This window comes from Gelidibacter salicanalis (genome assembly GCF_007997285.1).
In the GTDB taxonomy this organism is placed as follows: Bacteria; Bacteroidota; Bacteroidia; order Flavobacteriales; family Flavobacteriaceae; genus Gelidibacter; species Gelidibacter salicanalis.
In genome coordinates this window covers 1-57,671 of sequence record NZ_VORX01000008.1, presented here as the reverse complement: position 1 = coordinate 57,671, position 57,671 = coordinate 1, and the positions used below count along the sequence as shown (strand labels likewise).

The following is a 57,671-nucleotide window of genomic DNA, read 5'->3' as shown; positions in this document are numbered from 1 at the left end:
ACTCAACCAATTGTAAATGGGAAGACCAAAGGTGCTTTCAGTAATAAATTCGTGACATTTGATAGGTTCAAACGGAACGGTGATATAGTCATTTTTCACTTTATAATCGCCAGTAAATACGACCACAAAACCTTTATATTCCAATCGGATTTGTGCTGATCCAATCACATGTCCAGCTGGAAAGAAACTCACCTCAACCCCATTGATCATTCTAGGCTCATTATAGTTTAAGGATTCCACGTGGATATCCGCACCCAACCGATGTTTTAAAATGGCTTTAGAATCTGTTTGACATAAGTAAAACTTATTCCCGCGACGCGCGTGATCAGCATGACCGTGTGAGATTATGGCATGGTCAACCGGTAACCACGGATCTAAATAAAATTTTCCGGGTATGCAATAAATACCTTTTTTGGTGAATTTAATCAGTTTCAACTGTGCTGTATTAGGCTAGAAATTATTAAAAACTCGAACCGAAGTTCGAGTATGAGTAGTTGTTATTATAGTTTTAGTTTCCCCGTATCCATAGTGTCTGGTTTGTTACCTGTTATGGCGCCAACACCCATTTTCACTAGAGAAATCAACTTTCCATTCTTAGGATCCCAATAGAAGGCTTCCGTAGGCTTAACAGAGATTGCAGTAATGTTTGGGTCATCTTTGCCATCAAACCAAGCGTCATCACCACTACCGTAAAGTTCTTCAATAATCGCCCGGTCCGTGCTAATTGTAGCCATTCCATAAACATTTAAAAATTGCATATCACTTTTATCGACATAAATGAGGTGGAGATTAGCATCATTCATGATGTTATGATTATGGGTGCTGTTCTTATTACTCAAAAACCAAATATGACCCTGATCGTCTACTTTTTTAGTGCTCATAGGAATCATGTGCAATGGTGTTTGATTTAAATTTGTCGCCATCATGGTGAAGTCGATATCTTCAGCCATATCTTTAATTTTGGCCTTAGCCTCGTCATTATATAAATTTTCATTGCTCATAATTAGAGATTTAGATTGTTTTAATTTTGATTTGTTTAATGTAATGATAAAATTACTAAACAAGAATACCGCGTGCTAGTACAATCCAAATAATTTATAACCCAATAGGAAATTGAAGCTGTTGATAGATATTTTAATCGCCACACTAAATTTTAGCGTATGGGATAAATTGCCAAAATTTAATCTTGTAATTTAGTGTTTAGAAAATTTAAATATTATGGACACAAAACGAATATCAGAAGGAATAGAATCAATTTTAAACAAACAAGTCACCAAAGAGGCTGAGGCCGCGCAAGTCTTTCTCAGTTACGGTTGCTGGGCAGATGCACAAGGGTATGGCGGAATCGCCAATTTCTTTTTCAGACATGTAGCTGAAGAACGAAACCATATGATGAAAGTGATGCAATACATTATGGAACGTGGAGGCAAAGTAACTATTACCGCAATTAAAGCGCCGCCGGCAGATCCTACAAGTTTAAAAGATTGTTTTGAAAAGACATTTCAGCATGAGGTGGATAATACCAATGCCATATATGAAATTGTAAACTTAGCGCATGAACAGCGGGATTGGGCAACGTATAACTTTGCGCAATGGTTTGTAAAGGAACAAATAGAAGAAGAAAAACTTGTTATGGAACTGCTGGACAAACTTAAGATAGCAGGTGGAGATCAAGCTACGAATGAGTCCTTATTCTCTTTGGATAAATTTATTGGCGAAGCGCCTGATGATGTTCCTTTGGCTAGAGATGCCACAATGGACAAACCAGAATAACCCTGATTACAATTGAAATAAGTCTAATTTAATTTTAAAAATATGAATGCCTACAGAACTTCTGTAAGGCATTTTTTTTGTTTGGTTAAAACTATCTTAACCAATATTATAGAGACCTAAAAATGAATCTATTTATACCTATAAGATATTTACAATTTTGAAATTTAACTTTTTATTTGTGTTAATAATTGTTAACTTCCGAAAATGTTAATCCATTTACTCTTAAAAATTCAATAATTTAACTTTAAACGCTAGCAAAAATTATGAAAACATTAAAAACAAAACATTACTTAGTTGCATTCACGCTAGGATTAACCCTTGCATCCTGTAGCAAAGATGAAGCCGTCACAACCGACCCTGCATCTGATAATTTGAATGAAACTACCGTACTATCCAGAGGTGCATTACCGGAAGCTGTTGAAGGCAACCTCATTTGGGAGATTCCTGGCGTAAAAGCGCACGACTTCTCCTTCAATTACAATAAATTGGTGGAACCAAGTGAATGCGGAACTACACCGTTTAGCGCCGTGACTTCATATTACAACAATGCACTCATCAATGGATTTATAAGCAGTTGGGATGGAAATCCTGATGCTATTGGAGTCATCCTGGAAGATTATTTCGCGATTAATCAAATTGCTGCATTAATTGGGAAGAACGCAGATACTTTTGGTGCCAATGGAGAGTACACACATTATGTAGAAAATAGGGTAAGAAGTTTGGAGAAGTTTTGGGATATGCCTGATTTAATCAGTGTAAGAGGCCAACATACCTACACCTTAGAAGATTTAAGTTTCATCCGATTTATCTACGAAAATTATTCTAATGCCACACCTGAGCAAGTGGATTATTTAGTTGGTATTGCCAACCATTTTAATACCACAAGTGATCAAATTCCAGAAAATCCATTTTTCGCTTCGGACGGTTTTGCAAGTTCAACTGGTGTAATTGTCATTGGTGATGGTATTGTATCTATGTTAGCTGAAACTGATCTTGACCCGAAAGTAGTTTGGTCTGGCATTCTCGCTCATGAGTGGGGTCACCAAATTCAATTTCAAAATTTCGGAAATTGGGACTATCCAGTTCCTGCTTTTAGCAACACCCCAGAATCAACCCGTATGACTGAATTGGAAGCTGATTTTCTTACAGGCTACTATTTAACACACAAGCGCGGAGGAACATACAACTGGAAGCGTGTTGAAGATGTATTATTATCATTTTTTAATATAGGTGATTGTGGGTTTACCAGTTCAGGTCACCATGGTACACCGCTACAACGTTTAGAAGCAGCGAGACAAGGCTATTTATACGCGGCCAATCAACAGAAGAAAGGACAGATTTCTGATCCTCAAGCTGTTCATGATGCCTTTATCTCCGCTTTACCAGGAATTGTTGGGGAGGCCTTGTAATTTGTAAGTTACAGTGTATAACTAATGCAAATAGTTTAAGAAGCCACCTTTTTTGGTGGTTTTTTTATTCAAATGAGATAATAGAAAATCTTTAAAACAATAAAAGCGCACTCTAAAGTGCGCTTTTAAATGTGAGCCCGATAGGATTCGAACCTATGACCGCCTCCTTAGAAGGGAGGTGCTCTATCCAACTGAGCTACGAGCCCATTCAAGAACTAGTGTTCTGAATTTGTAAGACTAAAAAACGAATTTCATTCGTCTTACGGTCGGCAAATATACAATTTCTATTAAAACATTATAAATAAAATGTAAAAAAAATGTGCTTAAAATTTTATGTTTTTTTAGTGGATACAAATGCGTTTCCAAAACTCTTAATTACTAAGAAGTTACCTTAAACGGGCCACCAAGACATTTGTGTAAAATTTAAAATTTCCGTTTGATTTCTTATTAAAAATCCTGAGACATGTATTGTTTCTTGCCATCTTAAAGCTCGAATTTATATAACGTTTCTGAACGATGCTCTCTATGGTACCAGTCATTATAGACTAAGTGTAATTGATCAACTTTAAAACTTCCAAAATTATGATTGCGATAAGAATCCAAAACGGACAGAAACTCATCATTATGTTCTAAAGTATCACTAAATCGAAAGACGGTGGCATGGGCCGTCTGGATCAGGTAGCGCGCGTCCATACTTTCTTTTAAATGTGCACTCCTAATCTCTGATCTTATTTTATCTCTTAGCGTTTGGATACTTTGATCAGTGGGAAATCCCTGAATCAATACACAGGATGGCGAGGCCGTGATACCCTTGCATATGATTTGCATCTCCCCAACGTCGACGAGGCTTGAGTTAATGGTATTTATATAGTCATTAACGTTAATACTAATTTGGTCAAATCCTTCGTAACATGAAACGATGGAGAGTAAGGTAATGTGAATGTCAGTGTTTGGATAAAAATATTGTTTAGGGGCCACCGATTTTAAATCCGAAAGAAACTTCTGAATTTCATTTCTGACGCTTTCCGGAGGTTTTATGATAAGGGATAAGCCAAATCGATTATCGTGATCGTTGTGAATATTAGGATCAATTTCATAAGCTCCAGATCTGATGTGATGCACTGATGCCTTATAAAGCTGAGTATAGTGTTCCTGAAGATTCATTTGAATATATTTGCTTTAAATTGTACTGTGACCTTTACATATTCTGATTTAATTAGGAGCTATCTTGTTTAATCTATAAGCTACAAAAAAAAGTAGCCCCAGCAACGGCACTACTTTTGAATTTAAAGACAACTTGTCCATTTATTTCACCAAGTCATAAGCCTGCTTGGCAATCTCCAGTTCTTCATTTGTGGGGATCACCAATATCTTAACTTTCGAATCGGTATTATTAATCTCGCGTAGAATGTTTGAAGCTTGGTTATTTTTAGCTTCATCCATATGAATCCCAAAAACTTCCAAATGTTCACAGCATAGTTTCCGAATGGTATGTGAGTTTTCTCCAATTCCGGCCGTAAAAATTATGGCATCCAACCCATTCATCACCGCGACATATGCTCCTATATATTTTTTGATGCGATAAGTACTAATTGCCAAAGCGAGTTCACATTCCCTATTGCCATTTTCAGCTTCTGAAACAATATCTCTTAAATCCATCATCCCGGTTAGACCTAACATACCACTTTTGTTGGTTAAAAGAGTTTTCACCTCGTCTAACGAATATTTTAAATGGTTTACCAAATGGAATATAATCGCGTGGTCGATATCGCCACTTCTTGTTCCCATCACCAAACCATTGGATGGGGTAAAACCTAAACTGGTATCTATACTTTTACCGTCTTTAATAGCGGTCATACTACACCCATTACCTAGGTGAATGGAGATGATTTTAGATGATTTTTCGCCGAGATAGTCAATAGCTTTTTCCGACACATACTGATGGCTGGTGCCGTGAAATCCATACACCTGAATTTTATGATCCGTATACAATTCTTTGGGGATGGCATAGATTTTAGCCTTATCAGGAATGGTTTGATGGAATGCGGTATCGAAAACAACCACTTGTTTAGCTAAGGGAAAAATTTCTTCGGCCACGTAAATCCCTTCAAGATTGCCTGGATTATGCAAGGGTGCCAATGCAGCGTATTCCTGTATTTTCTCCTTGACTTCCGTAGTAATTAACGTCGTATCAGAAAATGAATTGCCACCGTGCACCACGCGATGCCCTACAACTTCAATCTCGCTCGTTTCCATAATAACGCCCTTATCAGCATCCATTAATAGTTCGACAATTTTATTCAGACCTTGTCGATGGGTTCTGATATTGTCAGGCAATTTTAAATTATGCCCGTTGGTTTTATAGTTTATTATGGCATCTTCATAGCCTATACGCTCTACCAATCCACTACAGATTAAGGTTTCGGACGGCATTTCCATTAATTGAAATTTGATGGAAGAACTTCCAGAATTGATTATTAATATTTTCATTGAATTTAAATTTAGATGCCTTGAGCCTGAATGGCGGTTACGATTACCGTATTGTAGATATCATCCACTGTACAACCTCTACTCAAATCATTTACTGGTTTGTTTAACCCTTGAATTATAGGCCCAATGGCCAAAGCCTTGGTTTCCCGCTGAACGGCCTTGTAAGTGTTGTTTCCAGTGTTGAGATCAGGAAATATAAACACATTGGCCTGTCCTGCCACTTCAGAATCTGGAAGCTTCAATTTACCTACCGTAGCGTCTACCGCTGCATCATACTGAATAGGACCTTCAACTTTTAAGTCAGGGCGTTTTTCTTTAACAATATTAGTGGCCTCACGTACGCGTTCAACATCTTCCCCTACTCCTGATGTACCAGAAGAATAGGACAACATGGCAATTTTGGGGTCTATTCCAAAAATAGCACTTGTCGCAGCCGATGAAATGGCAATGTCCGCCAATTGAATGGAATTCGGATTCGGATTAATGGCACAATCGCCGTACACTGAGACACGATCATCCAAACACATAAAAAATACTGAAGACACTATTGGTGCTTCAGGTTTGGTTTTAATAAACTGCAGTGCTGGAAGAATGGTGTGTTGCGTGGTATGTGCTGCACCGGAAACCATGCCGTCCGCATCGCCTTTATATACCATCATGGTTCCAAAATAGGACACATCTTCCATTAAATCCTTAGCCATTGCCAAATTAACATTTTTGTGTTTTCTCAGCTCATATAAGGTTTCGGCATAAGATTCAAAATGTTCTGATTCGATGGGATTGATGATCGTTATTTTGTTCAAATCCAAGCCGATATCCAAGGCGTTTATTTTATCATCTATTTGCTTTCTATTTCCAAGTAGCGTAATGGTGACGACATCCAAATCAACAAGTCGCTTGGTAGCTCTTAAAATGCGTTCGTCATTTCCTTCCGGTAAAACAATATGTTTTTTGTTGGATTTGGCTCTTTGAAATAAATTGTACTGAAACATCCGCGGCGTTACACCATTGGTTTCAAACGTAATCAAACGCTCAATTAAAGGCTCGACATTTACGTACTTTTCAAATTCTTTGATAGACGTGGTGATTTTTTCGGTGTTTTCAGCGTAAATCTGCGATTTGATATTCCCCAGTCGATTGGTTACTGAAAACGTCCCGCCCTCTACCAATATAATTGGCACTACATCGGATAAGCCTTCAATTAGCTTAAGAATAGGTTCTTCAGGCATTAATCCGCCCGTGAGCACAATTCCTGAAATGGAAGGATAATTGTGAGAGATGTTAGCTTGCAATGCTCCTAAAATAATATCAGCGCGATCTCCAGGTGTAATTACCAGAGCATTCTCCTTTAAATGGATTAAATAATTACGCAACTGCATGGCGCCCACACTAAAATTACCTGCTTGATTATTGATAAAGGCTTCACCAAAAAGCACTTTGGCATCCAAAGTTTCTACAATTTCTTTTAGCGACGGATTTGCCAAAATGGAATTTAACGGAATGGCGTTTACAATTACGCCACTAGGTAGGTATTTCTCCAATTCAGTGGTTACCAAGCTTAAGTTTTTTGGCTCGATCTTATTAGCGATGACGGATAAAACTTCAACACCTTTATCTTTAAAAGAATCATATGCCATTTGCAGGTTACCCACCAATTGCTCCAGAGTTTTACCTACGCCTCCTCCAATAATTATGGCCGGTACGCCAAGGTTTTTCGCAATGAGCACATTCATATCAAACTCCATAATGGAGCCTTCACCTATAAAACTAGAACCCTCTACGAGCACAAAATCAAAACGTTCTTCAAGGGTTTTGTATTTTTCAATAATCTTACCAATAATTTCGTCATCCTTGTTTTCGTTTATTTTCTTAATGACCTCGCTTCTGGTATAAGCGTAAGCCTCCTCAAATTCAATATCTAACTTAAAATAGGTAGACACGGTATTAATGTGGTTATCAATTTCGCCAGGTGCGAAGTTGTCAATAATTGGTCTGAAATACCCTACTTTGGCGGCTTTGCCAAGCAAAGATTGCATCAATCCGAGTGAGATGATCGATTTTCCAATATTAGGTTCAGTCGTGGCAATATAGATGCCTTTGTTTGATGTTTTTTTTGTCATATGATGATATAACTATGATATTATAATACGTTTTGATATTTTAACAAAAATAATCAATCCATTTGCGATAACAAGCGAAGAAGTGTATGATTTTGGTCATAGTATTTCCGTGTTTTAGTCGTTTGTTTTGATGTTGCGCTGTTGGTTTTTCAAGATAATTTTCATCGCGATTAGAATGATTCATTTAAACGTTACTCCACGAAAATTTTGCGTGTCTGGGTTTAAGTTTATGACGATTAGGACCATCCAAATACATAAATAGAAATAGCGCTTGCCAAATAAAATGAAGCATTTTAAGCGAATACGAACGTCATAATATTCAAACTTTATCTCTATTTTTGAAACCTTCAAAAGTGAATTCCAAAAAACAAGACTTAAGGATCTAATGCCGGTAAGAAAAATTAGTCTGTGGCTACTATTAAGTGTTATTTCAATTTCAAATTTCGCCCATGACAAAGAAACTCAAACTTCGAAATTGAGTAATAAGTTACTTAAAGAAGGTTGGCATAGAAAGGAGATAGATCAGTTGATGCAATTCTATATTCAGCAAAACTCTGGGATTGGGTCTAAAAAGGATCAAGAATTTGCGCCTCTTCCTGCGCCAAATTTATGGAAGCATATTAAGTTTTCTAAGTTTAAAGACTATTTAAAAACTAATTTAAAGGCTTATGAAGATTTTAAAACTAAGTTTCCTGAGACTGATCCAACATATCCAATTACTTACTCTTCAATAACGGAACCTTAACAACCCATACACAGAGAAGAAGGCTTATGGGAACATGTAAAGTATCTATATGTTTCTAATGTTAGAGGCATCTCTTATGAGCGGGTTCCAAATATGGATGACAAAGTGGTGTTTTCAGTTAATGTATCTCGAATAGAAATCCCGATACTTACTGTTTTTACTGGGTCGGATGAAACTCAAAGTGTCGATTTTGGAACTACTTGGCAGACTAACGTCTATCCAGAAAACACTAAAGGAAGAAACAACAAACGCGCGGTAAGCGGCAGCGTTAACCCTAATAATCCAAATCAATTATGGCTTGGTGGAAAAGATGGCGCTATCTACAGTTCTGAAACTGGAGGTAGAACTTGGACACTCATCAGTGATGACTTACCTAAAGGTGATGTTGTAGAATTGTTATTTCATGAAGGAACTAAAGGCGATTTATATGCGCTCATCAGAGGTTTTGGTGTATTCTTTTTAGAAGGTGGCACTCGCGAATGGAAATTATGGACGGAAGGTTATAATCTCGTTGATTTTACTGAAATTAGAATCGACTACCCACTCAAAAACTGTTAGCTTTAGCGATGATTTAAACATAAAATCTCGAGGAAAAATTAATTGAAACTATGTTTTTGAAATTGATTCTAATCTTAATATTCCAGCGTATTACAAATATACTTGGACTCGGAATGGCGAAAAAATCGGAATGGATTCACGTGTTTTAATTGAAGACAAAGTGAGTAAAAATGAGGTTATAAACGTTGAAATCTCTCCTATTTATGCTGTTGATGTAACAACCAGTGCGCAACACATTGTGAACAAAATTGTTAAGCATAAACATGTAAAAACACAAACGCCGTCTAAATCATCCGTTAAGTTAGAAGACAATACGCTTAATTTAAGTTATGTGGATGTGTTTGGTCCAAATCAAAACTTCACTATAGGCACTTGGATAAAACCAATGTCAAAAGGTATAATTGCAGCCAACAGACGCTCCTATTATAGAGATGCTAAAGGCTGGTATATTGAAATTGACAACGCAGGAAAATTGCATTTTTATGCCGCTTTTTATCAAAATAGCTCGTTAAACCAAACCTATAACCAAGGTGACGATCAATCCATTTCCGTAATGAGCGATGCTGCTATAGCTTTAAATGAATGGCAACATATAGCAGTGGCTGTAGAGTGAAACAAAGACATTAAGCTTTACATTAATGGTGTTTTGGTAGGATCTAAAAGTATTACGGATGGCATCAGACTTATCGCCAAATAACGTCTTTGATCTGACGCTTATGGCGGATTCTTATGGAATACGGTTAATGTCAGCCGAGTTGCACAGTTTTACCATGTACAACATGGCGCATCCCGATAAAGCACTTTTAAAAGTCATGGACAAAGGAGCGTTAAAAAATAAGGACTTAAATCTGCATGTGTATTCCAAAGATGGTACACTTCAAAGTTTATACCGATTGGATGCTATAATATAAAACTAGAGACGCGGTTTTAATAATTGTTATAGAAGCTAAAAATGGCTTGAGTTAGTTAAACGCAAGGCGTTTTTAGTTATCCACAATACACTCCTCAATTATCTTAGTTACATAAGGTAAGTTTTCTTTATTAAAAAGGTCATTATGATGTCCTTTGGTTCTCAAAACAGTAACACCGCCACCAGCAAATTCTTGCCAAGAATTGATCGTTTCCTTGTTTAAACTGCCATGAGCTTTTTCCGTTAGAATTAATGAAATTTTTCCATCGAACACCTCCCACTGATAAGACAACGACAACCGTTCTAAATTTTCTTGCAAGTCCTCAAGTGTCTTTTCTCCATTACCTCCATGAACTTTATGACGACTTGATGCTTTATTTAATCGTATTGAAATCATATTTTTAATGGTGGAAACAGGATTTTTTAAAAGCCTGTTCACAAATCCAATTACGCGAATCTTAATACGATTTGGAGTATTCAAGGACCAAGGTTTTGCCATAGTATCCATGACTATCAGATTAAATTTTTCACCAGAATTTTTAAATTTGATGGCCATTTCATGACCCACTGAGGCACTAAAGCAATACACCACAATATTATAAGGACCGTCTGGTTGCACCGTTTTTATTGCGGCGATATAATCATTGGCCATTTCAGATATAGTACTATGCATTTTGTGTTTTTTACCATACATACCGGAAGCCTGAATACCATATAATGGCCTATTAGGATCAATATAATCGATCAAGCCCTTATAAAAAAACACATTTCCTCCACCTGCATGAAGACAGAACAACGGTTTCTTGCTTCCCGTTTTACGAAAGGGAACTAAATAATCCCATTGCTCATCAGTATCCTTATTTTTCGATATAAAATCTTCGAGCTCTTTTATGGTTTGGTATTCAAAGATCTGGTTTGGAGTTATAATAATACCTTCCTTTCTGGCCATGGCGAGCATTTGTATGCTTTGGATTGAATCCCCGCCTATCTCAAAAAAGTTATCATTGACACTCACGGTGCTAAGACCGAGCACCTGTTGCCAAATATTTAATAATTTTGCGCCGGTTTCACTTGTTGGCAATTCGTGCGCACCTAAAGGACTTGATGATGTATGTCTCTCAATGCCTAAGAGCGATTTCTTGTCGATTTTTCCATTCGGTAAAAACGGAAACTCCGCAATGGGATAAATTGCCGAGGGAATCATAAAATCAGGAAGTATTTCCTTTAAAGTCGCTTTAATTGCTAATAAATCGAGTGGCTCACTAGCCTCTACAAATGAAATCAGCCGTTTAATGGCATTTTTTTCTTCTACTAAAACGACTATTTTGTTGTTCGTAAATATTTGACGCATCGCTTTTTCAACTTCATCAAGTTCAATTCTGTGTCCTCTGATTTTAACCTGCTCATCAATCCGGCCCAAAAATTCGATATTTCCTTCCTGGTCATAGCGCCCACGATCGCCAGTTTTATATAAGCGTCCATCAGAATTGTTGTTGAAAGGATTGTTTAAAAAGACCTTTTTATTTAATTCAGGCTTGTTAATATAACCCTTAGTTAGGCCAGGACCTCCCACATACATATCACCTACAGCGCCAAAAGGCACCATATCAAGAGTTTCATTTAAGAGATACATCTTAGCATTGGCCACAGGTTTTCCGATGGGAATGATATCAGCATCAGTCTTTTTTATGCGAAAGGCGGTACACCATACGGATGCTTCAGTAGGGCCGTATTCGTTATACAAATTTACCGTTTCCAATTTTTCAAAATGTAGGTTGCGTAACTCAGGTAAACAGGCCTCGCCCGCTACAATAACCGCTTTCAAGCTAACTAAATTAGAAATCGAACCATGCTCAAGAATCAATTTATATAAAGAAGGAAGCATTAAAGTATGTGTGACAGAATTTTTCTGGATCAAGGCTTCTAGATGCGCAATATCCTGTTCTGCTTTTTTCTCAGTAATCACCAGATTACCACCTGTGCATAAGGTCCAGAAAATTCCGGCTTTTGAACTATCAAAAGAAATTGAAGACATTAACAAGAAAACGTCGGGATTCTCCGGGTAGAAATCTAAGCGTCCAGCCGTCGAATTTATTATGTTTTTATGCGAAATTGGAACTCCTTTAGGCCATCCGGTACTTCCAGAGGTATAAATAACGTAGGCGATATCATCTTCTTTTATGATGGGAGGATTAAAATCTTTATGGTCGTTTATTATTTCGTTACTGTCAATATACAGCATTTGCACCCCAGACTCCTCATACTGCTTTTTTATAAATGTTTGGGTAATCAACAGGTTGCATTCTGCATCTTTCAAGATAAAATCCAAACGGTCTTTGGGGTAATCGGGGTCTAGCGGTAAATACCCACAGCCAGCTTTTAGGATTCCAAGCATGCCTATAATCATCTCAAGCGATCGGTCAATACACAAGCCTATGATCTCCTTTCGATTTTTTGTGTGATTTAAGATGGTAGCAGCCAAGGCATCGGCCCTTTCATTTAGTGTCTTGTAAGTTATAGATTCGTTCTTAAAAGTAACGGCGGTCTTTTGCGGACTAATTTTGCCAACACTTTCAATGATATGATGTATACCTTGAAATTCTTGAAAAAAGTTTGAATTCTGATTCGTATTTTCAAAAAAGAATTGTTTTTCTTTGACCGTCAACATGTCAACTTCCAAAATATTCTGTTCTGGGTTTTTAGTTACAGTTTCCAGAAACAATGTAAGATGCTCCTGCAATTGAATTATTGTAGTCTCTTTAAAAATATCGCTTGCATATTCAAATCCGCTAGAGAGTTGACCATTGTCATTGGCTATATAAAGTGTAAGATCAAATTTGGATACCCCTGGATTAAAAAATGAATGGGACAGCTCCAATCCAGAACCAAAGTGAGGCGACTTTTGAACCGAATGATAAATAAACATCACTCGAAAAAAGGGATTGACACTCAAAGATCTCTGAGGACTTAATTCTTTGACCAATGCTTCAAAAGGCACATCCTTATTCGCAAAAGCTTTCAATGTATTCTCTTTTACTGTTGTAACAAAATTTGAAAAGGTCATTTCCGGAACAACGCGCGTTCTTAGAACAACTGTTTCGTCAAAAAATCCAATCATATTCTCTAGCACCTTGCTAGTTCTATGAGAAATTGGTGAACCAACCAAAATATCTTTCTGTCCACTATATTTATAGAGCAACACATAATAAACTGACAGCAGCAAAACATACGGCGTAGTATCTAGAGTTTTACATAACTCTAGTACACGTGTCGATAATTCATTAGAAAACTGCGATCTATATGAAGTCCCTTTATAAGTTGGTCGAGCTGGTTGAGGGTAGTCTGTTGGAAGGTCTAAAAATGGAATTTCTCCACCCAATTTTGTTTTCCAATAAGCTAATTGATCGCTATACACCACCCTGCTCCTTTGCCAAAATGCATAATCTGAAAACTGAAGATCACTATCATTCTTTAAAACATCTTGACTTTCAAAAAAGTTGCGGTAGGCAGTGGATAATTTTTTTAAGAAGAGATCCATAGACCATTTATCGAAAATGATATGGTGCATGGTCATTAAAAAAACATGTTCAGAATCACTCAATTTTATTAAGGTAGTTCTTACTAATGGAAACACATCCAAACTAAATGGAAGCCTAGCGTCGGATAAAAGCAGGTCATGCTTTTGTTTTTCCTTATCTTCGGTTGACAACTTACTTAAATCAAACATGTTCAGTTTAATCTCAGGCCCATCATGAATTAATTGAACAGGCTGCTCATTAACATAGGAATATGTAGATCTTAATATGCTATTGTTTTCAAAAATCTGTTTTAAGCAATGAGCGAAAGCCAGAATATTCAATTCACCCGTTAAAACAAAATTTTCTGAGTAGTTATAAACTGGATTTTCGGGCAATAAACGCTGTAAAAACCATAAGCGTTGTTGGCCACTGGTCAGAGGTATTGGAAGTCCGGGCGGCGCTTTCACAATAGAGGTTTGTAGCGACTTTTTTTTGTCGCTATTTTTCCATTTATCTAATAATCGTTTTGTATTATCTGCTTCCACTTCCTACTATCATTAAAACATACCTTATTTTAAACCGATCCATTTGGCAGCCGGAAGAAGTTTGTTTAACACATATTCATCCAATGGAAAATCGACATCAAAAAGTCGTTCTATCATCCAATAAATAGAAATTAGGATCAAAATGACCGATATGATGACCATAAATTTCGGATACACCCTAAGTTTTCTCATAAGGAATAGAAATGGGAATATTAATGCGATGATTACTACTTGGCCTATTTCCACGCCAATATTAAAACCAAGCAATGAAAGCGATAGATTTTCTCCTTTAAACCCAAGTTCACCCAACACCGTTGCAAAACCGAAGCCATGAAAAAGTCCGAAAACAAAAGCAATAATCCAATCTCTACCAACAAGGACAGGTCTGATATTATGATAAGCTGCAAGACCTATTGAAAACGCGATAATGGATTCCACCAACCAAGATGGTAGCACTACAATTTGAAGTGCTGCTAAGCTTAAGGTTATGGTATGGGCAATGGTGAAAAAGGTAACTATCTTTAAAATATACAAGAATGCGGGTCTAAATTTCTGCACCGGTTGCCATCCCCAGATGGTATACCCTGATTCTTCAACAGTATCAGATGCTATTCCTGCTGTCAAACGTCGTCGCCTTACAACCGATGGTAATATTAAAGCCAATAAAAAGAGTACATGATCCATTCCTACCCAGATATGTAACATACCTTGCTTTATCATGGCCAAAAAACCCTTCCAAACAGAAGTATCCGTTAAATCCAAAGTTTTAGTTCGGTGACTTGTAGAAAAATCTAGTGCGATAATTTTCTCGTTATTGATGAGGCCCGCCTTCCAATTATATTCTATTCCTAAGCCATTTGTATGCATCGGATTCTCATCTAAAAATACGGTAAAGCTCACCTCCAAATTATCGGGTACAACCTCCATATTGTCCAGATAGAAATTTGAAATAACAAAAGAGCCTGAGCTTATATCTAGGATGCTCATCTCATCAGTAAACACGATTTTATGTGCTCCATAGCGCGAAGAAAAGGAAGCATGCCTTACAATATATTCGCGAATCTTTTCTTTATAGCGTTCAACCTCTTGCAGAGTTGGATGCAAATTAAGGTCAAAGTCTAAATATTTTTTTAAATCTTCAGCGCCAAGATCAAAATGGCCCTCAACTCCCCCAGTTTCATAGATTCTGAGGTAAACAACACTCCTATCAGGTTTATGTGCGTATGAAAAAATTGGGATCAAAAAAAGTAAAATGAAAGTAATTTGAAGGGGTAACTTTCTCATTAGGTTGATTAATTTATTTGATTGTATAAATAAATATTTTTTGATTAAGATGGCATCGGCTAATTACATTCCGAAAACCGAGAAAAAACAGGAATATTACTAGCTTTTATTACAATTGCAAAAAAGATTAAAATTCAATTAGTTTTCAACTTTCAAATAAATATGGTACTAATTTAACTATTTTGAGACCATATTCTCAACTAATCGACAAAATTCAAGATTTAATGGTTTAAGGACACTCCTGAATTTTGATAAGCTCAAAATCTTGATTTACCTTTAGTCGTTTCTAAATTTGATGGATTTTTCATAAAAATTGGTAAGTAAGAAGTAACTGTGTAGAATTAATTTATGATGCATGATTTATAATATTGCGAATTTACTTGAGCAATCAGCCACTCGCTATCCTAAAAAAGAGGCATTCAAATGTTTAGATATTTCTATCTCTTATCAAGCACTAGACACTAAGGCTAATCAGCTATCATCATGTCTCATGGAAAAAGACCTCGTACGTGGAGATCGTGTGGCTATTTTGATGAATCGTTGTCTTGATTCTGCCATTGCTGTATATGGCATTCTTAAATCGGGCGGCGCTTTTGTTGCCATAGATCCGTTTTTACCTTTGGAACGAATTCTTGTAATTTTAAATGATTGCGGCATTAAACATATTATTACAACATCAGCGCAAACTCGGAAAATCAAATTAATTACTCAAATATCCAACGTTGTAAAACATGTCATTGGACTATCGGAGGATTTAGATGGTATGAACGTTTCTTGGGAATCCATATTTTTGCGTCCGTTGGATAACTATGTGCCACAGACAATCTTAGAACATGATCTGGCCTCAATTTTATATACCTCTGGATCTACCGGAATGCCAAAAGGTATTATGCATTCCCATCACGGTTTGCTAAGCTTGGCTAAACTTGAAGCCGATTTACATCAATCAAATTCAAGCGATATTATTGGAAATTTCGCGCCATTACACTTTGACCAATCCCTTTTTGGCTACTTCTCAGGACCATTAGTTGGCGCCACAACCGTTATTTTTCCTGATGCCTACGTCAAGTTACCCGCTAGTTTATCTGCATTAGTGGCCAAGGAGCAAATCACGATATGGTTTTCCGTGCCGCTTATTTTGATCCAGGTTTTGCTCCACGGCAACATTGATAATCATGATTTTAGTACTTTACGCTGGGTAAGATTTGGCGGTGAGGTATTTCCCGTCAAACAGCTGAGGCAATTGATGCTGAAATGGCCACATGCTAAGTTCATTAATTCATACGGGCCTTCCGAAGTTGCACGCTGCACCTATTATATTTTGGATAAACCACCTGCAACTGACGCCCCGATTCCATTAGGTACGGTTTGGAAAAATACCGAATACAAAATCTTAGACACTGAAAATAAAGATGTAAAAATAGGTGAATCTGGAGAACTGGTGATCAGAACGGCCACCATGATGATTGGCTATTGGAATAATAAAAATCTCACTGAAAAATCCTTTTTCAAAGTAGAAATGGCTCCTGGATATCATCACGTTTATTATAGAACTGGTGATTTGGTGTACGAGAATACTAATAATGAACTTATGATTTTGGGACGGATTGATCGTCAAATAAAACTCAGAGGCTATAGAATTGAATTGGACGAAATAGAAGCCCTCTTACAAAAAAATGAACTCATTAGCGAAGCCGCTGCCATTGTGGTAAAAAAAGATAAAGAAATACCTGAGCTTGAAGCTGTGATTGGTTTAGTAGCTGGCGCGAAAATTAACACTAATGAGATCATTGAATATTGTAAACTACACCTGCCCTATTATATGGTACCACAAACCATTAGTATTATACACAAATTTCCAAGAACTGGAACCGGAAAAATAGATCGAAAAAAAATAATCGAATTGATTGAATCTCAAACCCTATGAACGACATTATCATTAACTACATTAAGGAGGAAATTTCTTTAGAATCTTTAGATGAAATTCAATTAGATGAAGACCTTTTAGGAAATGGCATTGTAGATTCTTTGGGCATGATGCGACTGATTGTATTCTTGGAAAAAGAATTTCATATGACTATAAATCCGGAGGACATGACCGTTGAAAATTTCAATTCCGTTCGAAGCATTTCTAATTATTTATCACAATCCCGAACCTAAGTTGCTTATGCAACAAATAAAAAACACATGAAGTTAAAGCTCACTGCAAGTCAACTATCGCTCTGGATTGGTCAGAAAATCAATCCAGACATTCCCTTATATAACACCGCTTATACTTATGAAATATCAGGGCCAATTGACCAAAACATTTTTAAGAATGCTTTTCAATTCTTAATTAACGCCACTGATGCCTTAAGAATCCGATTTTATGAAGAAGACGGTATTCCATTTCAGGAAGCAAAAGATAGCTTAAAATATGACATCGAATACCTCGATTTTTCTTTGGATTCAGAAAGTGATGTGATTACAGATTGGCTATTGAACCGCAGTTTGGAAAAGTTGAATTTATCACAACAGGTATTTGACGCTGTTCTGATCAAAAAGAGTGAGAACAGTTATATCTGGTTCATGAACATGCATCATTTGGTTACTGACGGGGTTTCTCGAAAGATTGTTTTTGACCGGATGAATAGCTATTACAAAGCAATAATAAATGATTTCAATTCATTTCAACCCGAATATAGCGTCACGTATTTAGACTATGTGACCTCTGAATTACAAGCCGCGAGCTCAAAAATTGATGACGACAGCTATTGGTCTTCGAAAGTTCATGAGGTTGAAAAACTTCCATCCTTCTATGGAATTCATCCCAAACCAAACGCCACCGAGGCCTCAAGAATTTATATCCCTTTGGGTGCTGACCGCTCACAAAAATTACATGTCTTCTTACAACGTCCTGAAGTGAAGGGATGGACCGCTCAATTAGCTTTATTTAATGTCCTGTCAAGTCTCCTGTTCATTTATATGTATCGGGTTAGCGATCAAAAAAAGTTGGCTATAGGAGCGCCTTTACACAATAGGATTCAAAGAAAATTTCATAATACCGTGGGCTACTTTCTTGAGATTTTCCCAATGATGACTGAGATTGAAGAAACGGATAGTTTTAAATCGATTTTACAGCGGGTAAAGCTTGAAAATAACAACAATTTAAAACACGCCTTACAGGATACAATTACTTCTGAAATCAGCAATAGTTTTAACGTTGTATTGAACTATATACATACTGGATTTTCAAATTTCAATGGCTTCCCAACCACGTCAGAATGGATTTATACGGGTCATATTGATAGTAACCACCAAATGAGATGCCACGTCATGGTACCTGATTCTAACGGAGAATTTAAAATCATGTTAGATTTAAATCACGGCACATTTAATTCTAATCTAAGAGAAAGGGTGTCTGGTCATTTATTGAGTCTTTTGGATGCCATGCTCGATGATATTGAAACATGTATTTCAGTGCCCAGTTTAGTATCACCTACAGAGCAAAAATCACTCATAGATCCCAATTTTAAAATCGTAGAACCGACTGGAACGGCAATCACCTATTTCGAAGAACATGCCTTAAACAGGCCAAATGCTGTAGCAATACAAGGGGGCAGACGAACCTTAACCTATTCTGAGCTTAATAAGAAAGCCAATCAACTCGCTCATTATTTACACGAAAAAGGCATTCGTAAAAATCAAAAGATAGCCCTTCATTTTTATAGAAATCCAGACTATATCATTGGTGTTTTAGCCGTATTAAAATTAGGAGCGACCTTTATTCCAATACCCACTGACCAAGCACCTGAACGCATCAGTTTTATTCTAAAAAATGCAAATGCATCACTAGTCTTAACAGAAAGTGGATTGACTAAAAACCTAGATTTAAGCGCAAACCAAGTATGTGACATCAATAAAGAAAGTTCAGAAATCTTTAATCAGCCGTTCTCGACCATTCAAAACGATGTAAAAACGAGCGACTTAGCCTATATCTTATATACGTCGGGTAGCACGGGAGTTCCGAAAGGCGTTTGTATATCTCACAGAGCACTTACTAATTATTTGTTATGGTCAAAGACAAATTACACTATTAATGAAAAATCAATAGTTCCTTTATTTAGTTCTATCGGTTTTGACCTTACTATAACCTCTACCTTATTACCCTTAATTAGTGGCGGTCGGATTATAACTTATAAAGAAAACACTTCCGGTCCCGATGTGAGCCTATTACAGGTTTTTGAAGATAACTTGGTGAATATTATTAAACTAACACCGTCGCATTTAGCTCTCGTTCAAGAAAAAAAACTCAGCTCCTCCAATATTGACACCATGATTATTGGCGGTGAAGATTTAAAGGTAGCACTCGCGCAATCGATTCAATCGTTATTCCTTAATCCGATTAAAATCTATAATGAGTATGGTCCAACTGAGGCCACTGTAGGCTGCATCGTGAGTGAGTATGACGCTCAAATGCACCTGGGATCGTCCGTACCCATTGGGAAACCAATTGATAATATGCAAGTTTATGTTTTGGATAGCTATAAAAATAGTGTTCCCCAAGGTGTTATTGGAGAATTGTATTTAAGTGGTATCGGTTTAGCTGAAGGCTATATCAGCTCTCCAGAAATGACAGCAGCTAAATTTGTAGAAAATCCATTTTTCGAAGGTTCTAAAATGTACAAGTCTGGTGACTTAGGCCGCATCAATAATGACGGAGAACTGGAGTATTTAGGACGAACAGATGACCAAGTGAAATTGAGAGGCTATCGGATCGAATTATCAGATATCGAATCGAATCTTGTCCATCATCCGGAAGTAGATAATTGTGCCGTTGTATTGATAAAGGATGACATCCATATTCCTGAAGACGATATCGTGAATTGTATAAAATGTGGGCTGCCATCAAATTATCCAAATACCGATTTTAATCAATATGGCATATGCCATCTCTGTACGTCATTCGAAGATTATAAAACGAAAGTTGAGCGCTATTTTAAAAATGATGATGAGTTGGTAAAGTTGTTGACTTCCAAAAGAGATGAAAATCCTAATTATGATTGCATCTCACTGCTCAGTGGTGGCAAAGATAGTACTTACGTTTTATCCAGATTGGTTAATATGGGATTAAGAGTGCTAGCGTTCACCATGGACAATGGCTACATTTCCGATCAAGCCAAGGCAAATATTACTACGATCGTTAAAAAATTAGGGGTTGATCATGTTTACGGCGAAACACCTCACATGAACGATATTTTTGTCGATAGCCTTCACAGACACCATAATGTCTGCAACGGATGCTTTAAGACCATCTACACGATAAGTACTCAAATCGCTTTAAAAAAGGAAATCCCATATATTGTTACGGGTCTTTCAAGAGGTCAATTTTTTGAGACCAGACTTACAGAAGAACTTTTTTCGGACGATACCTTAGATTCCAAGGTGATTGATCAGACCATTCTAGAAGCTCGTAAATTGTACCACCAAGAGGATGATGCGGTTAAAAGACTTCTCGATGTTTCCATTTTTGAAGATGATCGTGTTTTTGAAAAGGTAGAATTCGTGGATTTCTACCGTTTTAGCGACGTAAGCCTGGAAGATATGCTCGTCTATTTAAAGGAAAATGTAGGTTGGGTGAGACCAACTGATACTGGTAGATCAACCAACTGTCTCATAAATCAAGTGGGTATCTATGTTCATAAAAAAGAAATGGGATATAGTAACTATTCATTTCCGTACAGTTGGGATGTCAGATTAGGTCATAAAACCCGCGACGAGAGTCTGGAAGAAATAAATGAAGTTATTGACGAGGCTGAGGCCAAACGAATCCTGAAAGAAATTGGTTATGACAAATCGGAGGAAGATTGGCAGAACACAGATAAGCTTGTGGCCTATTACACAGGAAACCCTAATTTATCACTCAAAGACATTAGAGAATTTGCCGCATTGAGACTTCCCTCCTATATGGTGCCTACCGTTTTTAAGCATTTAAACAAAATTCCGTTAACCAAGAATGGCAAAGTAGACAAAAAAGCTTTGCAAAACTTAACGAGCGTTCAACTGGAATTAGAAACGCCCTATGCCGCGCCTAGAAATGAGATAGAAGAAATTTTGGAGCGGATATGGCAGGATGTTCTACAACTTAAAAAAGTGGGTATCTATGATAACTTTATTGCTTTGGGAGGACACTCTTTGGCCGCAATTCGTGTAACAGCTAGAATAAATGACGAAATCGAATTAAATCTACCCTTGAATAAAATATTTGAACTGCCAACCATTGCAGAATATAGTAGGTATATAGAAAATACATTAATGGCACTTTTAGAAGAATAAAACCTTTTGGCTTAAGTTTTCGTAAACATAATATATGAGTGTAAATTACAGAAATGGTTTGAAAACCTGGGTTTTGAAATATATGGCATTGCTCATAGGGCTTTGCTATTTAGCCAATCCTTGTCATCAAGTCATATACACTGTTTTTCATGAGGTTTCACACATCATTTCGCCCCCAGATGTCACGGTTAGCGCTACCAAAATCAATCAAAAAGAAAAACAAAATTTAAATCATGAACACGATCATTTGCGAGCGCATAATCATAACGCACTTAATCGTATTGCCGCGCTAATTAATCCGTCAGACGGGCTTGATTTAGATAATAAAAACCTACTCAACACCTATCTGATCGACAAACATATATCAACCAATATTTTAACACTATCAAAGATTCTCCCAACTGTTATTCAAAATAACGACGACAATCCCATAAATAAAGTCATAGTCGGTTTTTTAGAGATTATAGAGTTGCCTCCACGGCTAGTTTAATAGCTAACGAAAGCCATTAATTGTGCATCGTGAGCTTTACAGTCAACACGACATCTCATCTCTAATTTGCAAATTTTTGCATAAAACCCTATACTATGAAAAATTTTCACACAGTTCTATTCTGTCTTTTTGGGAGCATTCTATATGCTCATGATCTCAGTGGCACAGTAATTTCACCAGATCAAACTGCCATTGAAGGGGTAAGCGTATATAACAATACTACCGGCTCCTATACCTATTCCAACGTTTCTGGATATTTTGAATTGGATGACATTTCAGTAGGCGACATCATTAATTTTTATGGACTTGGCTATACAAAACACCAATTAATTATTACTGAAAAACAGCTTGACGCCACTATTGAAGTCGTATTAGAAGAGGCCGCTGTCTCCTTAGATCAAGTCGTTTTATTGTCTAAATTAAACATTCTGAGTAATTTTGTTAATGTCGACGTTAAAACCAATCCCGTAAAATCATCTCAAGAAATTCTTAGAAAAGTGCCTGGGCTCATCATAGGTCAGCATGCAGGGGGCGGAAAGGCCGAACAAATATTCTTGAGAGGCTTTGATATCGACCACGGGACCGACATCACTATAAATGTTGACGGACTTCCGGTCAATATGGTTTCTCATGCCCATGGTCAAGGGTATGCTGATATGCACTTTATCATTCCTGAAACTATTGACAATATAGATTTTGGAATGGGACCCTATTATGCGCAGAAAGGCAATTTCAATACGGCTGGTTATATTGATTTAAAAACGAAAGAAAAAATCGACGAAAATCTTATATCCGTCGAGGCAGGACAGTTTAATTCCATTCGAACTTTGGGAATGATTAAAATCTCTGAAGGTCAGTTAAGCAATGCCTATGTCGCTTCAGAAATGGTTCTGACCGACGGTGCTTTTGAATCACCACAAAATTTTAATCGTTTCAATATTATGGGACGATACCATTTCAATAATCGTGAAGATCAGGAGTTGAGTTTAACGCTATCACATTTTCAAAGTAAATGGGATGCTTCTGGTCAAATCCCAAATCGAGCTATTGACCAAGGCCTAATTTCCAGATTTGGTGCTATCGATGATACTGAAGGAGGCCAAACAAGTAGATCTAATTTTCTCGTAAATCATACCAAGCAACTTGATGAGCATTCAAAAATAAAATCGAAAGTTTTTATCTCGAAATATGATTTTGAATTGTTTTCAAATTTCACCTTTTTCTTGGAAGATCCAATAAATGGAGATCAGATCCACCAAAAGGAAAATCGTACCATAATTGGTGCAGAGTCCAGTTATGAGCATTCCATTCATCTAGGAAATCACGATTCACAATTAAAATATAATACAGGCATTGGATTCCGATATGACGATATTAACGATGTGCAACTTTCCCGAACCAAAAATCGACAAACGCTTTTGGAACGGTTGGCCTACGGAAATACCGATGAACTCAATTTGTTTGCCTACTTTGATCTCAATTATAAAATAAAAAAATGGACCATCAATCCTGGGCTGCGACTCGATTACTTGAAATTTGATTACATCAATTTGATTACGGAAACATACGACAGTCAAAGCGAAGCCAAAGTTTTTGTAGGGCCTAAACTGAATATTATTTACGCGGCATCTCCCAAATTACAAATGTTTGCTAAATCTGGTATTGGTTTTCATTCTAATGATACTAGGGTAGTTACCGCTAACAATGGCAAAGAAATTCTGCCACTAGCTTTTGGAGTAGATGTTGGAGCCATATTTAGACCTACTGACAGATTGGTATTTAATGCGACGCTTTGGACACTTTATCTAGAACAAGAATTTGTTTACGTAGGTGACGCCGCCATAGTTGAACCAAGTGGTAAAACAAAACGCTTAGGTGCTGATTTCGGAATTCGCTATCAATTGGCAGATTGGTTATACCTTAATGGCGATATTAACTATACGCACGCTAGAAGTACTGAAGAACCAAAAGGGGAAGATTATATACCCCTATCACCAGAGCTTACTTCGTCGGCGGGGCTTTCCTTTAGAAATGTTGGCGACTTTTCTGGTTCAATAAATTATCGCTTCGTCAAGGACCGACCAGCAAATGAAGATAATTCTATTATAGCAGAAGGGTATGTCGTAACTGATATGAATCTTAATTACACGATTAAAAACTGGACTATTGGTATCATCATTGAAAACTTATTTAATACGGAATGGAATGAGACTCAGTTTGCCACTGAAAGTAGATTGTTTAACGAGGTAGATCCAGTAGAAGAAATTCATTTTACACCGGGCAATCCTTTTTACTTAAGAGGGAAGATATCTGTAAGATTTTAGTGAATCTTCAGCCATATTTGCGGGTTTTTTTATTTTACTTAATGAAGACATGGTAAACCCTTAGGGATCATTTTCAATAGTTGTTAATTCACTATTGCACTTCGATATATTGACAGCATTGAGAATATTGATTTATATTTATAATAGGATTTTAATGATCTAAAAACGAATAAATGTTGACCGTAAGAATTTAAATTTTTTAAAAGCAGATTTGTATCACAACAGATACGAAAGGTTCTCATGCCATATGGTTTGAAGCACCACATATTAAGTTAGTGTCAGAATAATAGATAAATGCATCTTAGATAAATTTTATGTACCCTATTAAACCAAATATAATACATACATATTATGTAAATACAGATACCGATAAGAGTTATGCTAACCTCTTATCTCAAGAGGAAACTTTAAAAGCATCTAAATTCAAATTTAAAAAAAATAGAAATCAATTGGTTGTTTCTAGAGGTGCTTTAAGGATTTTATCTGGAAAATATCTCAATAAAGATCCGAAAGAAATTGGTTTTAAATATGGTGAGTTTGGTAAACCAGATTTCGATTTGGAAACGCCATTAAATTTTAATATTTCTCATTCCGGAACGATGGCTATTTTGGCTTTTGTATTGGACCATGCTATCGGCGTTGATATAGAAAAAATAAAACCCGATTTTGACGTGATGGAGATAGCCTCAAATTTCTTTTCAGATCTTGAAATAGAAGCATTGAATAAAATTCCTAAAAACAAACTAACTGAAGCCTTTTATAGATGCTGGACCCGTAAGGAATCTTTTATAAAAGCGAAGGCACAAGGGCTTTCATTTCCGCTTGATTCGTTTTCTGTTTGTATAAATTCAACTATAAAAACAGAGGTATTAGAAACCAAATGGGAAGAAGCAGAAAAAAATAATTGGAGCCTATTTACTTTCTCACCAAATCAAGACTATATTGGTGCCATATCAGTAAAAGGCCAGATTGAATCAGTAGAATATTATGATTTCAAACATTATTAAAAGTACTATGTTTTTTTTTCTAACTATTTCAGTTAATTCTTCCGGTACTGTCGCATCTATTAACAACAAGTATTAAACTTTTATCCAGATAATTTTTTAGAAGCTTTGTTATAAATGGTTTTTAAGTTGAATTATGAATCAAGACTGATTACGTTGATAGAATTAAATATATTAGAATAATTTTATGTCATTGTTGGTGTTTTCCAATAACAATTTTCTCTCATCATGAATTCTCCATAAATTTTCAATTAACAATGATGAAGAAGCATGAATAACCTCGTTTATCCTGAAATTTTAGGTCGTTGCCCATTCTAAAGATTAAAACTGTGAAGAGTGGTTTTCACCGATTTTACTATTTATTTAGTTTTGTTCAACTGTATTGGCAACGCTACAAATTATGCCATTGTAGGTGTTTTCCACCAACAATTTCTCTATAGCCTATTTTCCCATAACTATTTACTTGACAATGATTTGAGAAAGTATGATTAACCTCGTTGATCTTGAATTTTGGGATGATGCTCATTAGAAGCCTAAAACCGCGACCAGCGGTTTTAACGGCTTTTTTCATTTGCCATCTTTTGCTCAACTGCGTTGGCAACGCAGTCAAATGATAAAAGCCTACAAAATCTCTGATTTTGTAGGCTTTTATTGGTCGGGGATGGTCAAGCATTCAGGCGTGACGACCTCCATTATGTCGGGGTGGCAGGATTCGAACCTGCGACCTCCGCGTCCCAAACGCGGCGCGATAACCGGGCTACGCTACACCCCGATGTGGTTATCTGAAAATTGCGGAGAGACAGGGACTCGAACCCTGGCGACAGTTACCCGTCGACAGATTAGCAATCTGCTCCATTACCACTCTGGCACCTCTCCTATTTTGTTAAAGAACATCCTTAAATGCGGATGCAAATGTAGCCCTTCATTCCAAAGAAAACAACTATTTTTAAAAAATTTTATGGGAATTTTTTTATTCTGGATATTCTATCCTGAGATGGAAGATGTTAGCTAATTTATTCTTTAATATTTTCTTGATAGATTCAATCTCCTTAAAGGTAATATTGGCATTTAAAAACTGCCCATCCTCCATTTGTTTATTGATAATATTCTCCACAAAATGGTTAATTTTAGTTGAGGAAGGGTCTTTTAAACTTTTTGATGCGGCCTCCACACTATCACACATCATCAAAATTGCCGTCTCTTTACTAAACGGTTTAGGACCTGAATATCTAAAATCGGCATCATCTGTGGCAATATCAAGTTCTTTTTCTTTCATATAAAAATAATAGACCAAACTGGTGCCATGATGGGTGCGGATAAAATCGATAACCCGATCTGGTAAATTGTTCTTTTTCGCAATTTCGATCCCGTCTAATACATGGGAAAATATGATGGCAGCACTTTCTTGGGCAGACAACTCATCGTGCGGATTTAATCCCGTAGATTGGTTCTCGGTAAAATAAGTGGGATTTTTCATTTTCCCGATATCATGGTATAATGCCCCTACCCTAACTAACATGGCATTCGCACCGATTTCATTAGCGGAAGCTTCTGCTAAATTGGCAACGTTTAAGCTATGATGAAATGTGCCAGGTGCCTTATTAGACAATTCCTTTAAAAGCTTCGCGTTGGTATCTGAAAGTTCCAATAAAGACACATCCGATACCAAACCGAACAGGCGTTCATAAATATAAATGAGCGGTTGTACAAATAATGTCGCCAAGCCACACAATACAAACATTCCGAAAGCTTCAAAATCGAGATCAATAATACTGCCCTCATGAATAACAAAAAAGGCAAAATATGTTACGATATACACTAGGGTTATCTGCCCCACCGAAATAAAGAGATTGGCGCGTTTATACAATTCTGAAACGGTTAGGATAGTCACAATCCCTGCGGTAATCTGTAAAAACATATATTCATAACTATTGGGTACTACAAATCCCAATAAAAGCACGGTAAGCATATGGGCAAACAATCCCAATCTCGCATCAAAAAATGCCTTTAAAACTAATGGCAACACACACAACGGCACCACATACACATACTTGGCATTATATTTTACGATGAGTGTGGTCAACAATACCATCAGTAGAATATTAAAAAATATAAAAGTGACCTTGGTGTTATCTAAAAAAACATCTATACGGTATTTGCGCAAAAATAACAGTAACATCAATAAGGTTAATGCTACCAAAATGGAATAGGAAATAACCACCCAAGTGTAATTATTAGAACTCCAAACCTGCGATTCATATTCAGATTCTAAAGATTTTAAAATATCGTATTTATGACCTTCCACCAATTCACCCTTAGAGATGATCAGCGTTTCCCGTTCAATATTTCCTCGTGTTCTAGAAATTTTATCGAGTTCTTCATTCAAGGCATTTTGGGTCATGGATTTATTGACCTTTAAATTGGGCTCAATCAAATCAAAAAACATCGAGACAAAAACCGCGCTAAAATTAGAATTTCGTTGGTCTTCCAACTGTTTCTCCAAGATTTTTCTAAAGGCATCAATTTTGGCCAGTTCTGAATAGGTAGTGGTTGCGATTTGGTTTTGGCCATCCAATAGGATTACATTCTTATCATTTGGATAGTTGTAATCTTCTTCCAACACTCCATTTTTATAAATATCGTCCAACACCAATTTTCCTACCCTATAGAGCTCAGTTTTTTTTCTTCCCAAAGAGTCGTCAAAGGTACTGTTGAACTTTTTGTTGTAATCTTCGTAAACAAAATCTTTGACCTCTTCTACCAAATCAAAATAAATCGCACTATTTTCAACAATGGCAGATTTTTCTTTTTCTAGCTCCTCTGGAGTTTTTTGTATGGCAAAATCAAATGGTGCGTAGAGATTTTCCGATTGCCAAGGTTTATTTTTGTCAAAATTGTATTTGAATTTACCACTCTTAGGAAAGAGATAAACTATTAAAAAAGTAGTTCCTATAAAAAGGAGGATTTTGTAAATAAGTGCATGATTCTTGTACCACTTACTAATAAGATTTTTCATCAAAGTCGTCTCAATTGTCTTTCAAAAGTAATAAATTATAAAAGGATTTGTAGGTTTAACGTGAGGTTTCATTCATAAATCAATTAAAAAATGTTTAATTTTGCGTGAATCAAATCAAAACCCATAAAAAATGAGTAAAGAAGTCGTCATTGTATCAGCAGCAAGAACTCCAATTGGTAGTTTTTTAGGAGCCCTATCTACAGTTACAGCGCCAAGATTGGGAGCCGTAGCCATTAAAGGGGCATTGGATAAAATTAACCTAAATCCTGATTTGGTACAAGAAGTGATTATGGGTAATGTAGTACAGGCGGGCACTGGACAAGCGCCAGCGCGTCAAGCAGCAATTTATGCTGGAATTCCTGACACTGTACCTTGCACTACAGTAAATAAAGTATGTGCTTCTGGGATGAAAGCGGTAATGCAGGCAGCTCAAGCTATTGCTTTGGGAGATGCTGATATTATCGTAGCCGGTGGGATGGAAAACATGAGTTTAATTCCGCACTATCTTCATGCACGAACAGGAACAAAATTTGGACCTGCCACCTTAATTGATGGCATGCAGAAAGACGGATTGGTAGATGCATATGATGAAAACGCCATGGGTGTTTGCGCTGATGCCTGTGCCGCCGAATATAAATTTAGTAGAGAAGATCAGGATGCTTATGCCGTGCAATCTTACGAGCGCTCTTCAGCTGCTTGGGATGCCGGTAAATTTAACAATGAAGTTGTGCCTGTAGAAGTGCCGCAACGTCGTGGAGATGCTGTTGTAGTGTCAAAAGATGAGGAATATACCAACGTTAAAATGGATAAAATTCCATCATTGAGACCTGCGTTCTCTAAAGATGGAACCGTCACTGCAGCTAACGCTTCCACCATTAATGATGGTGCTGGCGCCGTGATATTGATGAGTAGAGAAAAGGCCGATGAATTGGGTTTTAAAGTGTTAGCTACCATAAGAGGCTATGCTGATGCGGCTCATGAACCAAAATGGTTTACGACGGCACCTGCTAAGGCCCTACCGAAAGCATTGGATAAAGCTGGTATTGCTATTGAAGATGTAGACTTCTTCGAATTTAACGAAGCTTTCGCCGTGGTTGGTTTAGCAAATATGAAACTTCTCGGATTGAATGATAGCAACGTTAACGTAAATGGTGGCGCCGTGTCTTTGGGGCATCCCTTAGGATGTTCAGGAGTGCGTATCATTATAACTTTGATAAATGTATTAGAACAAAATAATGCGAAGATAGGAGCTGCAGCTATATGTAATGGTGGTGGCGGTGCTTCCGCTATTGTTATTGAACGCGCTTAAACGGATTTCATAACCCCTAATTTTGTTTAATCCAGTTATAATTTCAGATTTTTAAGATCCCATAAATCCTAAAAATAGTCCATAGACCTTTTCACCTTTATGTCATACGGAATTGCCAATTTAAGCATCGTCCCTTTAAGAATTGAACCTGCTGATACTACTGAGTTACTTTCTCAAGTTCTCTACGGTGAACTGTTTAAAGTGATTGAACGACGCAAAAAATGGAGCAAAATTCGCTTAACCGATGATAAATTTGAAGGGTGGATTGATAATAACCAATATGTGGCCATTTCAGAAGCAGATTATGACACTTTAAATACTGCTCCAACAAGATTATCTGCTGACTTGCTTGAATTTGTTCAGGACAGCCAAAATCAGTTAATCACCATTCCGTTAGGGTCTTCCTTGGCACCTCTTACTTATCTAAACCACAGCTTTGATGGCCATGCCATTGAAGGACGGCAGTCAAAGTCTAGAATTATAGATACGGCATTTTTATACCGAAATGCGCCGTATTTGTGGGGTGGCAAAACGCCATTCGGTATCGATGCGGCCGGTTTTACGCAAATGGTGTATAAGTTGAATGGCTATCCCCTAGCGCGTACTGTTCAACAACAGGCTAAACAAGGAGAAGCTTTAAGTTTTATCGAAGAAAGTGACATTGGCGATTTAGCGTTTTTTGATAATAACGAAGGCCAAATCATTCATGTAGGCATCATCATGCCGGACAATTATATTATTCACGCCTACGGCAAAGTGCGTATAGACCGACTCGATCATTCAGGGATTTATAATGTAGATACTAAAATGCATACTCATAAGCTCAGGGTGATTAAAAAAATCATATAAAAAAAGGCTATCCATTTCGGATAGCCTTTTTTCATGTATTGAAATGCGGGTACTTATTGACCACTTTCTAAAGCTTCCACTTTAGTTTTCATTACTTTCATTTTCTCAGTTTCGCCTAAAGCACTGTAAATGTTTACCAAAGTTTTAGCAGCTTGCAAATCTGTTGGTCGTAATTTAAGAGTCGTTTCTAAGTAAGGAATCGCTTCTTTATACAATTCAGATCTATTCTCTTTCAATTCATCGTACTTTTTATTGTCCGCCGCTGAACTTCCAAGCGCATTCATTTCTTCAATAAGCTTTTGCTCTTGTCCCAAGATTAACACAGCCATGTTGTTATGAACGTCCGTATAATCAGGTTTGATTTGTAAGGCTTTTTCGTAGTAACCTTTAGCCGACTCAGCATCTCCACCTTCAGCAGAAACGATACCTAAGTTGAATAACAATTCAGGATTGTTAGGATCACTCACCAAAGCTTCTTCAATTAAGCTTTTGAATTCTTCCTTATTGCCCATTTGCAATTGCATGTTAGCTTCAGAAATAATCAAAGATGAATCTTCAGGATTAGCTTTACGCGCTTCTTTCATTGCAGCTACTGCTTTTTCATTATCACCACGGGTCATATAGATTAAGGCGATGTTCTTAACAATCTCAGCTCTTTTAGATTCTGATTGCTTAGTAGCAGGTGTAATATGAGTTCCTGCCTTTACAGAAATGTCCATTAAACTTTTACTTGGGAAAGTTTCTTCTTCTCCCGTTTCTTTATTTACCGCAACGTATTCTGTTTCAATACCAACATAGCCTAAATCCTTAAGTGCTTCGTAATGTTTTAAGGCATTGTCATAATCTTCACCATTTACAGCGGTCGCCGCTGCATAATAAAGATATAACGTGTCTTTAGTAGACATTTTGTAGGCTTTTTCAAAACCTTTAGAAGAAGCAACAAAATTTTTCTTTTCTAAAGCACCATTGGCCTTGGTTAAGAAAGACTCAAGCATTTTTTGTTTGATGTCGTTAACTTCACCCGAATATTTGCTATTACTGCCATCTACTTTTTCTACCATGTTCAAACTTTCTATAGCAGCGTCCATGTCAGCTTCAGAGCCGGCACCGTTAGCGTATAGCGCCTGACCTTTTAAAAAGTAAAAATTAGCTTTCATTTTGTCGTCTGCACTCCCAATTAAAGATTCTGCAGCGTTAATTGCAGATTTAGCTTCTGCGTAATTGTTTTTCTTTATGGCTTTTTCAGCATCTTTTAGCTCACTCTTTTGTGCAAAAGTTAAAGAGCCTACTAAAACTGCGAAAGCGACTGTGACTTGTTTTTTCATTTTTAGTTGTTTAAAAATTAAGGATTAATTATTGATTATCGTCTTCAGTATTATCAAGAGTTGTGCCATTTTCGTTAGTCTCTTGGTTTTCAAGCGCTTCCCCTAGAGCTTCCTCAATTAACGGATCTTCTTCATCTTTCATCACTTTGGCAACCGCAGCAATAGAATCATTTCCTTTTAAGTTGATTAACTTCACACCTTGTGTAGCACGGCCCATTACCCTAAGGTTGGCAACCGCCATCCGAATTGCGATACCTGATTTATTGATAATCATTAAATCACTGTCATCACTCACGGATTTAATAGCGACTAAACTTCCAGTCTTTTCAGTAATAGAAATGGTTTTCACTCCTTTTCCACCTCTGTTGGTAATCCTGTACACTGCTTCCCCATCTTCCGGATCGTCAATATAGGTCCGCTTTCCGTATCCATTTTCAGAAACTACCAATACAGATTCTTCTTGCGGATTTTCAATAGTTACCATTCCTATGACTTCATCTTTGGGATGCGCTAAGGTAATTCCTCTAACTCCGGAAGCATTTCTACCCATAGGGCGTGTTTTAGCTTCTTCAAATCGGATGGCTTTACCAGATTTAAGAGCTAACATCACCTGGCTGTTTCCAGTGGTTAATTTAGCTTCTAGTAAAATATCGTCGTCCTTAATAGTAATGGCATTAATTCCATTTGTTCTCGGGCGAGAATATTGCTCTAAAGAGGTTTTCTTAACTTGACCATTTTTAGTAGCCATAATCACGTAGTGGCTGTTAATGTACTCTTCATTTTTAAGATCTTGTGTACAAATAAAAGCTTTTACCTTATCATCTTGTTCAATATTGATCAAGTTTTGAATGGCTCTACCTTTAGACGTTTTGGAACCTTCTGGAATTTCGTACACACGCATCCAGAAACATTTTCCTTTTTGGGTAAAGAATAACATGTATTGATGGTTTGTACCCACAAATAAATGCTCCAAGAAATCTTCGTTACGGGTGGTAGATGCTTTTTGTCCTACGCCTCCTCTATTTTGAGTTTTATATTCCGTTAAAGATGTCCGCTTAATGTATCCAGCGTGTGAAATGGTAATGACTACTTGCTCATCAGGAATCATGTCCTCAATGCTCAAATCGCCACCTGAATATTCAATTATAGAACGACGCTCATCACCATACTTATCTTTTACAACGGCCAATTCATCTTTAATGATTTGCATACGACGTTCTTTCTTATCAAGAATATCTTTCAAATCTTCGATAGTTTTCATCAACTCTTCGTACTCTGAACGCAGTTTATCTTGTTCCAGACCCGTTAATTGACGCAGACGCATCTCAACAATGGCTTTTGCTTGGAGTTCTGAAAGTTCAAAACGTACAATTAATTTTTCACGAGCTTCATCCGCATTAGAAGACGCACGGATTAAAGCGATCACTTCATCAATATTATCAGAAGCAATAATCAAACCTTCCAAAATATGGGCGCGCTCTTCTGCTTTGCGAAGTTCGTAAGTGGTTCTTCTGACCACAACTTCATGTCTGTGCTCCACAAAGTGAAGAATCATATCCTTTAGGTTCAGTAATTGCGGACGGCCATTGACCAATGCAATATTGTTCACACTAAAAGACGATTGTAAGGCGGTGTATTTGTATAAGGTATTTAAAACGATGTTAGGGATTGCATCGCGTTTCAGCACATAAACAATCCGCATTCCATTTCTGTCTGATTCATCACGAATCATTGAAATGCCATCAATTTTCTTTTCATTAACCAAATCAGCCGTTTTCTTGATCATATCGGCTTTATTCACTTGGTACGGAATTTCAGTCACAACAATGGACTCCTTTCCTTGTACTTCTTCAAAACTTGCTTTTGCGCGCACTACAATTCTGCCGCGGCCAGTTTTAAAAGCTTCAATCACTCCATCATAACCATAGATTGTTCCACCAGTAGGAAAATCGGGAGCTTTAATGTGCGTAATCAGTTCATCAATTTCAATATCATGATTATCAATATAGGCGATGATCCCGTCAACCACTTCCGATAAATTGTGAGGGGGCATATTTGTAGCCATCCCAACTGCAATTCCTGAAGCCCCATTGACTAATAATCCGGGAATTCGTGTGGGTAAAACGGTTGGTTCTTGTAAAGTATCATCAAAATTAAGCTTATGATCTACAGTTTCCTTATCGATATCTGCCAACATGTCTTCTGAAATCTTGCGCATACGTGCTTCTGTATAACGCATTGCTGCAGGACTATCACCATCAACTGAACCAAAATTCCCCTGTCCATCAACTAACATGTACCGTAAACTCCATTCTTGAGCCATACGAACCATCGCATCATAAACGGAGGTATCGCCGTGTGGATGGAACTTACCCAATACCTCACCAACAATTCTAGCTGACTTTTTGTGCGCAGTGTTAGATCTTACACCCAGCTCATGCATGCCAAAAAGTACACGCCTGTGCACAGGTTTTAGTCCATCTCTAACATCCGGTAACGCACGTGACACAATGACCGACATTGAGTAATCAATGTAGGCCGATTTCATTTCATCTTCAATGTTGATAGGAATCAATTTCTCTCCTTCTGCCATATATAATTTAATTAGATTTTTCTAGGTTTTCAAATCGTGCTAAGATAACCATTTCATGAGTTATAACGCCACTTTAATACCGGTTTTTTGGTGTTTTTTATTAACAAATGCGTATCTTTTATATTTGATAAGTATCTCGTTAAATGTTTTGAAATTGTGAAGTTTTTTTTGTCACTTAGCAACTATAAACATTTAAGGAATAGTTTTTGCCCTAATACGGTTGATTTCACTATTTTTAATGCAGAAAGGATTTTACTATGGATGATAATTTTTCCCCAAGAGTTAAGGACGTTATAGCCTACAGCAAAGAAGAAGCTTTAAGGCTTGGCCATGACTTTATTGGAACAGAACATTTAATGCTCGGATTGTTAAGAGATGGCAATGGCAAAGCTATTGATATATTGAGTGCACTTGAAATTGATTTAAACCATTTGCGTCGTAAAGTGGAAATCTTAAGTCCGGCAAATCTTAGCAACACCGCTATTTCAAATGAAAAGAAAAACTTGCACCTCACCAGGCAAGCTGAGCGTGCCCTTAAAACAACCTTTTTAGAAGCAAAGTTATTCCAGAGCACCGCTATTAATACCGCACATTTATTACTGTGCATCTTAAGAAATGAAAATGATCCTACCACAAAACTTTTAAATAAGCTTAAGGTAGATTATGATAACGTAAAAGAACAATTCAAATCTATGATAACTAACAATGATGACTACACAGAGTCCCCTAAGGCTGAGTCGTTTTCTGATGATGATATGAATGAAGATGATGCTACCAAGCAAAATCCGTTCAGTCAATCCACCGCTAAGGGTGCAAAGAAATCAAAAACACCTGTTTTAGATAATTTTGGTCGTGATTTAACAGTTATGGCCGAAGAAGGGAAGCTTGACCCTGTTGTAGGGCGAGAAAAGGAAATACAACGCGTCTCACAAATTTTGAGCCGACGTAAAAAGAATAACCCATTGTTAATTGGCGAACCTGGTGTTGGTAAATCGGCAATTGCAGAAGGGTTAGCGCTTAGAATTATCAAACGTAAAGTGTCCAGAATCCTGTTCAACAAACGGGTGGTTACTTTGGATTTGGCAAGTTTAGTTGCCGGAACCAAGTATAGAGGACAGTTTGAAGAACGCATGAAAGCGGTGATGAACGAGTTGGAAAAGAATGATGATATTATTCTTTTTATTGATGAGATCCATACCATTGTTGGTGCTGGTGGCGCCACGGGAAGTTTGGATGCGTCCAATATGTTTAAACCCGCATTGGCCAGAGGCGAAATTCAATGTATTGGTGCCACCACTTTGGATGAGTACAGACAATATATTGAAAAAGATGGTGCGTTAGAGCGTCGTTTTCAAAAGGTTATTGTTGAGCCTACTACGGTTGAAGAAACGATAGAAATACTTAATAATATTAAGGGTAAGTACGAAGAGCACCATAATGTGCAGTATACACAGGAAGCTATTGAGGCTTGTGTAAAATTGACCAATCGCTATATGACCGAGCGGTTCCTTCCGGACAAAGCTATTGATGCATTAGACGAAGCTGGATCACGCGTGCATATTACCAATATTGACGTGCCTAAAAAGATTTTAGAGCTTGAAAAACAGCTTGAAGACGTTAAGGAAACGAAAAACAGCGTGGTGAAAAAGCAGAAGTATGAAGAAGCTGCCAAATTGCGTGATGATGAAAAACGCATAGAAAAAGAATTGGCGACTGCCCAAGAAAAATGGGAAGAAGAAACCAAGCTTCATAAAGAAATTGTAACTGAAGATAATGTTGCGGACGTCGTTTCTATGATGACTGGCATTCCGGTTAACAGAATTGCACAAACTGAAAGCAACAAATTGGCAAAACTTCCTGAGCTTATCAAAGGCAAAGTAATTGGCCAAGATGAGGCCGTTGCCAAAGTGGTTAAGGCTATTCAGCGTAACCGAGCCGGACTTAAGGATCCTAACAAGCCCATTGGGTCATTTATATTTTTGGGACAAACTGGTGTTGGTAAAACGCAGTTGGCAAAAGTATTGGCGCGACAACTTTTTGATAGCGATGATGCCTTGATCCGTATCGATATGAGTGAGTATATGGAGAAATTTGCCATTTCAAGATTGGTTGGTGCACCTCCTGGATACGTAGGATATGAAGAAGGCGGACAATTAACCGAGAAAATAAGACGCAAACCATATGCCGTGGTCTTATTGGATGAGATTGAAAAAGCACATCCTGATGTCTTTAATATGTTGCTCCAGGTATTGGACGATGGGTATTTGACAGACAGTTTAGGCCGTAAGATCGATTTTAGAAATACAATCATCATTATGACTTCTAACATTGGGGCTCGTAAATTGAAAGATTTCGGACAAGGTGTTGGTTTTGGTACGGCGGCTAAAGCGGCTCAAGCTAGTGACAACTCGAGAAGCATTATTGAAAATGCGCTTAAAAAAGCATTTGCTCCTGAGTTTTTAAACCGTATTGATGACGTCATGGTTTTTAATGCTTTAGAAAAAGAAGATATTGATAAGATTATTGACATTGAGTTGGAGCAATTGATCCTTCGTATTAAAGATTTAGGATACGCGCTTAAATTGACCCCGGCAGCTAAAGATTATATTGCAGAAAAAGGCTTTGACAAACAATACGGGGCACGTCCTTTAAAGCGGGCCATTCAGAAATATGTTGAAGATACCTTGGCAGAAGAGATCATTACTGCTCATATTAATGAAGGTGATACCATCACTATGGATTTGGACGCTACAACAAACGAGCTGGTGATTGCTATAGAAAAACCAGAGAAAGAAACGAAATCTTAATAGATTTTAAATTGGCACTAAAAAGCATCTGTAAGTAATATAGATGCTTTTTTTTTGTTTTAATTTAGTTAATGAGTAACTTTAGGTATGATTGATTTATTAAAATTCGATTTTTGTGACATTGAGATTTATGAAGATTATGTCGTTGTGATGATTAATGAAGGCGTTACGGTGATGCCAAAACACAATACAATCTTGATAAACATTGTAGATACCTATTTCCGTCACAGAGAATTTGTGTATATCACCCATCGCGTCAATTCCTACGCCGTAGACCCCTCCATCTATTTGGAAACTTCAAAAATCAAAAATCTTCGAGTTTTTGTGGTGGTCTCAAAAGATTATAAAGCCAAGGCAAATGCAGAAGTTGAAATGCTGTTTTTTAATAAACCTTTTAAAATCTTTGATGATTTTCAAGATGCTAAGGATTGGGCGGAAGCCTCTATTCATGCTTAAATTTTAAATGAACATTAAACTTTCTATTTTCTCGATCACTATCTCTAACTTTTCGAGTGAATTGCACGATTGAAATGAGTGGAATTTGTATCGAGTTCTCGATACGATTTTTTCGTACCTCAAAAATCATTCGAACTGACAGGGCTTACTGGTTGTCAATTCGAGTGAATTCCACGATTGCAATGAATGGAATTTGTATCGAGAATCTAATGCACTTTTTAAACGGTTCTCGATACGATTTTCTCGTCCCTCAAAAATCACTCGAACTGACAGGGCGAATCCGTTGTCAATTCGAGTGAATTCCACGATTGAAATGAATGGAATTTGTATCGAGAATCTATTCCGCTTTTTAAACGGTTCTCGATACGATTTTCTCGTCCCTCAAAAATCACTCGAACAGACAGTGCGAATCTGTTGTCAATTCGAGTGAATTGCACGATTGAAATGAGTGGAATTTGTATCGAGAATCTATTGCGATTTTTAAACGATTCTCGCTTATCGCAGGGTTCTCGATACGATTTTTTTCATCCCTCAAAAATCACTCGAACAGACAGTGCGAATCCGTTGTCAATTCGAGTGAATTGCACGATTGAAATGAGTGGAATTTGTATCGAGAATCTATTGCGCTTTTTAAACGGTTCTCGATACGATTTTTTCGTCCCTCAAAAATCACTCGGACTGACAGTGCGTGTTGGTTGTCAATTCGAGTGAATTTCACGATTGAAATGAGTGGAATTTGTATCGAGAATCTATGGCGCTTTTTAAACGGTTCTCGATACGATTTTTTCGTCCGTCAAAAATCACTCGAACTGACAGTGCTTAATGGTTGTCAATTCGAGTGAATTGCACGATTGAAATGAGTGGAATTTGTATCGAGAATCTATTGCGATTTTTAAACGATTCTCGCTTATCGAAGGGTTCTCGATACGATTTTTTTCGTCCCTCAAAAATCACTCGAACTGACAGGGCTTATTGGTTGTCAATTCGAGTGAATTGCACGATTGAAATGAGTGGAATTTGTATCGAGAATCTAATGCACTTTTTAAACGGTTCTCGATACGATTTTTTCGTCCCTCAAAAATCACTCGGACTGACAGTGCGTGTTGGTTGTCAATTCGAGTGAATTGCACGATTGAAATGAGTGGAATTTGTATCGAGAATCTATTGCGATTTTTAAACGATTCTCGCTTATCGAAGGGTTCTCGATACGATTTTTTTCGTCCCTCAAAAATCACTCGAACTGACAGGGCTTATTGGTTGTCAATTCGAGTGAATTGCACGATTGAAATGAGTGGAATTTGTATCGAGAATCTATGGCGCTTTTTAAACGGTTCTCGATACGATTTTTTCGTCCCTCAAAAATCACTCGAACTGACAGTGCCAGGCAATTTAATCAAACAACAACTCATTTTCAATCGAAAAATCAGTAATAAATTGCAACGATTTATGCATGAGCTCATGAAATATTAAATCTTGAGTCACAAATTGCACTTCACTTTGATAACTATTTAAAAATGCTTCTATTAATGGTGACGACGTTTTCGGTTGTCTAAAGGTGATGGCCTGTGAAGCATTCAACAATTCGATTGCTAAAATCTTTTCTACATTATATACTAAGGTATACGCCTGAGTTGCAGCATTAGCACCCATACTCACATGGTCTTCCTGCCCGTTGGAGGACACAATAGAATCTACACTAGCAGGCGTTGCCAATTGTTTGTTTGCACTAACAATACTTGCAGCAGTATATTGCGGAATCATAAATCCGGAATTTAAACCAGGATTATCCACTAAGAATGTTGGCAGTCCGCGCAGTCCGGAAATAAGTTGATAGATGCGTCTTTCGGAAATATTACCAAGTTCTGCCATGGCAATCTTTAAGTAATCCAAAGCTAAGGCTAATGGCTGTCCGTGGAAATTACCACCAGAAATAATTTCATTCTCTCCAACAAATACATTTGGATTATCGGTTACCGAATTGATTTCGGTTTTTATGGTTTTATGGATAAACTCTAAAGTATCTTTAGTTGCGCCATGAACCTGTGGAATGCATCTAAACGAATACGGATCTTGAACATGTTGCTTTTGCTGAGATATCAACTGACTGCCCTCCAGAAATTCCCGAACACGTTCTGCCGTTTTCAATTGCCCATTATGAGGACGTACCAAATGTACCAATTCATTAAACGGCTCGATTCTACCATCAAAAGCATCCAAAGAAATACTACCGATTAAATCGGCTAAATAAGAAAGTTTATAAGATTTCAATAATAAATGCACACCATATGCACTCATAAACTGTGTTCCGTTTAAAAGCGCCAAACCTTCTTTAGACAATAATGTTATGGGCTGCCAATTAAATTGTTGCATAATTTCAGATGTTGGCTTCATTTTTCCGTCATGGAAAACTTCCCCCTTCCCTATTAATGGCAAGGCCAAATGAGCCAAAGGTGCAAGATCTCCAGAAGCACCCAAAGAGCCCTGAGTATATATTATTGGCAAAATATCATGATTGTAAAAATCGACCAAGCGCTGTACCGTTCCAAGCTGTACGCCACTATGACCATAACTTAACGACTGAATTTTCAGCAACAACATGAGTTTTACAATGGCATTGGGCACCTGATTTCCCATCCCACAGGCATGAGACATGACCAAGTTTTCTTGTAACTGGGTCAATTTGTCTTTTGAAATCTTTACGTTATATAAAGATCCAAAACCAGTATTGATACCATAGATTGGCTCATCTTGCTCCAACATTTTGTTGTTGAGATAGTCTCTACAAGCATTAATATTGACTATGGATTCCTTTGAAAGTTCAATTTTTTGGTCGTAAAAAAGAATATCGCTGATCGTCGCTAATTCTAATGTTTTGGAGGATATGCTGTGCGTCAAATTCATTATTATCAATTATAGCTTCAAAAATCAACAATACCTTTACATTATCCAACAAATGTTAATAATTAATAAAAGATTCTCTTATGTCTTTTCAATCTCCTACTTTTGGCATCTTAAAAATATAGCAATGAAAAAAATAGTAGTTCTCTTAAGTGCCTTAGCTATTGTGTCCTGTAACGATGCTCCAAAAGACTATGTCACTTTATCAGGAAAAATTTCCAATAAAACCAGCGATTCTATTCTGTTAAGAAACAGAACCATCATGAAAACAATTGTATTGAATTCTGACGGTACATTCTCGGACACCCTTAAAATCGATCAACCAGAAGTTTTCGGTTTTTTTAATGGCGCAAGTGCGTTACCAATCTTTTTGAAAAACGGGTTTGACATCACTGTGAATGCAGATGGTAGTAATTTTGAAGAATCTTTAGAATTCTCAGGATCTGGAGCTGAACACAATACATTTTTAATTGAGCAAATGCGATTAGAAAAAGAATTATTGGACCAAGATAAATTGAGCAGCTTAAGTTCAGAAGGGCTTAAAACAGAAATTGAAAATATAAGAAAGGAGTTACTAACATTTTACGACCATGATAAAAGTGTTGATACTACCGTGACAAACATGGCAAAATCAAACTTGAATCCGATGTTGAACATGTTTCAAAACTATTTTGCAGAAACCATTGCTATTAGAGAACAATTCCCTGTAGGCTCTCCTTCTCCAACATTTGAAAATTATGAGAATTTTAAAGGCGGTACAACCTCGCTCAAGGATTTAGCCGGGAAATATGTATACGTCGATGTTTGGGCAACCTGGTGTGGACCTTGTATTGCTGAAATTCCTTCTTTGAAAAAATTGGAAGCTGATTATGCCGATAAAAATATCGCATTTGTGAGTATTTCTATTGACGATGCCATGCGTAGCGGTGGTGGCGATATGAATGTGGCTAAAAATAAATGGAAAACGATGATTACTGAAGAAAACTTAGGTGGCATTCAATTGTTTTCTGATAAAAATTGGCAATCAGATTTTATTAAGAATTATAACATTAATGGCATTCCGAGATTCATTTTAATCGATCCAAATGGAAATGTAGTAGATGCTAACGCGCCTAGGCCTTCCAGTAAAAAACTTACTGAGTTATTTGATAACTTGAATATCTAATTGACTCGTAAATTCTTAAAAAATAAATGCCGCATTTTTATAAGTGCGGCATTTTTTTATGCTTTTTTTCCTTCGGCATTTCCTTGGCCATTTCCTTGGGCAGGTTCCGGTACTGGTGGTTTTTCGAAGAGATTGAGATAAGCTCGCCCTAAATAATCTATGACATGGCTTGCGGTTAAACTTTGATAGCCATAATCTTCTACTGCAATATCGGCAGATTTCCCATGTAGATATACACCAAAAACAGTAGCAATAAATGGTTCATAGCCCTGACAGATCAGTCCAGTGATAATACCCGTAAGTACATCTCCTGTTCCACCAGTTGCCAATCCAGGATTGCCGGTAGCATTAACATAGAATTTATTGCCAAAAACGGTAATAGTATGTGCGCCTTTAATGACCAAAATGCAGCCGTGTTTTTTAGTAAACGCTTCGGCCTTTTTCAGCTTATCAAAATCATCCGTCCATGTACCAATAAGTCGCTCCAACTCTTTGGGATGAGGCGTTAAAACTGTTTGCGGTGGCAATAATTTGAGGTCTGCTTTATGAGCTGCTAAAATGTTAAGAGCATCGGCATCAATCACCAAAGCAGTTGTATTGTTCTTTAAGAATTCTTTGAGAGCCAAATGCGTCTCCTTATGCGTTCCCATTCCCATGCCTAAGGCTATTGCTGTAGGGGCGATGTCATATGAGATTGCTGTGATTTTCTCGTCGTCAGTATCCGTTATAACCATCGCTTCAGGAAAAGAGGATTGCAAAGGTATATATCCGCATTTTGGAGTGAAAGTAGTGACCAATCCAACTCCTGAAGCCAAGGCTGCGCGTGCGGAAAGCACCACCGCCCCTATCTTGCCATAACTCCCACCAACAACTAAAGCATGACCATAAGTTCCTTTATTCGAGAATTTTTCTCTCGGCTGATAGATGGGAAGCATCTCTAGTTTTCCCATCAATTCCACTTCAGTTTCTGTGGCTTGTAAAAATTCAGGATCAATTCCAATATCCAAAGCTTCCCATTGTACCGTGTATTTGGAGGTTTGAGGCAGAAAAAAGACCAGTTTAGGCGATTGGAAACTTAGGGTATAATCAGCCCATACTACGCCATTTTCATCCTCTGGAACTTGATCTGCATAAAGTCCGGACGGGAGATCAATCGCTAAGGTAAAAGCCTTTGAAGCTCTAAAATGTTGGAATAATCCTTTAATCCAATCATTCGGTGGTCTATTAAGACCGATGCCAAATACGGCATCTACGATAATATCATCAGGACCTATGGGCGGAAAATCCGCTTCACAGTTCAACATGATCGGCCATTTTTTGGTGGTTTGCTTGATGCGATCGTAATTCACCAAAAAATCTTCTGTACGTTTATCGCTGCAGTTCACAACATAGGTATGCACATTATACCCATAAATAGTGAGATGCCTGGCGACCACTAATCCGTCGCCACCATTATTTCCAATGCCACAGAATACATGAATAGGAACTTGAGCCCCCTGCATGCGCTGATGAATCCAATTGAATATTTGCATGCCCGCACGTTCCATTAATTCCGTGGAGCTAATCTTCTGTTTTTTGGCCGTGACTTGATCGCCTTTGTATATTTGTTCTTTTGAGAATATCTTCATTTTAGGGGTGTTATTTTGTGATATATTTAATTATGTGGTATTTACACCCAAAAGTGGATGATAAATTTTTTTATTAGAGTAAAAATAATACTTTTGAAAGGTATAGACCAATATATGGATTGTTTAGATATCATCAAAAACCATTTCTTCTCCTTCATTTCTACTGAAGGTACGACCTCTATTACAGCTATTACCCCTTGGGGTTAATATATACATTCATTTCCGCCGCATTATTTCTTTTTTTTTCAAGTAGTTAGTTTAAATCCAACATACAATCGACCATGAACGTATTAAAATTTGGAGGGACTTCAGTGGGTTCCTCAGAAAATATAAAAAAAGTCATCAAGATATTAGATGATTATTCACAAACAGAACCGGTAATCTGCGTGGTTTCAGCAGTAGGTGGTATTACCGATAAATTATTGAACGCCGGTGAATTGGCTCAACAAAAAAACGAAAGCTACCTCTCTGAATTTAAAACTATTAAAGCCATACATCTCACTATTTTATCTGAGCTTATTTCCAATAAAAACGACAGTGCCAAAGAGTATGTGGAAAGTACTTTAGCGAGTTTAAAAAGTTTATTGGATGGCATCTATCTCATTAATGAATTGTCTCCAAAAACAAAAGATAAACTGGTAAGTTTTGGAGAGCTCCTTTCCTCCTACATTATTGCAGAAAGTCTGAAACATCAAGGGTTAGATGCACTTCGCAAAAACTGTCAAGATTTGGTGGTGACCAATGCTAATTTTACAAAAGCCGAAGTTAATTACGGCATTACGAATGCTAACATTCAAGACTATTTTAAGGATGTCAGTCAGAGAATTACAATCCTCCCCGGCTTTGTCTCAAAATCTGAATCAGGCGAAATTACCACCTTGGGCCGTGGCGGTTCAGATTTTACCGCGGCTATTGTTGCGGCAGCTTTAAAAGTTAACCGTTTGGAAATTTGGACGGACGTCAGTGGTATGTATACCGCCAATCCTAAACTGGTCAAACAAGCCTATCCTATTGAAAAATTGTCGTATCAGGAAGCGATGGAATTGTCGCATTTTGGAGCAAAAGTACTTTACCCGCCTTCAGTTCAGCCGGTTTTGAATTTGGAGATTCCCATTCATATTAAAAATACTTCTGATCCGGAAGCACGTGGCACCATCATTACGAATGATAAAAGTAACGGCTTTCACAATGCTGCCAAAGGCATCACCAACATTAACAATATTGCGTTATTAACGTTACAAGGACATGGCATGGTGGGTATTCCCGGATTTTCTAAACGCTTGTTTGAAACCTTGGCCATAGAGAAAATTAATGTCATTTTTATCACACAAGCCTCTTCGGAACATTCTATCTGTTTTGGAATTGATGAAGGTGATGCCTATCTCGCTGCCCTCAGCATCAATCAAACATTTGAAAATGAAATTGCCTTGAAAAAAATTGATCCGATCATTGTTGAAAAAGATCTTTCTATTGTGGCCTTGGTTGGAGATAATATGAAAAATCACCAAGGCATCAGTGGCCGCATGTTTAGTGCTTTAGGCAGAAATAATATCAACATTAGAGCCATCGCTCAGGGTGCTTCAGAAAAAAATATCTCTACGGTTATTGCCCAAAAAGATGTCAAAAAAGCACTGAACACCATTCATGAAGGGTTTTTTGAGGATCAAACCAAGCAACTGAATGTGTATATAACTGGTGTTGGAAATGTAGGAGAACGCCTAGTAGAGCAGATCAAGCAGCAACGGAAATATCTTAAAGAACAACTTAAAATCAATTTGAGAATTATTGGCTTATCCAATTCCCGGAACATGATTTTTGATGAATCTGGATTGTCTTTAAAAGATTGGAAGGAGCAATTGGCTATAGGAGAAATGGCTTCCATAGAAGGTTTCTTGGAGCGCAATAAAAGCTTCAACCTTCGCAACAGTATTTTTGTAGATGTCACTGCCAATGAGGAGGTTTCTACAATTTATGCCGATTATTTAAAAGAAAGTATTGCTGTGGTAGCCTGCAATAAAATAGCCTGTTCCAGTGCCTTTGAAAATTATAGTACTTTAAAAAAGCTGTCTGTTAAGTACAGCGCTCCATTTTTGTTCGAAACTAACGTTGGTGCGGGATTGCCAGTGATTGACACTTTAAATCACCTCATTGCTTCGGGCGATAAAATTACCTCCATTCAGGCGGTGCTTTCAGGAAGTTTAAATTTTGTGTTTAACAATTTTGATGATGGTACAAAATTCCATGATGTTGTAAAACAGGCGCAAAAAGAAGGCTATACAGAACCGGATCCACGGATTGATTTAAGTGGTGTTGATGTGGCACGTAAAATATTGATCCTCGCGAGAGAAAGTGGAACACAACTCAACTTAGAGGATATTGAAAACACCTCATTTTTGACCAAAGACAATTTGAACAGCAATTCTGTTGACGATTTTTATGAAACGCTTATAGCAGATGAAGCACACTTTCAAAACCTGTTTGCATCAGCTAAAAATAACGCATGTCAGTTAAAATATGTGGCAGAATTTAATAATGGTCAGGCTAAGGTAGGACTGAAAGAAATACCTAAGGAGCATCCCTTCTATAATTTACAGGGCAAGGACAATATTGTCATGTTTTATACCCAACGCTACCCGGAGCAGCCGATGATTATTAAAGGTGCTGGAGCTGGAGCAGATGTGACGGCGTCAGGCTTGTTTGCGGATATTATTCGTATTGGAAATTAGTTTTTAGTAAGCAGTCTTCAGTAGGCAGTTTTCAGTTGGCAGTTTTCAGTTGGCAGTTTTCCAGTTAGCGGTCTTCAGTAGGCAGTAGGCAGTACATGAGCGTTCAGATACAAATATGAATTAGTGATAATTCGTGAAATTCGTGTCAAAAAATCAGTAGAAATATAAATCAAGTACCTGTGATAAAAAACGAAATCAAAATATTCTCACCGGCAACGGTAGCTAATGTCTCCTGCGGATTTGACGTCCTCGGGTTTTGTTTAGAGACCATTGGCGACGAGATGATAGCCAGAAAAACGGACAAGAAAGGCATTTTCATCACCAAAATTGAAGGTTTTAATTTGCCTTATGAATCCGATAAAAATGTGGCTGGCGTTTCTGCCTTAGCCATGATCGCTGATGCGCAACCCGATTTCGGTTTTGAGATTGAAATATATAAAAAAATTAAACCTGGCAGTGGCATTGGGAGTAGCAGCGCTAGTGCCTCAGGAAGTGTCTTTGCCATTAATGAGCTTTTAGGACGACCTTATAGCAAAACCCAAGTGACAGATTTTGCCATGAAGGGAGAAGCCTTGGCAAGCGGCAGCGAACATGCCGATAATTTGGCTCCAGGTATTTTTGGAGGATTTACTTTGGTAAAAAGTACATTTCCTTTAGAAGTTTTGCAATTACCTACTCCAAAAGATCTATACGCCACCATTATTCATCCGCAAATAGAAATTAAAACCGCTGATGCGAGAGCCATTTTACCCAAATCGTTTCCGTTGAAGGATGCGATTACCCAATGGGCCAATGTGGGAAGTTTTGTGCATGCCCTACATACTAACGACTATGAATTATTGAAAAGAGCCTTACAAGACGTCATTGTGGAACCACACCGTAGTCAATTGATTCCATATTTTAAAGAGGTGAAATCCGCAGCGCTCAATAATGGCGCCTTAGGTGCCGGGATTTCTGGTGCAGGACCTTCAATCTATGCGTTATCTAAAGGCATCGAGAATGCTAAAAAGGTTGAGAAAGCAATGCGGAATGTGTATTCTAATACAGCCATTGCGTTTGAAACCTATGTATCTCAGATCAATACGGATGGAATTAAAGAAATTTAAATTATAAAATTATTTCACAGAATTACACAGAGAAGCACAGAGTTACATAAAAAATTCTGAGAAAGATTAGTGAATTCGTGGCAAAAAAAATTAAAATGAATTATTACAGCCTAAACAAAACAGCCCCAAACTCGTCTTTCAAAGAAGCAGTTATCAAAGGAATCGCTCCTGATAAAGGACTTTACTTTCCTGAAAGCATTAGCCCCTTACCTACTTCATTTTTTGACAATATAGACTCTCTATCTTATGAGGAGATTGCTTTTCAGGCGATAGAACAATTTGTAAGTCCAGATATTCCTGAAACTGTTTTAAAAACAATTATCGAGGAAACGTTATCATTTGACTTTCCGGTAGTTAACATCAGTGAAAACATATCCACTTTAGAACTTTTTCATGGTCCGACAATGGCCTTTAAGGACGTAGGTGCTCGATTTATGTCCCGATGTTTAGGATATTTTAATCAAGATAACACTAAAGAAGTAACCGTGTTGGTTGCCACTTCAGGAGATACGGGAGGCGCTGTTGCTAATGGATTTCTAGGCGTAAAAGGCGTTAATGTAGTTATTCTATACCCAAGTGGAAAAGTGAGTGATATTCAAGAAAAACAGTTGACTACTTTAAAACAAAACATTACCGCTTTAGAGGTGGATGGTGTATTTGATGATTGTCAAGACATGGTAAAACAAGCGTTCTTAGACGATGAATTGACTTCTAATATGCAGTTGACCTCTGCAAATTCAATCAATGTTGCGCGTTGGCTGCCCCAAATGTTTTATTTCTTTTTTGCTTACAAACAACTTCATAACACCCATAAAAACATCGTGTTTTCTGTACCTAGTGGCAATTTCGGAAATATTTGTGCAGGAATGATGGCACAGCAGTTGGGTTTGCCCATTCAGCATTTTATAGCCTCTAATAATGAAAACAATGTGGTTACTGAATACCTGAGCTCCCGATCATATCAACCAAAACCCTCTGTACAAACCATCAGCAATGCTATGGATGTTGGTAACCCGAGTAACTTTATCCGCATTCAGGAAATCTACAAAAATGATTTTGAGACTTTAAAATCAAATCTATCCTCCTATAGTTTTTCTGATGATCAGACTCGAAAGGCTTTAAAAGAACTTTATGAAACCTATAACTACGTCGCTGATCCGCATGGTGCCGTGGGATACTTGGGGTGTAAAGCGTATCTTGAAGAGCATCCTAATGCGCATTGCGTGTTTTTAGAAACCGCTCACCCCACAAAGTTTTTGGATGTAGTGGTTTCTGTTATTGACAAAAACATAGCATTGCCTGCACAAATTAAAGCAGTCATGGACCAGAAGAAAGTAGCTATTTCTATCACCAACTATCAAGATTTAAAATCGGTGCTGTTGAATGCTATTGCATAAAAAAAAGAGGTCTAGAGCCTCTTTTTTATAGTATATGTGGTTTAAAAATCGAGTTTAAATGTTTTCTAACGCTTTTCCAATTAAGGTATCGCCTTTTAAAATCTCAAACGACACCTTATTGGCAGTGTCATCGTGGAGGGCGCGCACCAATGTTTGAGCTACATCTCCCCTGCTTATTTCTCCTTGTTGTGATAATTTTGTCTGCAATTGAATATGGTCTGTAGGAGTGTCATTGGTGAGACTCCCAGGTCTTACAATTGCATAATTTAGTCCGCTGTTTTTTAAATGCTCATCAGCATTATGCTTTGCTTTTAAATAGTCTACTAACTGATCCGCCTTCTCAGGAGCATCTGCACCCATCGAACTCAGCATCACGAATTTTTTAATGTTCGCATTTTTTGATGAATCAATTAAGCGTTTTGCACCCTCTTGATCTACGCCAATCACATATTTCCCACCTGATCCGGCGGCAAAAATCACCTTATCAATATCCTTAACGGCATGGGACACGTCTTTCTCCAAATCGCCTAAAACAGTTTTAATCCCATCTTTTTCAAATTGTGCCCTTTGATCTTCTGATCTTACCATGGCGACAGGTTTAAAATACTGTGTTTCCGACAATAATTTTACAATTTGTTTTCCTGTGGTGCCATTTGCACCGGCTACTAATACATTTTCCATAACTATAATCTAACTTTATTTTCCTTACAAAAAATTTTAACCAGCGCTTTAACTTAAGTTTATCAATTAAAATCTAAGTTATGCGAGAATCTAAATTGCAATTTTCCATAATATATAAGGTCTTCATTCCAAGAAATTTTAATCGGCGCCATTCATTTTTAAAACAGATAATTTTCGATACTTTTGTGCTGCACGTATCAATACTGTGCATTTTAATCAACCAGTAAAAAACAACTTCTGCAGTGCAGAATTCAAACACATATCTTATGAAAAGTACAGCATTAACAGCTACTCACGAAGCTCTAGGAGCAAAATTAGTCCCTTATGCAGGATTCAATATGCCTGTTCAATATGAAGGTGTCAGCGCAGAACATGAAACTGTAAGAAAAGGGGTTGGTGTCTTTGATGTATCACACATGGGTGAGTTTTTAATTGAAGGACCACATGCCTTGGAATTGATTCAAAAAGTTTGCAGTAACGATGCGTCTAAATTGACTATTGGTAAGGCCCAATACAGCTATTTACCAAATGAAACTGGCGGTATTGTTGATGATTTGATCATCTATAAAATGAAAGAGGAATCTTATCTGTTGGTGGTTAATGCGGGAAATATTGAAAAAGATTGGAATTGGATCAGTTCTAAAAATGATGTGGGCGCAACCATGAGAGATCTTTCTCCAGACTATTCTTTGCTAGCCATCCAAGGGCCAAAAGCGGTGGAAGCTATGCAGAGCCTAACAAGCCATGACCTTTCAGAAATAAAATTCTACAATTTTGTGGTGGGCGACTTTGCAGGCGTTGAACACGTGATCATTTCTGCAACCGGATATACGGGAAGCGGCGGATTCGAAATCTACTGCAAGAACTCAGAAGTAAAACAAATTTGGGACAAGGTATTTGAAGCAGGTGCTTCTTACGGCATTAAACCTATCGGTTTAGCGGCACGTGATACCTTGCGTTTAGAAATGGGCTATTGTTTATACGGCAATGACATTGATGAGAACACCTCTCCTATCGCCGCCGGTTTAGGTTGGGTAACGAAATTTACCAAAGAATTTACCAATAGTGAGGCTTTAAAATCTGAAAAGGAACATGGTCCGGAAAATAAATTGGTCGGGTTTGAGTTAGATGATCGAGGCATTCCACGTCATGGTTACGATATTGTAGACGGAAATGGCAATAAAATTGGAGTGGTTACTTCTGGTACCATGTCGCCATCATTAAACAAAGGTATTGGCTTAGGATACGTGCCGGCTATCTTTGCAGATGCAGGTAGTAAAATTAATATTCAAATTCGTAAAAATGCCGTTCCAGCTACAGTGGTAAAGACGCCATTTTATAAAGCATAATAGATGATTGACTACCAAAATGTCATCAATACCATACATAATGATTTAAAGGACGAGGTCGCAAGAGGCGTTGTCGCTTCCTATATTCCGGAGTTGGCGGACATTGACGCCAATAACTTCGGGATTCATTTAAGACTCATGACTGGTGAGACTTTTGCCACTGGCGATTGGAATAAAAAATTGTCTATTCAAAGTATTTCAAAAGTACTTACACTCGCCATGGTCTTGCCCATGTATCCAGAAAACTTGTGGCAACGTGTTGATGTGGAGCCTTCAGGAAATCCGTTTAACCATCTGTCACTTTTAGAATTGGAAAATGGTATTCCTAGAAATCCTTTAATTAATGCAGGCGCGTTGGTAATTGCTGACATTTTGGTATCACTATTGGATAATCCGAAAGAAGATTTTTTAAACTATGTACGCTCAGTGGTTGATGATCCTACCATTAATTTTAACGAAGCTGTCGCCAATTCTGAACGTCTGACCGGCTATAATAATTACGCTGCGGCCAATTTATTAAAAGCTTATGGCAATTTAAAAAATGATGTGGATGATGTGCTAGATTTTTACTTCCATCAGTGTGCTATTGAAATGACCTGTGAGCAACTCACCAAAGCCTTCTTTATGTTTGCGAACCACGGAAATTGCTGTCAACAGAATAAATTGATTTCTGAAAGTCAGGCCAAACGGATCAATGCCATTATGCTTACCTGCGGATTTTATGATGAAGCGGGAGAATTTGCATTTGAAGTAGGATTACCAGGTAAAAGTGGTGTTGGCGGTGGCATTGTGGCACTTCTGCCCAATCATTTTACAATTTCAGTATGGTCGCCTGGCTTAAATCCGCAAGGTAATTCCATGTTAGGAATGAAAGCATTAGAGCAGTTTACCTCTATGACCAAGCTGTCTATTTTTTAAAGAAAGTGCCCCAAATTCATGAAAACTCCGGACAACAAACATCGCATCCTCATCTTAGGAGCCAGTGGCTTTATAGGCAATGCCCTGTATAAAGAATTGTGTTCGTACTTTAAAACTTTTGGCACGTATCATGTAACAAATCCTGCATTTGAGACTAACAAACACTTTTTTCAATACCGGGTGGAAGAAGATGATATATTTGAAATTTTAGAAGCCGTCAAACCTTCCATAATTATATCTTGTTTACGTGGTGATTTTCATGCACAAGTAATTGCGCACCGGCATATGGCGGAATATGTGATGGCACAGGACTGTAAAATCATCTTTCTATCTTCGGCAAATGTCTTTGACGCTTATAGCAAATACCCAAGTTATGAGGATGATAAAACCTTAAGCGGGAGTGTTTATGGCCATTTCAAAATCAAAATAGAAAATATGCTGATGCGGTTGCCCAAGAAAAAAGTGGTGATTGTAAGGCTTCCGATGATTTTCGGCACGCAATCACCTCGAGTAAAGGTAATCAAGCAGCACATTGCAGACAAAACCGCCATTGAAGTCTTTCCGAATTTGATTATGAACGTCACTACGGATTATAAGCTGACCCAACAGTTGCATTATATCATTAATAGAGATAAGTCTGGCGTGTTTCATCTGGGAAGTTCAGATCTGGTACATCATGACGATTTTATCATGGAAATGGTGTCTTTAATCTCGTCAGAAGCCGTGAATTACATGCAAGTGTATACGACCAATGAAGACCGTTATTTAGCCGTAATGCCTAATTTAAATGCCTTACCAAAGCATCTTCAACTAAGCAGCACAGAACTGCTTGAAGAATTGAACAATTACATGAATTATAATCCCTAGACTTCGAATTTGTCAATTATAATTTATAATTTTAAGAAACTTAAAACTCTAAAATATGTCTCCATTATCTGAAGAAACCATAGAAAAAAAATTATTGCATTTTCCTGATTGGGAATTTTATGACAACGCACTTCATGCCGAATTTGAATTTGATAATTTTAAGGATTGCTTTAGTGCGATGAGTAGAATTGCATTTGAGTGTGAAGCGCAAAATCATCATCCGGATTGGAAAAACGTTTACAACATGCTTACCATTTCACTGACCACCCACAGCGCGAAAGGCGTGACAGAAAAAGATTTTAAACTCGCTGAAGCCATTGAAGCTATAGTAGAGGTACAAGATTAAATAATAGACAGTATAAGTAGGATTTTAAATCATTTTAGATTTACGCAACCTAAAAGATCTCAATTTTATCATAACAGCCTTTCCGAAGGCTGTTTCTGATTAAAACACTTTTGCGATCAAAATGCAGATGATATTCATTATAAATAAATTGATTAAAAGATAATTTTGAGCCTACAAATACCCACTGATAACTGTATTTTTTTAAATTTGTTAAGAATTTGCGACCATAGCACTGATCGCTAAATTGTAACAAGTGACGTTTGAGAAATGCATCTCAAACTCAGTATTTTAAACTTTTAAACTTAAAACTTAAAATGGGAAGAGCTTTTGAATTTCGTAAAGCACGTAAAATGAAACGCTGGTCAGCAATGAGCAAAGCCTTTACGCGTATTGGTAAAGACATTGTCATGGCAGTAAAAGATGGGGGTCCAGAGCCTGAATCTAATGCAAGATTGAGAGCTGTAATTCAAAACGCAAAGGCCGTCAACATGCCAAAGGACAACGTGGAACGCGCCATAAAGCGTGCTTCTGACAAGAGTTTAGGCGATTTTAAAGAAGTTCTTTTTGAAGGATATGCACCTCATGGTATTGCCATTCTGGTAGAAACCGCAACGGATAATAACACAAGGACCGTAGCAAACGTCCGCAGTTATTTTAATAAATGTGATGGTAGTTTGGGCACTTCAGGTTCCGTGGTGTTTATGTTTGACCATACCTGTAATTTCAGGATTGATGCGGAAGGTTTAGATCCGGAAGAGTTAGAATTGGAATTCATTGATTTTGGAGCTGAGGAAGTTTTTAAGGACGATGATGGTGTTTTAATTTATGCACCGTTTGAAAGTTTTGGAGCCATCCAATCGGAATTGGAACATAGAAAGATTGAAATTTTATCTTCCGGTTTTGAACGCATCCCACAAGTTACCAAAAAACTGACGCCAGAAGAAGCGGAAGATGTTGAAAAACTATTAGAAAAATTAGAAGAAGATGATGATGTTCAGAACGTATACCACACTATGGAGGAATAAACCCCTAGCTCCCTTAAGATCAGTGGCAATACGCTTATTTTCATAAGAGTAAAATTATTTATATTCGTTTATAATTGTTCAAATATCGAACTAATATCGAACTAATGAATTTCAATATTATCTTTCTCCTTACCTAAAGAAAAATGGTACACAATTAATTAGACTCAAAATTGAGACTTCACAACAGGATGTGCAGTATATTGATTCAGGTGTTTCTGTTAAAAAAACACAATGGGATGATAGAAGGAAAAAAGTCAAAAAACATCCCCTTGTAGAAAAACTAAACGCGGGTTTAGATTCGTTGATAATTTCAATTCAAAAGATATATTACAACAATAGAGGTGTCTCAGCAAATGGCTGCTATTCTTATATAAGAATAACAAAAAATACGATTCAAGCTCATTTTTAGATTTCTATCAACAAATAGTCAATGAAGCTAGATTAAAAGGAAAAATACGCACAGCGAATACTCAAGATCAATATATTAAGAAGCTAAGGGAATTTACAAGTCATATTTCATTTTCAGATCTCTCAATTCATTTTGCAAAAGATTACGAAAAATGGATGCTCGAAAGAAGAAACAGAATAAATACCGTAGCCTCCAACTTTAAATCAATTTATTCGGTCATATATAAAGCTGTTAAAATTGGTATCATAAGCCAAAATCCTATTCAAGGCTTCCATATCATTACAGAAAACACACAAAAAGATTCTTTAACATTTGAAGAGATTTTAAAACTTTCAGACTTGGAAATCCTACCAAGATATAAAGGAATGATCAAAGCTCGAGATATGTTTTATTTTCATTCTACACTGCGGGCATGAGGTTTTCAGACATTTGTAGACTACGCTGGGAAAATATTGTAAATGATGAAATAATTTATACAATGCAAAAATCTAGAACAAGAGCGGGTGCTAAAAGAACTTTACCCCTTGTTCCTAAAGCCATCTCAATTGTAGAAAAATATCAGGGAAAGGATCCTATCTATGTCTTCCCTCCTCTTTACGGTATGGATAATAGAAGTTTAGAGGATATTGAACATCAATTATACATTGCTAACAATGCTACTAATAGATCTTTGCGAATTGTTTGTGAAAAAGCAGATATAAAAAAATGGGTAAATATGCATATGGCAAAACATTCATTTGCAGATTTTGCAGTGAAAAACAACACAGGATTATTAATGATATCCAAACTCTTGGGACATACCAAGTTATCTACTACGCAACATTACCTGAAAGATTTCTATCAGAAGGAGAAGACTGACGAGATGAATCGATTATTTGGATAAATTAAATCACTATTCTTTTGAAAATAAGTAAAGGCTTTTAAGTTTACTATTCATTCAAGGTTATATAGTATCCATTATTAACTTTAATAGATATTTTACCGTTGCGTAGTTTCTGATTCACTGCCTCAATATCTTCATAAGCGTAAAAATATTTTTTCCCCACTTTAAAAAAGCTGACCAATCCTAGCTCTCTCAAAGACTGCATAATTTGTCCATTGAAAGATAGTCCCAAGTTTTCACAGAAGACTTTACCAGTCAAATTTAGTGGCTGTATTTTTACTTGATTAATCATTGGATTACTAAACTCAATTTTTAAATTTCTTTTTGTATACTTCAGTCAATCCTTATCCTTCAATTCTGAATTAAAAGGAATCATTCTTTTTTTATGATAATCAATTCATTAAATTTAAAAACTAAAACAATCTATTACGTTTAACCATTGACTTAATTCAGGTGGCTGCATTAGTAACTTATTGCTAATTTTTTTTGAATCCTTTGAACAACGACATAACATTACATCCAAAATGTAGTTACTGTTATTTTGAATACATATGGAGATGATTATTTTAAGATTGTTGAAGTAGTAATTTAACAGTATTTTCAGAAAATGACTCTATTTATTGCAAATTTCAGAATTATAAATAAATTTAGTTAAGCTTTACATAGTGTATTCAAAAAATTGACAAAGGAATCGGTTACTTACGTCTAACAATTAATATTTCTCCAGTTTTAAAATCCATCCAAGCAAAATCATATACGATATGATAGCGTTTATTTTGTGCGTTTTCATAAAATCCGGTGAGATAATGAAACTTGAAGTTTTTCTTTTCCAAGACAGTTTTTAGCACTTTAATCTGGGATCCATTTTTACCCATGATTTCTAGCAGTATAGAACGATTTCTATGTAGAATGCTATCTGTACTTGCAGTCGCCTTATTGGTAACCTCCTTCAACTTATTGTGGTAATAGGCCTTGCAAATAGCACCGCAAAAAACTTTATCACTTCTTCCTTTTATTGGCGATTTACAAATCTTACAGAAGCGCTTTCTTGTGGATTCCTCCATGATAGTAGTATTTAACGGTAAACATACGCTTATTATCATAAACTGTTTATAATGAACCCTTAAAAGCCCTATTTTTATTATAAATTGGATGAGTATGCTCGCAATCATTTATACACCAAAACATAATGCCAGGCGAATCAAGATGTTTATCCCTTATAATGAAGCTGGTCTGAGAGCCCAAATAAAATCAATGAACACAAGTTTTTACCATCCGCAACAAAAGCTGTGGAGCGTGGTGAATACCGTAGAAAATTTGGAAGAAATCAAAAAGATTTTACATTCCAAATATGAATTTAAATCCGAAGATCGCGCGCTGCCGGTAACACACTCTTCGCTATCGGAAAAGTCTATGTTGTTAATGGCAACGTATGAACAAAAACTCATACTTAAAGCTTACAGCCGAAGCACAATACAGACCTACAAGCATGAATTTAAAAGCTTCTTGGCATTTTTTGAAAATGCTAAGATTGACGAACTGACAAAGGATGAAATTGAAGGTTATTTGGCGCATCTTATCAACAAGTTCAAGATTTCTGAAGTAAAACAAAACCAGGCAGTCAATGCGATCAAATGGTTTTATGAAAAAGTACTGGAAAAGCCTAAAGAATACTATAACATCACTCGGCCAAAGAAAATAAAAACCCTGCCCAGCGTTTTAAGTGAAGAGGAAGTCTATAAACTGATCAATGCACCTACAAATATCAAACATAAAACCATACTATACACCATATACAGTGGCGGACTGCGGTTGGGTGACGTTATTAATTTAAGAATTAGGGATGTGCATTCCAAAGAAGGTTATTTATATATCAAGGGCGGAAAAGGGAAAAAAGACAGAAAGACAGTGCTATCCCATACCTTGCTTACGTTGTTACGTGAATATTATACAAAAGAAAAGCCTGCCTATTGGTTATTTGAAGGCCAAGACGGCGGTCAGTACAGCCCCAGAAGTGTACAAGCAATCTTTAGACAATCCATGACCAAAAGCAAAATAAATCCTTGGGCGACAGTGCACACATTACGGCACAGTTTTGCCACACATTTGCTACAAAACGGGGTGAATTTGAGAAATATTCAGGTGATGTTAGGTCATCATAGTTCTAGGACGACCGAGATATACACACAGGTTTTAGGAATCTCTAACAAAAAGATTGAGAGTCCTTTGGATAATATTGTGAAAAACAATATGTTTGATAAGAACATATAACAAATATAGGCGCAACTGACTGCGTCTATACGAGTGTTGTGGACAAGTCGAAAGAAGCAAAATATTATGGAAATCGACACCTGAAAGAACCGTGAAAAAAGTTTAGGCTTATCTACAAAATGAAAATACGGTTTTTGGGCTAAGGAATCCCAAAATCCCCAC

Annotated in this window: 44 protein-coding genes and 3 tRNA genes (1 of these 47 running past the window's edge); 29 read left to right on the top strand and 18 right to left on the bottom strand. The window is 37.1% G+C overall.

Annotation, left to right across the window (positions count from 1 at the left end; genetic code table 11):
- Positions 1-435: the start of a ligase-associated DNA damage response exonuclease gene (locus tag ES711_RS14230; protein WP_146893974.1), read on the bottom strand. The gene continues 588 nt to the left of window position 1, outside the view; 435 of the gene's 1,023 nt are visible here — the first part of the coding sequence; the start codon lies at positions 433-435; its stop codon lies off the left edge, out of view.
- Between the two features lie 65 nt (positions 436-500).
- Positions 501-1,001: a pyridoxamine 5'-phosphate oxidase family protein gene (locus ES711_RS14225; protein ID WP_146893973.1), complete on the bottom strand. Its 501-nt coding sequence runs from the start codon at positions 999-1,001 to the stop codon at positions 501-503.
- Between the two features lie 217 nt (positions 1,002-1,218).
- On the opposite strand from ES711_RS14225, the gene ES711_RS14220 reads away from it, so the two are divergent.
- Positions 1,219-1,773, top strand: coding sequence for a ferritin (locus ES711_RS14220; protein WP_146893972.1), 555 nt, complete (start codon positions 1,219-1,221; stop codon positions 1,771-1,773).
- Between the two features lie 263 nt (positions 1,774-2,036).
- Entirely contained in the window at positions 2,037-3,182 is a 1,146-nt protein-coding gene (locus ES711_RS14215) for a hypothetical protein (RefSeq protein WP_146893971.1), read from the top strand.
- Between the two features lie 132 nt (positions 3,183-3,314).
- Here the strand turns inward: ES711_RS14215 and ES711_RS14210 are convergent.
- The 4 genes from ES711_RS14210 to pta form a co-directional block, all read right to left on the bottom strand.
- Positions 3,315-3,388 (bottom strand) — tRNA-Arg (locus ES711_RS14210).
- A 277-nt stretch (positions 3,389-3,665) separates the two neighbouring features.
- A complete protein-coding gene (locus tag ES711_RS14205) occupies positions 3,666-4,346 on the bottom strand; it encodes a 2'-5' RNA ligase family protein (RefSeq protein WP_146893970.1) in 681 nt (226 codons plus the stop codon).
- 141 nt (positions 4,347-4,487) lie between these two features.
- Positions 4,488-5,672 carry an acetate/propionate family kinase gene (locus ES711_RS14200; RefSeq protein WP_146893969.1) on the bottom strand — a complete coding sequence of 395 codons (1,185 nt, stop codon included), beginning with the start codon at positions 5,670-5,672 and terminating at the stop codon, positions 4,488-4,490.
- A gap of 11 nt (positions 5,673-5,683) precedes the next feature.
- Entirely contained in the window at positions 5,684-7,792 is a 2,109-nt protein-coding gene (gene pta, locus ES711_RS14195; RefSeq protein ID WP_146893968.1) for a phosphate acetyltransferase, read from the bottom strand.
- A 475-nt stretch (positions 7,793-8,267) separates the two neighbouring features.
- On the opposite strand from pta, the gene ES711_RS14190 reads away from it, so the two are divergent.
- The 4 genes from ES711_RS14190 (at position 8,268) to ES711_RS14175 (ending at position 10,006) form a co-directional block, all read left to right on the top strand.
- On the top strand, positions 8,268-8,537 hold the full coding sequence (locus ES711_RS14190; protein ID WP_146893967.1) for a hypothetical protein: 270 nt from the start codon (positions 8,268-8,270) through the stop codon (positions 8,535-8,537).
- Between the two features lie 93 nt (positions 8,538-8,630).
- Positions 8,631-9,095, top strand: coding sequence for a beta propeller repeat protein (locus ES711_RS14185; protein WP_146893966.1), 465 nt, complete (start codon positions 8,631-8,633; stop codon positions 9,093-9,095).
- A 130-nt stretch (positions 9,096-9,225) separates the two neighbouring features.
- Positions 9,226-9,708, top strand: coding sequence for a LamG domain-containing protein (locus ES711_RS14180; RefSeq protein ID WP_146893965.1), 483 nt, complete (start codon positions 9,226-9,228; stop codon positions 9,706-9,708).
- Positions 9,709-9,766: 58 nt separating this feature from the next.
- Positions 9,767-10,006, top strand: coding sequence for a hypothetical protein (locus ES711_RS14175; protein WP_146893964.1), 240 nt, complete (start codon positions 9,767-9,769; stop codon positions 10,004-10,006).
- Positions 10,007-10,078: 72 nt separating this feature from the next.
- Here the strand turns inward: ES711_RS14175 and ES711_RS14170 are convergent, their stop codons facing one another.
- Together ES711_RS14170 and ES711_RS14165 are read right to left on the bottom strand one after the other, a co-directional pair.
- A complete protein-coding gene (locus ES711_RS14170; protein WP_146893963.1) occupies positions 10,079-14,068 on the bottom strand; it encodes a non-ribosomal peptide synthetase in 3,990 nt (1,329 codons plus the stop codon).
- A gap of 24 nt (positions 14,069-14,092) precedes the next feature.
- Entirely contained in the window at positions 14,093-15,352 is a 1,260-nt protein-coding gene (locus tag ES711_RS14165) for a HupE/UreJ family protein (protein WP_146893962.1), read from the bottom strand.
- Between the two features lie 355 nt (positions 15,353-15,707).
- On the opposite strand from ES711_RS14165, the gene ES711_RS14160 reads away from it, so the two are divergent.
- The 6 genes from ES711_RS14160 (at position 15,708) to ES711_RS14135 (ending at position 25,488) form a co-directional block, all read left to right on the top strand.
- Positions 15,708-17,279 carry an amino acid adenylation domain-containing protein gene (locus tag ES711_RS14160; protein WP_146893961.1) on the top strand — a complete coding sequence of 524 codons (1,572 nt, stop codon included), beginning with the start codon at positions 15,708-15,710 and terminating at the stop codon, positions 17,277-17,279.
- Positions 17,276-17,512 (top strand): acyl carrier protein, encoded by a 237-nt coding sequence (locus ES711_RS14155; protein ID WP_146893960.1) that lies wholly within the window; start codon positions 17,276-17,278, stop codon positions 17,510-17,512. The genes ES711_RS14160 and ES711_RS14155 overlap by 4 nt, the downstream gene beginning before the upstream one ends.
- Before the next feature lie 27 nt (positions 17,513-17,539).
- Positions 17,540-21,667 carry a non-ribosomal peptide synthetase gene (locus ES711_RS14150; protein ID WP_146893959.1) on the top strand — a complete coding sequence of 1,376 codons (4,128 nt, stop codon included), beginning with the start codon at positions 17,540-17,542 and terminating at the stop codon, positions 21,665-21,667.
- 34 nt (positions 21,668-21,701) lie between these two features.
- Positions 21,702-22,157, top strand: a complete 456-nt coding sequence (locus ES711_RS14145; protein ID WP_146893958.1) for a hypothetical protein — start codon at positions 21,702-21,704, stop codon at positions 22,155-22,157.
- 95 nt (positions 22,158-22,252) lie between these two features.
- Positions 22,253-24,481, top strand: a complete 2,229-nt coding sequence (locus tag ES711_RS14140; protein ID WP_146893957.1) for a TonB-dependent receptor — start codon at positions 22,253-22,255, stop codon at positions 24,479-24,481.
- A 314-nt stretch (positions 24,482-24,795) separates the two neighbouring features.
- Positions 24,796-25,488, top strand: a complete 693-nt coding sequence (locus tag ES711_RS14135; protein WP_146893956.1) for a 4'-phosphopantetheinyl transferase family protein — start codon at positions 24,796-24,798, stop codon at positions 25,486-25,488.
- A gap of 388 nt (positions 25,489-25,876) precedes the next feature.
- On the opposite strand, the gene ES711_RS14130 is transcribed toward ES711_RS14135, so the two are convergent.
- From ES711_RS14130 to ES711_RS14115, 4 genes are all read right to left on the bottom strand, one after another.
- Positions 25,877-26,056, bottom strand: coding sequence for a hypothetical protein (locus ES711_RS14130; RefSeq protein WP_146893955.1), 180 nt, complete (start codon positions 26,054-26,056; stop codon positions 25,877-25,879).
- Positions 26,057-26,182: 126 nt separating this feature from the next.
- Positions 26,183-26,257: transfer RNA gene (locus tag ES711_RS14125), tRNA-Pro, on the bottom strand.
- A 20-nt stretch (positions 26,258-26,277) separates the two neighbouring features.
- Positions 26,278-26,361: transfer RNA gene (locus ES711_RS14120), tRNA-Ser, on the bottom strand.
- A gap of 94 nt (positions 26,362-26,455) precedes the next feature.
- Positions 26,456-28,501, bottom strand: a complete 2,046-nt coding sequence (locus ES711_RS14115; protein WP_146893954.1) for an HD family phosphohydrolase — start codon at positions 28,499-28,501, stop codon at positions 26,456-26,458.
- Positions 28,502-28,631: 130 nt separating this feature from the next.
- Between ES711_RS14115 and ES711_RS14110 the strand changes: the two genes are divergently transcribed.
- Entirely contained in the window at positions 28,632-29,810 is a 1,179-nt protein-coding gene (locus ES711_RS14110; RefSeq protein WP_146893953.1) for an acetyl-CoA C-acyltransferase, read from the top strand.
- A 99-nt stretch (positions 29,811-29,909) separates the two neighbouring features.
- The gene (locus tag ES711_RS14105) at positions 29,910-30,659 is read left to right on the top strand and encodes a C40 family peptidase (protein WP_146893952.1); all 750 of its coding nucleotides are present in this window, start codon (positions 29,910-29,912) and stop codon (positions 30,657-30,659) included.
- Positions 30,660-30,712: 53 nt separating this feature from the next.
- On the opposite strand, the gene ES711_RS14100 is transcribed toward ES711_RS14105, so the two are convergent.
- Together ES711_RS14100 and gyrA are read right to left on the bottom strand one after the other, a co-directional pair.
- Positions 30,713-31,984, bottom strand: coding sequence for a tetratricopeptide repeat protein (locus tag ES711_RS14100; RefSeq protein WP_146893951.1), 1,272 nt, complete (start codon positions 31,982-31,984; stop codon positions 30,713-30,715).
- Between the two features lie 28 nt (positions 31,985-32,012).
- On the bottom strand, positions 32,013-34,577 hold the full coding sequence (gyrA, locus tag ES711_RS14095; RefSeq protein ID WP_146893950.1) for a DNA gyrase subunit A: 2,565 nt from the start codon (positions 34,575-34,577) through the stop codon (positions 32,013-32,015).
- Between the two features lie 257 nt (positions 34,578-34,834).
- Between gyrA and ES711_RS14090 the strand changes: the two genes are divergently transcribed.
- Together ES711_RS14090 and ES711_RS14085 are read left to right on the top strand one after the other, a co-directional pair.
- The gene (locus ES711_RS14090) at positions 34,835-37,384 is read left to right on the top strand and encodes an ATP-dependent Clp protease ATP-binding subunit (protein ID WP_146893949.1); all 2,550 of its coding nucleotides are present in this window, start codon (positions 34,835-34,837) and stop codon (positions 37,382-37,384) included.
- An 87-nt stretch (positions 37,385-37,471) separates the two neighbouring features.
- Positions 37,472-37,840: a hypothetical protein gene (locus ES711_RS14085; RefSeq protein WP_146893948.1), complete on the top strand. Its 369-nt coding sequence runs from the start codon at positions 37,472-37,474 to the stop codon at positions 37,838-37,840.
- A gap of 1,389 nt (positions 37,841-39,229) precedes the next feature.
- Here ES711_RS14085 and hutH read toward each other — a convergent pair.
- Positions 39,230-40,741, bottom strand: a complete 1,512-nt coding sequence (gene hutH / locus ES711_RS14080) for a histidine ammonia-lyase (RefSeq protein ID WP_146893947.1) — start codon at positions 40,739-40,741, stop codon at positions 39,230-39,232.
- A 124-nt stretch (positions 40,742-40,865) separates the two neighbouring features.
- Between hutH and ES711_RS14075 the strand changes: the two genes are divergently transcribed.
- Positions 40,866-41,903: a TlpA disulfide reductase family protein gene (locus ES711_RS14075; RefSeq protein ID WP_146893946.1), complete on the top strand. Its 1,038-nt coding sequence runs from the start codon at positions 40,866-40,868 to the stop codon at positions 41,901-41,903.
- A gap of 56 nt (positions 41,904-41,959) precedes the next feature.
- Here the strand turns inward: ES711_RS14075 and ES711_RS14070 are convergent, their stop codons facing one another.
- Positions 41,960-43,531, bottom strand: coding sequence for an NAD(P)H-hydrate dehydratase (locus tag ES711_RS14070; RefSeq protein WP_146893945.1), 1,572 nt, complete (start codon positions 43,529-43,531; stop codon positions 41,960-41,962).
- 281 nt (positions 43,532-43,812) lie between these two features.
- Here ES711_RS14070 and thrA point away from each other — a divergent pair, with 281 nt between their 5' ends.
- The 3 genes from thrA (at position 43,813) to thrC (ending at position 48,760) form a co-directional block, all read left to right on the top strand.
- On the top strand, positions 43,813-46,257 hold the full coding sequence (thrA, locus tag ES711_RS14065) for a bifunctional aspartate kinase/homoserine dehydrogenase I (RefSeq protein ID WP_146893944.1): 2,445 nt from the start codon (positions 43,813-43,815) through the stop codon (positions 46,255-46,257).
- Between the two features lie 182 nt (positions 46,258-46,439).
- Complete coding sequence (locus ES711_RS14060) at positions 46,440-47,363, top strand: homoserine kinase (RefSeq protein ID WP_146894026.1); 924 nt, start codon at positions 46,440-46,442, stop codon at positions 47,361-47,363.
- 95 nt (positions 47,364-47,458) lie between these two features.
- A complete protein-coding gene (gene thrC / locus ES711_RS14055; protein WP_146893943.1) occupies positions 47,459-48,760 on the top strand; it encodes a threonine synthase in 1,302 nt (433 codons plus the stop codon).
- A 54-nt stretch (positions 48,761-48,814) separates the two neighbouring features.
- On the opposite strand, the gene ES711_RS14050 is transcribed toward thrC, so the two are convergent.
- On the bottom strand, positions 48,815-49,441 hold the full coding sequence (locus ES711_RS14050) for an SDR family oxidoreductase (RefSeq protein ID WP_146893942.1): 627 nt from the start codon (positions 49,439-49,441) through the stop codon (positions 48,815-48,817).
- Between the two features lie 266 nt (positions 49,442-49,707).
- Here ES711_RS14050 and gcvT point away from each other — a divergent pair, with 266 nt between their 5' ends.
- The 8 genes from gcvT to ES711_RS16525 all read left to right on the top strand — a co-directional run bounded on the left by gcvT (position 49,708) and on the right by ES711_RS16525 (position 55,238).
- Positions 49,708-50,790 carry a glycine cleavage system aminomethyltransferase GcvT gene (gcvT, locus tag ES711_RS14045; RefSeq protein WP_146893941.1) on the top strand — a complete coding sequence of 361 codons (1,083 nt, stop codon included), beginning with the start codon at positions 49,708-49,710 and terminating at the stop codon, positions 50,788-50,790.
- A gap of 3 nt (positions 50,791-50,793) precedes the next feature.
- Positions 50,794-51,708 (top strand): glutaminase, encoded by a 915-nt coding sequence (locus tag ES711_RS14040; protein ID WP_146893940.1) that lies wholly within the window; start codon positions 50,794-50,796, stop codon positions 51,706-51,708.
- 18 nt (positions 51,709-51,726) lie between these two features.
- Positions 51,727-52,575 carry a sugar nucleotide-binding protein gene (locus ES711_RS14035; protein ID WP_146893939.1) on the top strand — a complete coding sequence of 283 codons (849 nt, stop codon included), beginning with the start codon at positions 51,727-51,729 and terminating at the stop codon, positions 52,573-52,575.
- Between the two features lie 55 nt (positions 52,576-52,630).
- Complete coding sequence (locus tag ES711_RS14030; RefSeq protein WP_146893938.1) at positions 52,631-52,921, top strand: 4a-hydroxytetrahydrobiopterin dehydratase; 291 nt, start codon at positions 52,631-52,633, stop codon at positions 52,919-52,921.
- A gap of 314 nt (positions 52,922-53,235) precedes the next feature.
- The gene (locus tag ES711_RS14025) at positions 53,236-53,946 is read left to right on the top strand and encodes a YebC/PmpR family DNA-binding transcriptional regulator (protein WP_146893937.1); all 711 of its coding nucleotides are present in this window, start codon (positions 53,236-53,238) and stop codon (positions 53,944-53,946) included.
- A 190-nt stretch (positions 53,947-54,136) separates the two neighbouring features.
- Positions 54,137-54,355, top strand: a complete 219-nt coding sequence (locus tag ES711_RS16535) for a hypothetical protein (protein ID WP_246139205.1) — start codon at positions 54,137-54,139, stop codon at positions 54,353-54,355.
- Complete coding sequence (locus ES711_RS16530; protein WP_317129878.1) at positions 54,304-54,771, top strand: phage integrase SAM-like domain-containing protein; 468 nt, start codon at positions 54,304-54,306, stop codon at positions 54,769-54,771. Before ES711_RS16535 ends, ES711_RS16530 begins: the two co-directional genes overlap by 52 nt.
- A complete protein-coding gene (locus tag ES711_RS16525) occupies positions 54,768-55,238 on the top strand; it encodes a tyrosine-type recombinase/integrase (protein WP_246139204.1) in 471 nt (156 codons plus the stop codon). The genes ES711_RS16530 and ES711_RS16525 overlap by 4 nt, the downstream gene beginning before the upstream one ends.
- Positions 55,239-55,933: 695 nt before the next feature.
- Here the strand turns inward: ES711_RS16525 and ES711_RS14015 are convergent.
- On the bottom strand, positions 55,934-56,302 hold the full coding sequence (locus ES711_RS14015) for a PHD finger domain-containing protein (protein ID WP_146893936.1): 369 nt from the start codon (positions 56,300-56,302) through the stop codon (positions 55,934-55,936).
- 190 nt (positions 56,303-56,492) lie between these two features.
- Here ES711_RS14015 and ES711_RS14010 point away from each other — a divergent pair, with 190 nt between their 5' ends.
- A complete protein-coding gene (locus tag ES711_RS14010) occupies positions 56,493-57,509 on the top strand; it encodes a tyrosine-type recombinase/integrase (RefSeq protein WP_246139203.1) in 1,017 nt (338 codons plus the stop codon).
- Positions 57,510-57,671 lie beyond the last annotated feature (162 nt).

What these genes read in the sequence shown, in the direction of transcription:
- ES711_RS14225 (WP_146893973.1), bottom strand. Translation starts at nt 1,001, where the DNA reads ATGAGCAATGAAAATTTATATAATGACGAGGCTAAGGCCAAAATTAAA.
- ES711_RS14220 (WP_146893972.1), top strand. Translation starts at nt 1,219, where the DNA reads ATGGACACAAAACGAATATCAGAAGGAATAGAATCAATTTTAAACAAA.
- ES711_RS14215 (WP_146893971.1), top strand. Translation starts at nt 2,037, where the DNA reads ATGAAAACATTAAAAACAAAACATTACTTAGTTGCATTCACGCTAGGA.
- ES711_RS14205 (WP_146893970.1), bottom strand. Translation starts at nt 4,346, where the DNA reads ATGAATCTTCAGGAACACTATACTCAGCTTTATAAGGCATCAGTGCAT.
- ES711_RS14200 (WP_146893969.1), bottom strand. Translation starts at nt 5,672, where the DNA reads ATGAAAATATTAATAATCAATTCTGGAAGTTCTTCCATCAAATTTCAA.
- pta (WP_146893968.1), bottom strand. Translation starts at nt 7,792, where the DNA reads ATGACAAAAAAAACATCAAACAAAGGCATCTATATTGCCACGACTGAA.
- ES711_RS14185 (WP_146893966.1), top strand. Translation starts at nt 8,631, where the DNA reads ATGGATGACAAAGTGGTGTTTTCAGTTAATGTATCTCGAATAGAAATC.
- ES711_RS14180 (WP_146893965.1), top strand. Translation starts at nt 9,226, where the DNA reads ATGGATTCACGTGTTTTAATTGAAGACAAAGTGAGTAAAAATGAGGTT.
- ES711_RS14175 (WP_146893964.1), top strand. Translation starts at nt 9,767, where the DNA reads ATGGCATCAGACTTATCGCCAAATAACGTCTTTGATCTGACGCTTATG.
- ES711_RS14165 (WP_146893962.1), bottom strand. Translation starts at nt 15,352, where the DNA reads ATGAGAAAGTTACCCCTTCAAATTACTTTCATTTTACTTTTTTTGATC.
- ES711_RS14160 (WP_146893961.1), top strand. Translation starts at nt 15,708, where the DNA reads ATGATTTATAATATTGCGAATTTACTTGAGCAATCAGCCACTCGCTAT.
- ES711_RS14155 (WP_146893960.1), top strand. Translation starts at nt 17,276, where the DNA reads ATGAACGACATTATCATTAACTACATTAAGGAGGAAATTTCTTTAGAA.
- ES711_RS14150 (WP_146893959.1), top strand. Translation starts at nt 17,540, where the DNA reads ATGAAGTTAAAGCTCACTGCAAGTCAACTATCGCTCTGGATTGGTCAG.
- ES711_RS14145 (WP_146893958.1), top strand. Translation starts at nt 21,702, where the DNA reads ATGAGTGTAAATTACAGAAATGGTTTGAAAACCTGGGTTTTGAAATAT.
- ES711_RS14140 (WP_146893957.1), top strand. Translation starts at nt 22,253, where the DNA reads ATGAAAAATTTTCACACAGTTCTATTCTGTCTTTTTGGGAGCATTCTA.
- ES711_RS14135 (WP_146893956.1), top strand. Translation starts at nt 24,796, where the DNA reads ATGTACCCTATTAAACCAAATATAATACATACATATTATGTAAATACA.
- ES711_RS14130 (WP_146893955.1), bottom strand. Translation starts at nt 26,056, where the DNA reads ATGAAAAAAGCCGTTAAAACCGCTGGTCGCGGTTTTAGGCTTCTAATG.
- ES711_RS14115 (WP_146893954.1), bottom strand. Translation starts at nt 28,501, where the DNA reads ATGAAAAATCTTATTAGTAAGTGGTACAAGAATCATGCACTTATTTAC.
- ES711_RS14110 (WP_146893953.1), top strand. Translation starts at nt 28,632, where the DNA reads ATGAGTAAAGAAGTCGTCATTGTATCAGCAGCAAGAACTCCAATTGGT.
- ES711_RS14105 (WP_146893952.1), top strand. Translation starts at nt 29,910, where the DNA reads ATGTCATACGGAATTGCCAATTTAAGCATCGTCCCTTTAAGAATTGAA.
- ES711_RS14100 (WP_146893951.1), bottom strand. Translation starts at nt 31,984, where the DNA reads ATGAAAAAACAAGTCACAGTCGCTTTCGCAGTTTTAGTAGGCTCTTTA.
- gyrA (WP_146893950.1), bottom strand. Translation starts at nt 34,577, where the DNA reads ATGGCAGAAGGAGAGAAATTGATTCCTATCAACATTGAAGATGAAATG.
- ES711_RS14090 (WP_146893949.1), top strand. Translation starts at nt 34,835, where the DNA reads ATGGATGATAATTTTTCCCCAAGAGTTAAGGACGTTATAGCCTACAGC.
- ES711_RS14085 (WP_146893948.1), top strand. Translation starts at nt 37,472, where the DNA reads ATGATTGATTTATTAAAATTCGATTTTTGTGACATTGAGATTTATGAA.
- hutH (WP_146893947.1), bottom strand. Translation starts at nt 40,741, where the DNA reads ATGAATTTGACGCACAGCATATCCTCCAAAACATTAGAATTAGCGACG.
- ES711_RS14075 (WP_146893946.1), top strand. Translation starts at nt 40,866, where the DNA reads ATGAAAAAAATAGTAGTTCTCTTAAGTGCCTTAGCTATTGTGTCCTGT.
- ES711_RS14070 (WP_146893945.1), bottom strand. Translation starts at nt 43,531, where the DNA reads ATGAAGATATTCTCAAAAGAACAAATATACAAAGGCGATCAAGTCACG.
- thrA (WP_146893944.1), top strand. Translation starts at nt 43,813, where the DNA reads ATGAACGTATTAAAATTTGGAGGGACTTCAGTGGGTTCCTCAGAAAAT.
- thrC (WP_146893943.1), top strand. Translation starts at nt 47,459, where the DNA reads ATGAATTATTACAGCCTAAACAAAACAGCCCCAAACTCGTCTTTCAAA.
- ES711_RS14050 (WP_146893942.1), bottom strand. Translation starts at nt 49,441, where the DNA reads ATGGAAAATGTATTAGTAGCCGGTGCAAATGGCACCACAGGAAAACAA.
- gcvT (WP_146893941.1), top strand. Translation starts at nt 49,708, where the DNA reads ATGAAAAGTACAGCATTAACAGCTACTCACGAAGCTCTAGGAGCAAAA.
- ES711_RS14040 (WP_146893940.1), top strand. Translation starts at nt 50,794, where the DNA reads ATGATTGACTACCAAAATGTCATCAATACCATACATAATGATTTAAAG.
- ES711_RS14035 (WP_146893939.1), top strand. Translation starts at nt 51,727, where the DNA reads ATGAAAACTCCGGACAACAAACATCGCATCCTCATCTTAGGAGCCAGT.
- ES711_RS14030 (WP_146893938.1), top strand. Translation starts at nt 52,631, where the DNA reads ATGTCTCCATTATCTGAAGAAACCATAGAAAAAAAATTATTGCATTTT.
- ES711_RS14025 (WP_146893937.1), top strand. Translation starts at nt 53,236, where the DNA reads ATGGGAAGAGCTTTTGAATTTCGTAAAGCACGTAAAATGAAACGCTGG.
- ES711_RS16525 (WP_246139204.1), top strand. Translation starts at nt 54,768, where the DNA reads ATGAGGTTTTCAGACATTTGTAGACTACGCTGGGAAAATATTGTAAAT.
- ES711_RS14015 (WP_146893936.1), bottom strand. Translation starts at nt 56,302, where the DNA reads ATGGAGGAATCCACAAGAAAGCGCTTCTGTAAGATTTGTAAATCGCCA.
- ES711_RS14010 (WP_246139203.1), top strand. Translation starts at nt 56,493, where the DNA reads ATGAACACAAGTTTTTACCATCCGCAACAAAAGCTGTGGAGCGTGGTG.